A 56244-nucleotide genomic window follows, 5' to 3' on the forward strand; every position below is an offset into this window, starting at 1 on the left:
CCCTCTACCTCTGCCGGCATCCCCGCCCGCCGCCAGAAGCGCCGGCATTGCAGCAGAGTTTGCGCCAGGTGGCTGGCGCACGAAGTGTGAAGGCCGGCAAGGTCTGCTGGCCCTATTCGGCCCTCGGCAATACATGTATGAAACGAGCCGACGTCATGGCAGGCGCAGACCGCACCAAGCTCGGTATTGAGGGTGTAATTGGATGTCGAGCAGGTTCGTCCGACCCGTGGTGGTGCAAGTTGGCCGACATGACCGTGAGCGCGTCATTTTCGATGTGAACGACGCGGCCACGATTCTGCTCCGGAGCTTCCATGATCGGACGAAGAAGCGGAAACTGGCTATGGATGCATGCCTTCAGGTTCTGCGTGGCGAAGCCCACCCGCTGGTTGCCAGACGGGCTTTCGTTGTGGCGGCGTTAGAAGCGAAAATTCTGCGCAGTGATTGAATTCCAAGATTATAATAGCCTAAATTACTTCAAAACCCCCGCAAAAGCAGTAACGCAGACAAATAGATCGAACGAACGCTTACTCTTGTAGCCGCGATACATAGCTGCGTATCGAGTGCTGCGCTCGTCGCGCAAGATTGATTCGTTGGATCATCCGCCAAGCTCAGGTTTGCGGCGGAGGTCTTTCCGGTTGGTGGAACGCAACCCTGTCGTCGCCGCCAGAAGGGCCGCATTGCTTCTCCGGCACGCCGTCGGCGCTGCCCCCCTTGCGGATCTCCACGACGACGGGCTCGCCGTCGATTACCTGCATGAGGGCCTCTGGAGTTGTCGAAGAAGAAGCCGCCTTCACGCACATGCAGGGCGGGCAAATCGATGACGCCATGGTCGTCGGCATCTTCGATATCGAAGTCGATCCCGGTGGGCTCGCCGTCATAGAGAGCTTTCGGAAGGAGATTGATGTCGGCCGACAGCGCGGCGTCGAGGCCCGCACCCTGGCGGGGCAAGCATGTGTAGGTTTCGCCGAAGGGCCCGGACATCAACGCGTGCCGGCCGAGCACAAAATCCGGATGCCGGGCGAACCAAACCAACGGTTTACACGGATTGCGCCCTCGTCATTCGCGGCTGGCCGGACCTCCTCGATGTCGAGCCAGGATAGATCGCCCTCTGGCTCGCCGACCTTGCGCTTGCGCAGGAACAGGATGTCGACCACCACGTTGGTGCCGGCCTCAGTGCGAAAACTGCGTTCCGGCAGGCGGATCGCCGCAATCAGGTCGGCCGATTTGGCGATGTGCTCGCGGGCAGTGCCATCGGTCCTTGTCCATGGTACCGGCGCTGGTGACGAAAGGCCGCGAAGGCGCCGGGTTTGAGAAGATTAATCGAGCGCGCAATACCGTGCAGGCGCAAGGACAGCGCGCCATAGGCCCGGTCCGAACGAACGGTGCGATCGGAGAAGGGCGGAATATGTTCTGCAGAACATATTCCGCCTTGGACTAACCCGCTCCGCCACGGCGCGGCCCACATGCTGCCACGAGGGCCCTCCCGCAGCAGGTCGTGGCGCATGGCGGCGCCGATCACAGACTCGGGGAGATGGCGCTCCTCGCGCAGGTAGCGCCAGGTCCTCGAGCCCGGCCACGGGCTTGCGGCGGACGCTCCAGCGAGCGGCCACGTCGAGATCCGGCTCGCGATCCCAGGCCCGCCGCTTCCACACCGGTTCGCGCGGCTCGTACCCGACCAGCCGGGCAACCAGCATCTTCGCCTCCAGACTTCAATCGCTAAGCAGATGCTTCGAGCGCGGCTGCGAGGAAAGACCTGCGAGCGCACGGTGGAATGGCTCTCACCGCGCGGTACCGCAGACAGGCGTGTAGAACACTAAACCCGCACGATCTTGCAGGCGGCGATCCACCTGCATGGCGGATATCGGATCTTCCAAAAAGGCGGCTCGCTTGGCGAAGTCGAGAAAAGCATGGCGTGCAGCGCTTACGGGTTTCTGCCCGTCACATGCATCATAGCATGCCCGAAGGGCAGTCTGATGAAGCCGGTCCCTTTGATCTTCGGGCCAGTCATTGAGAAAATCGATAGCGTCCGCAAGGCTGGCGATTTCTTGTACGATATACGTAGCGCGCCTCACGAAGATGGGGCTGCTGAAATCCTCCGCGTTCATTCGCTCCTCCCAACTTGCTGAACACTCCTCTGCGTCGAGCCGTCCGCAGACCCGCCGGCCATCGCACAATGTGCTGTCGGTCCCTCGACCATTCAAGGGGGCGCAGAGGTACTCAAGCGCCAGCGCCTGCGCAGCTCCAAGCTGGCCCAGCTCTCGCTCTGCTTCAGGCACGATTTCGCGGAGCGCGCAGCGCGTTGGCTGCGTTCAGAGTCAGACCGCTCGGCGGTAAGTCCAGAGCTGCGCGGGCGGGATATTGCGGACGACGAAATCGTAGTGTGACACGATGTAGCGGTCCGGCATCTTGATCACTGGCGACAATGGTCCGTAGGTGATTTGCATCACTGGCCTGCCAGCAGGGATGCGGGTCAGCAAATCCTCAAGCAAGGCGAGGCGCAGCTCCATCGGGAAGCTCAACATCGGCACCGCGCTTATGACACAGTCGAACTGTTCGGCATTTCGTTCCGCCAGCACTTCACCCAGCGAAAAAGCATCGCCCAATCGAAAATCTACGCACGGAAAACGTAGGGTGAGGCGATTGTAGAAATCCTTCGAATATTCGACCGAAACCAGCTGCTGTGGCTTCACGCCCGTGTCCAGGATAGCCTTGGTGATTACCCCGGTCCCTGCCCCAAGCTCGAGAACTGGCATTCCGGACGCTGGCCTGATCACGCTAGCCATGCGGCGCGCCGCATGAACAGAAGTCGGCATGAGCGCGCCCACTCCTTTTTTGTCCCTTTGCCAGCACCGGAAGAATTGCACTTCTTCCTCAAACTTCCGGCCGAGGCGCTCCTTCAAGCGAAAGACCATGTCTACTCCCTGCTACGGCTATTCATCGGCGTCGCTTTGACGGAGGGACGTTTGGACAAGTTTTTCGACATTTACAAGCGCTGACGGCGTTGAAACGGCGCCGGAGTTTGCGTCGGCCGGAACGAAGACCGGTCGTTCGACTCCATCGGGACCGCCAGCACGGTTCGCGTCTGCATCGCCGGTCCTCATCGTGGGGTTCCCACGACGGCTGGAAGGCGAAGTCCTTGGGCTTGACAGTTGCACGCTCACGTCAAGCCCGGTCCAGGTGACGACCCAGCCAGCGCCGCCGAGCGCCAAAGCAATAGCCGCCACCGCCAGTGAAGGCGTCAGGGCAAGCGAAAGACAACAAGCCGCGCAGGCGATGCAGGCCAGTGTCGTCAGACGCTCTTGGGACAGCGACCGTCGCAGGATGTTGTTGCAGATGCCGGTGCACAAGGCGCCCGTCCCGAAGCCGGCCATCAGGATACCATAACCGATCGGTCCTCCCCCCAATTGATCGCGGGTGACCAGGGGCAGCAGCGCCAGTATGGAGATGCTAGTCAGGCCGAAAAGCGCTCCGCGCGCGATTGCCGCCTTGATCTCTCCCGACAGCGCCGTGAAGCGCGCTCCGTCATGCATAGCTGTGGTCAATGGCTCGCGCGGAAGAGGCGAAGAGCGCACATTCCATTTGCAGCGCCCAACGGTCCACAGCAGCGTCAGATAGGTCAGCGTCGCGATGGCGAAAGCCGTCAGTGGTCCGAAGGAGGCAACGACGATGCCGCCGAACGCCGGACCGATGCTTCGCATGGCGTTGTAGCCGACCGAGATCAGTGTGACCGCGGCTGGAACATCCCGCTTTCGCAGGATGTCACCGACCGAGGCGTGCCAGGCAGGGTCGGTGAAAGCGGCGCCGCATCCGGCCAAACAGCTGAATGCGAGGATCATCCATGGATTGTAGAACCCCAGCGCCACAGTAGCAGTCAGCATCGTCGACGACAAAGCTATCACGCACCAGCCGAGCATCATCACATTGGCGGCGGCTGAAACTGTCGGCAATGGCCCCGGCGAAGATCGACAGAATGAATACGGGCAGCGTCCTCGAAGCCTGCACCAGGGCGACCATCACGTCCGAAGTCGAGATGGTTGCCATCAGCCAACTGATCGCAACGGTCTGCATCAGCCAGCCAAGACTGGATACCTGGTTCGCCAGCCAGATCGGACGAAAAGTCGGACTCTCGAGCGGCGCAAACGTTGCCGACGAAACTGGATTGGCTTCCTCGCGCGCCACCCTGCTCATGGGGCTGAGCCTCCCCCCGTCCGATTGTGCTGGAGATTTTCCTCTGGGCGCACCTGCCTATGGAGAGTGGCAGGATCAGGGCATTGTTGGCGCCTTTGCGCAAATAGTTTTCGATGGCTCGGCGTTTGCCCCGGCGGCACGTTGGGAAGCCAACGTTCAGGGACGTGCCCGAACTTTCTACCGGCAGGAAAAGAGAGCAAAACTTACTTCAACGACGGGAGCAGCGATGTCGGGGTCGGTTCCGGCTGAGGCGAAATGACACGCGCGGTCTGCGTTGAACGAGGGTTTTCGCTTGCGGCTAGAGATGGGTCAGGTCGTCCGGGTATTGACCGCCCCGCTGGACGAACAGGCCCCAAGTTTCCTCACCCCGTTTTGAGACGACCCGGTGGGCAGGATCATCTGAAGCTTCCGCGATCAGGCCGAGGCGCACGAGTGGTGCGATCGTTCTGTCACCAAACAGTTTCTCATAGGTCCGCTCCTGCAAGTCGAGCATCCAACCCGGCGTTCCACGCTCCGTGATAGCGGGGACAAGGCGTCCGCTCGAGGCGGGCCTACCCCCACGCGACAGCGTGAACAGGCAGATGGTCCAGAAAGCGTCCCTTGGTCGTGGCGGTATCAGCGCCCATTCTATTGGTCCGCTGTCCGGTTGTTCGGCCACGGGAGCGGGTCCGCGCTCCCCGTCACGGGTTCCCTCCCGGTATGCTCTCTCAAGCGCATTGGCGATGGTGCCCGCGGTATCGACGGAGAGCCCGTATTTCCGGTTGTAACGGTCTTTCGCGACGATCTCCCGTGCAATTTCCCTGAAGCGGGCCTTGCGATATGGATCGGATGGGGGGCGTCCTGATCGCATGGTCATGGCGTGATCTCCATCTTCGGAGCCAAGGAAAGTCTGCTGCGCTTGACGATGTCAGCAACGGTGTTCTTGCTCAAACCGAGATCGCGAGCGATCCAGCTACAGCTACAGCCTTCGGCGTACAACTTGATGACTTTTGTCGCCAGCCGATCTGATTTTCGGCGCTCCCCAGTCGGTCGACCGAGCTTTCTCCCACGTTCTTTTGCTGCGGCTAGCCCGGATTTGACGCGTTCGCTATCAGGTCGCGTTCGAATGCCGCGATGCCGGCGCGGAACGTCGCCAGCATCCGACCATGTGGCGATGACAGATCGAAGGCCATGCTATTCATACCGATGACGGAAACCTTCCAGCACTTCCTTTGATTTGCATTGCCCGATTGTTGTCCAGAGCAGACTTTAATTCAATAGGGACCAAGCTCCATGGCGAGACCCCTAACACTGCTTCCAGTTTGGGCAGCCATCGCAGTGTGGGACGGTTCGCGGGGCTTTTTCGTCTGCTTCATCTTGTTTCTGGTCTGATCTCTTGCTCTTCTCTCTCGACCGCACGGGCTCGGAAACCACGAGTTTCAAGCCTTCACCAGCCAAAATCCAAACGCAGTGCCGGCGAGCGCGACCGGTAAGTTGAGAAAGCCCGGTCTGCTTGGGAGGAGTTCAGCCCATCGAACAGCCCGACGTTTTCGTCTGCTCGACTCGACAATGGACAGGAAGGCGGCAATATTCCTGTAGGTGGGAGAGGATGTATGCGAGATTTGCCACGCGACATAGATGCCGACGTTGTGATTGAAATCAGTCGTCTTCTCGATGACGCCGCGCACACCGTGACTGTAGCGATCCACGGTCTTGTCAAACATATCCGGGACGTAACACAAACGCGACTTTCCGATCAGGCGATCGAAGAATTGATTGTTGAAATGGCCTCGACGCGTGGTTTGTCCATGATCTTCGAGAAGCCCGCGGCCTGAGCCTCGCTTCCAGGGTTCAACATCGACCCATTGCAGATGCCTTAGTCGCCGACGCGCATCAAGATTAGCGTGGGGTTCGGCCATTGGCGGCATCGAATTTACCGAAGATGGGCGGCGATAGCCAGCGCCACGGCAATGCCGGTGGCAAGGACGGGTTCATGCACGAACTGCGTCACGATCACGCCGACCAGCGCCGATATCGTGTTACCGCCGATGATCGACCATGGCTGCGCCAGCGGGCTGGCCGGCACCTTCGCATTTGCGATACGAAATTGTGCATTGCAATATCGGCGGCCAGTCGGTATCATCTTGCTGTCGGCCATCTCCTCCTCCCAGATGGATGCCGATACTGAATGCGGTGCACCTCCTCCCGCGCCGTATTCGAAAATAGAGCCCGCTGCCACCTCCTCCCGGCAGCGGGCTTTTCTTTTGTATGAAGGTAGTTTCGGCCATGGCCGATCTATCGGCGCCTAGAGGAGGCGAATGCTCCGAACCTCCAGGCCCTTCTTGCCCTGCCCGTATTGGAAAGACACTTTCTGCCCTTCCATCAGCACGCTGAGCCCTGAGCGGATCAGCGCAGTAGCGTGAACGAAGGCGTCCTTTTCACCGTTCTCGGGAGCAATGAAGCCGAAGCCCTTTTCGGGATTAGACCACTTGACCGTGCCTCCGCTCTCCAGCTGCGCACTGCTCGCGGCAATGGACTCTCCCGCCAAGCGCTCATCTGCCGGAGTTTTCGGAATCTGCTCGCCGATATCGAGGACTTTGACGACCTGGCGACCTCGTGGACCTTCTTGCGCTGTGACCTTGAGATGCGTCCCCTCGGAAACATCGCGGCTGCCGGCAGCTTCCAACACCCGGATGTGCAGATACGCCTCGGTGCCGGTGGACAGCTTGACGAGCCAAAACCCTTGCTGGCGTTGAACCAGATCACCTCGGCGTCGACAGCGCCTGGAGTTACGGCTGGCGAGTGCTGAAAGTAGCTGGGCTCGGAAGTCCGCTCCGAAAAGGAAACCGGGTCATCGTCATAGCGACGCCGTGGCTGGCGGTAATCTTTATATTTGCTCATCATCGTCTCGACTGGCATGGAGAGCTGCGCTCCCGTCAGGGTAATCTCCATCGTACGATGCGTTTGTGTCAAATGGACATGTGGGCGCATATCTTGCTTCTTTAGGCGACGTTACTGGGCACGGGGCGCCGTGCGAACGGGGGCCAAGGCGAAAGCTGCCGGAGCGTACAATTGATGGCTGGCGACCTAATCGACGGTCGCCTGCGGCTAAAAAGTTTCCAGCACCACTTGATGAGATTGGTTATCTTTCTATATATGTAACCACCCTCACCACACAGACGGAGCGGGATATCATGGCACGTACCAATGACACCCTGGAACTTTCGGGATTTGGCGCGCTCACCGGAACACCGAAGCAGGTTGGCGACCAACTTGATCGGCTGACTGCGGAGCAGGTCATAGCGCTAACGTTCGAGCACGGGAGTGAACCTGCCATCCGCGCGCTCGCGGACACGGTCGTCAGCATCGCCCCTCTCGTTCGTACCATCCTGATGAGGCGCCAACGCGAAGCCATTGGTTCAATAATCGAGGCTCTGGTTCCTCAGGTACCGCCCCCGCAGCATATGCTTGTGGAGGCGCGGATGACGGCCGAGGCGAGAAAGGCAGTGCTGGAAAGCGGTGATTGGCTGACGGCTTCCCAGATCGCCAATATGGCTGGGTTCAGCACCAGCAATCCAAGTGCGCAGCCAAACAAGTGGAAGAAAGAAGGCCAGATCTTTGCGGTTCGGCATCGGGGTGTAGACTATTTCCCCGGCTATGCTCTGGATTCCGCCTCCGGATATCGGCCCATCAAGGCGCTCGCCAAGGTTCTGAGCGTATTTTCCGGGAAAAAGGATGATTGGGGGCTCGCCTATTGGTTTGCATCGGTCAACAGCTCCCTTGGGGGTAAGCGTCCGCACGATATGCTCATAGCGCAACCCGAGCGCGTTCTTGCGGCCGCCGAGGACGAGTTGGTAGGCGCACTCCATGGCTAAACCAAAGATTGGACGGGGATCCCGGACAAGTCCAGTTCCCGTTCCATCGAACAATTTGCAGGATATCATCACCCGAACGATATGGCCGGTGGGCCAAGTTATCCATCGTATTCATCTGAACCTCTATGCCGGCGCGGAATTTAATCCAGGCCTGAAAGGCAATGCCCGGTTCAGCCCGATCAAAAACGCAAATGGGGCCAGTATCCCGACTCTGTACGGCGGAACGACCTTTGACTGTGCGGCGATGGAAACGGTTTTCCACGATGTGCCATTCGCGCCTGGCCTGAAGACCTACGACAAGGTGAAACTGGCCGATCAAGTCTATTCGAAGGTGACGCCTCAGGGCGATTTCGTCCTGGCTGACCTGAGCGTCACTGCGCTAAGGAAACTCGGTATCAAGCGCAGCCAGATCATCGACACCGAGAAGGACGGCTATTCAGCAACACGCCCCTGGGCTGAAGCCATTCACACACAATGCCCAGACATCCAGGGACTTTACTGGGTTTCTCGGCAGGACGATCGGGCTCTGGCCGTGATGCTGTTTGGCGATCGAATTCCGGCAAACATGTTGGTGCATTCCGGCGCGTCGCTCGATTTGACCGGGAACTCTGACGTCTATTCCGCATTGCTCGAACTCGCCGATCGTATCGGCGTAAAGATCGTAGGCGTCAGGTTCTGATGGCGGAAACAGGAGATCGGGGCAATTTGGGGGCGGCAACCTCCCCAGCCGCGCCTTCCGGCGACCGTCTGATCGGAGTGTGCCGCTATCAACGCGCCTCGCCCACGGCGATTCTGACCTCGGAATGATGGGGATTGTCCAGGCTTGTCGGATTGGGATCTTGAACGAGACGCCGAGATTGAGCGGATCCGCGCCCGCCTGAAGTCGATGGCCGCGGAGCAGCGATCCCTTGAGGCGAGACTCGTCGAACTTGAGCAACTGAGTACGCCGCCACTCTCGCATGGTGAGGCCGCATCTGTCGCCAAGACCGCACCGGTGACCAATGCGTCGGCGGCGGCGGAGAAAATTGGTCTGTTCCGGCGCCTGTTCGCCGGCAGAGCGGATGTATATCCCGTTCGCTGGGAAAACAGGAAAGCAGGGCGATCGGGCTACGCGCCCGCTTGCGCCAATGAATGGGTGAAGGGTATCTGCGGCAAGCCGAAGGTTAAATGTGGCGTCTGTCCCCACCAGGCCTTCATTCCGGTTTCCGACGAAATGATCGAGCGCCATCTGCGCGGCGGCACCGCGTCGCGACCCAGCGCCGAAGACTTCGTCGCCGGCGTCTACCCGATGCTGCCCGACGAAACCTGCTGGTTCCTGGCGGCCGATTTCGATGGGGAAAGCTGGTCGGTGGATGCGACCGCTCTGATGGAGACGTGCGAAGCCAGGGGCATTTTCGCTGCCTTCGAGCGGTCGCGCTCCGGCGACGGCGGACATCTTTGGCTCTTCTTCTCGGAGCCCATCCCGGTGCGCGCCGCGCGCCAGCTCGGTTCCCTGCTCGTGACCGAAACCATGGAGCGCCGCCCGGAGATCGGCTTTGCCTCCTACGACCGCTTCTTTCCCAGCCAGGACACAATGCCGATTGGCGGATTCGGAAACCTCATCGCCCTACCGTTGCAGCGGCGGGCCCGGGAACGCGGCAACAGCGTCTTCGTCGACCGGGATTTGCGACCTTACGACGACCAGTGGGCCTTTCTGTCGGTATTGCCGCGTCTGTCCGCCGATGCGGTGAGCCGCTTGGTGGACGAGGCAGAGACGGTGGGGCGCGTGCTTGGCGTGCGCATGCCGGTCGAGGATGAATCGGCGGACGAGCCCTGGCGCGTGACGCCTTCCCGGCGAGTTCCAGTCAGGATCGATGAACCGTTGCCGGGCCGGATCAAGATCGTGCTCGCTGATCAGATCTATGTGGAGCGTACCGGATTACCTTCCACCATGGTGGCCCTGATCATTCGGCTGGCCGCATTCCAGAATCCGGAGTTCTACCGTGCCCAGGCGATGCGCCTGCCGACCTTCAATAAGCCCCGGATCATCTCCTGCGCCGAGCTCCATCCCAATCATGTCGGCCTGCCGCGTGGCTGTCTCGACGACGTGACCAGGCTGATCCGGGATCATGGTGGTGATGTCGAGGTTGTGGACCGCCGGGAAGCGGGATCTGCGCTTTCCGAAGGCACGCGGTTCCTAGGCGCGTTGCGCGGCAGGCAGATCGAAGCCAGGGAGGCGCTGGCGGCGCACGACTTCGGCGTGCTGGCGGCCGCCACCGCGTTCGGCAAAACGGTCGTCGCCGCAGCACTGATTGCCGAGCGTGCCCGCAACACGCTGGTGCTGGTGCACCGTCGCGAACTGCTCACTCAGTGGGTCGAGCGTCTCAAAACCTTCCTCGCAATCGACCCTCGGCAAATCGGCATTGTCGGCGGTGGGCGCCGCAAGCCAACCGGCATGATCGACGTCGCGCTTATCCAGAGCCTGGTGCGGCGCGGCGAGGTTTCAGACCTGGTCGCCGACTACGGCCATGTCGTCGTCGACGAGTGTCATCATCTCTCCGCAACCAGCTTCGAACTGGTGGCGCGGCGCGCCAAGGCGAAATACGTCCTCGACCTGTCGGCGACAGTCGCCCGCAAGGACGGACACCATCCCATCATCTTCATGCAATGCGGGGCCGTCCGGTATCGGGCGAGCGCACGCGATCAGACGATCGCAAGCGGGTTGAGCCATCGCGTCCTGGAAAGGCCGACCCGATTCCAGCTTCCTCCATCGCTCGCGGGCGCTGAACGCCCCTCGATGCCAGCGATCTACGCCGCGCTCGCTGCGGACGATGGTCGCAACGACCTGATCTTCGACGACGTTCTCGGAGCGCTCGAGGCGAAGCGGTCACCGGTCGTATTGACCGAACGCCGGGATCATCTCGAACTGCTTCAGACCAGATTTGCCAAATTCACGAAGAACCTCGCCGTGCTGCGCGGCGGCATGTCGGCGGCCGAACGCAAGGCGGCCGAGATCGCCCTTCGGGCGCCGGACGATGAGGAACGCCTTATTCTGGCGACGGGGCGCTATCTCGGCGAAGGGTTCGACGACCGGCGCCTCGACACGTTGTTCCTGACCATGCCGATCGCGTGGAAGGGGACGCTCGCCCAGTATGTCGGACGACTCCATCGCGAACACCGGGACAAGTCCGAAATTCTTGTTTACGACTATGTCGACGCAACGGTGCCGGTGCTCGCGCGCATGGCCGCGAAGCGGCGGGCGGGATACCGGGCGCTTGGATACCGTCTGGAATAGGGATGGGGGCGGTTGCGACCGGTCGATCCCGAAGCGATCGCGATCTGGTCCCTCGTCGCGAACAACGCAGCTGCATCGAAGCGCCTATGCGCGCGGCCGCAGCGCCTCGAGCAAGGGCCGCAGCTTGTGCTTGCGGCGATGCTTTTCGATCAGCGCATCGATCCTTGTGATCCAGTCCTCGAACCGGCCGGCGGCGTCATGGGCGAGCGCCGCCTTCTCCAGCCATTGCGCCGCCAGTTCATAAAAGCCTGACTGCCCGGCGTCCATCACGTTGGCGGCGATGCGCTCGGCGACATCGATGACCCAGTCGGGATGGCTGGCGTGCGCCGCTTCGACGAGCCGCAGCAGCACGTCGTTCGCTGGATTGCGCAGCGTGTTCTCGACGTCGACGGATCGCACCGCCTCATCGATCATGCCTTCGCCGAGGAAAATCTCGGTCCGGTCGTGGGCGTACGTCGGCGCCGCCAGGCAAGCCAGGAGGTGGGGCCGCAGTTCGGCCCATCCTGGTCCCGCAAGCATCTCGGCCGCTCGAAAATCTTCGAGCGACAGGCTGTGTTCGAAGGCGCTGCCCGCCGCCGTGACTGCAACTGTGTCCCGGCCCAGCGCAGCGGCGCTGTCGCGCAGCCAGCGGGCGAGGCCGACCACTCCGAATAGACGATCGCCTTCCGGTTTCAGGCTCAGTCCCCACCCCGCAAGTTCCAGCGCCGCATCGACTTGCCCCGTCTCTTTCAGGAGGCGCGAAAGCTGGAGGGCCTCTTCGGCGGAGCGGAACCTTTTGCGCGCATAGGCAATCGCATCTGTGCTGCACCCGCGCCGGACCAGCATGGCGGCGTGGTCGCCATGGCATCCCGCGGCCCTGGCGAGGTTGAGGAATTCGTCCGTCCGCCCGCCGATCTCGAGAACTCGAAGCCGCGCTTGCGTCAGCCGCGCCGTGGTCCAGTCGCCGTGGCCCGAAAGCGGCCAGGAGCGACCCTTTCCCGCAAGAATATCGTCGAGGCCGATCTCGTCCCAGCCTTGTTCGAGCGCGTCGATCGCGACCTGTAGATGGTCGTCGAGGCCGTATTCATCGAGCATGCCCTGCCAGACGTCGAGCCGGACCATCAGGTCGTCCCGTTCCTCCGGGAGAAGGCCGCCCAACAGCACCGCTTCCGCGATCATCTGGCCGAGCACGGGAAAGAACTCGTGCAGGGTCTCGTCCCAGTCGGCCTGTTCGAGCCATGCCGGCACGAGCGCCTCCGTCACCGGCTCGAGAATCCTCAACGCATTGCGTCCGTCCCCGGCTTCGAGAAACGGCTTTGCCTTGTCGATCAGTGCCCCGAAAGCGTCCTCGTCGACGGCGGCACCATTGTCGCTCCAGCGATCTCGGCGCGAAGTGCGTCCCGACAGCAGCGCCTCGGCCTGCCGTTTGATCGGCTCCGGGTCGACGGCGGTTCGCCGGGGGCTGGCCGAAAGCGGGTCCGGCGCACCGGCGGCAAGCTCGGCCTCGATCCACAACGCGAATGCCGGATCCTCCTCGGCCCGTCTGGTGAGCAGCGCCGCCAGCGCCTCCCGATCGAGGTTCCGGAGAACCCCGTCAAGGGGTGGTCGCTCCACCACCGAGTCTGGCGTGTCGAGATATTTGAGGAGCACGGCCACGACGTGCTTGCAGGCGCCGCCCCAGTCGTAGGGGCAGGAGCAGCGCGTCGCCGCGACTCCACCCTGGTGCAGATCGACCGTCACCTCGTAGGGCGCGAAGTCGCTGCCTTCGACGTGAGCGGTCAGCCGGTCGCCCCGTCGCACCAGCCCGGAAACGGCCCCGCTGCGCACATAGTCGCGGCCGCGCGCGAAGGAATCGGCGGTCGCCAGAGCGCGCACGGCGTCTTTGCCAAAGGCGGGATCCTTCATGGCTGGTCTTGCTCCTCTGCCTCGATCTCGCCGAACAGCCCTGTCGCGCCGGTCAGGTCCGCCAGCAGCTTTTCCTTGTTGAGCAGCCCGGCATCCTCGAGAGCCTCGGTGTCGGGAAGATCGCGAAGCGTGTCAAACCCGAAATGCAGCAGGAACGCTTTCGTGGTGACATAGGTGTAGGGCGCGCCAAGTGTCGGGCTGCGCGGACCGGACGCGATCAGACCAGCCTCGCGCAGATTGCCGATCAGGTCGCGGCTGATCTCCCGGCCGAAGAACGACGACAGCTCGGAGCGCGTGATCGGTTGGAAATATGCCACACACATCAGCACCAACACCTCGGACTGCGTGAGGTCGGTCGCGCGCCCGCTGACACCGACGGCGGCGCGGATGGCGTCGGCATAGGCTGGCCGTGTCAGGTGTTTCCAGCCGCCGGCGACCGCGACCAGGTCATAGGGGCGGCCGCGCAGCTCCTCGCGGATGTCGTCGATGAGGAGGTCGAGGTTGCAACTGGCGCCAACCACTCGCGCGAGCACACTACGTGTGACCGGCTCACTCGCCGCGAAGACGGTTGCTTCGACGCGGTTCATCCATTCCCGCCAGCGCACCTCCGGCGGCAGGTGATCGAGCTCGCGGTCCAACAGATGATCATCTGACCGGCCTTTGCCTCGTCTTGTACGAGAGCCCTCCACCATCCGCTACAGCCCGTAAATGCGGAACGTGGTGCGGCCGGACAGCTCGCGCACCGCGCCAAGATCGACGAGACGGTCGAAAAGGCGGCGCAGGCCGCGATCGCTCATGCCGGCGATCTTCTCCGAGGCGACAATTGCGTCGCCGGACAGTAGTTTTTCGACGACGCGATCCGACGCCCGGGCGCGCAACTTCGGCGCCACCGCGAGCAGCCGATCCGCGCGGCGTCCGAGCTCGGCGGAAAGATCGATGGCGCGCAGCGCGGCGCGCGCGTGCGCGAAAAGCAGTCCTTTGGTCTGGTCGGGTTGGCGCTCCACGCCAGTCGCCAAACTTGTTCCCGGGCGTCGTGCGCGGGCGAGCTTCGCCCCCGGCTCGGCCTCCGTGCCCAACAACGGCACCGCATGGCCCCAGCCAAGCCGTTGCGCCAGCAGCGCATCCGCGAACCATGCTCCCGCGCGCCCAACACCATGCCGTTCCGCGCTGGCGAGCGCCCCACCCAGGATTGCGACCACCCCTTCGGCGCCGGCGAGTTGCCGAAGGTCATCCAAAAGATCGGATACCGTCCCATCGTCGCGTGCGAGACCCAGATCGTCCAGAACCTCGGCGATGCCCGGCTCGCTCAGCAGTTCCTCCGTAGGCCGCGTGGCCAACCGACGCCAGGCCAAAAACATCCGGCCGGCGGGGCCGACGTCATCGCCGGGGCGGGTCAGGAGCACAGCATCGCGCAATGGTACTTCATCCTCGACGCGGCCCGCTTGTCTTGCCGTCACCGCGCCGGCCGCAAGCGCTAGCCGCTGCCGCCAGGCGCCAGCCCATCGTTCTTGCCGGCGCACGACTGCATCGAGCGCGCCGATAGCGGCGCCGGCCATAATCGCGGCATCCTCCAGCGTCTGCGGCTGCCGCGCGGCCCGGCGCAGCCAGGACGGCACCGGCGTCGCGAGTGCGAACGGCTCGGCATGGGCAGGTTCGACAAGGTGCCGTCGAGACGGTTTCGGGCGCAGAATCATTATCGACAGGATGAACCACGGCGGCGCTTTTGACAATAATTTGAACCAAAACCGCCGCGCTCGTCGACAGGTTTTTATAAACGATAAACACGGCGCCACTGCGCGCTCGGTCGCGACGATCGAACGGCGGCTCTCCGGTTGCCTGGACCTTTACCCGGGCGCGGCCAGCCCATGGACCGCGCTCGCCGGCAAGCGGCTTCGGCCGACATCGAGGAGCGTTACGTCCAGAAACAACTTGGCCACGCCTCAACCGAGATGACGCGCAAATATCAGCGGCGGCGCGCCCAATCTCGCTAAAGGCGTCGGGGCTCTGACATCACCTTCCTTTCCTCTCACCAAAAGCCGTAACGTTTGCGAAGCAAGGGGGTGGCTTTGTTTTCGTAACGCGTTATGCTAAACTAGAAGCATGGATACACCGAAACACCCGCGTGGCCGCCCCCGTCAACCAGATGCGCTAACGCCGGCGGAACGACAGCGCGCCTATCGTGCGCGATTGGCTGCTGCCGGCAGGGCAGTTCGTGTGCAGCGTGTCATCGAAGATGCGTTCGATTCAGAGACACAGCTTATCGTCGAACGCGCCTTCTTCGAGGAGCAGCGGCATACTTTACGTAACGCGTTACTCAAAATTGAGCTTCTTGATGAAGACCGCGCCCGGCTCGACAGGCGAAATGCCTATTTGGAAGGCGAGCTAAAGCGGATTGAGCAACTGCACACCATCTCCCTGAAGGAGATCGTCCTCCTCAAGCAATCGCTGGCCACCAAGAAATAGCGCGCTTTGCAGACTGCCGCTCGGCGGTGCGATCGGTTCCGGGCCAACCTCACCAAGGCGTCGGGGCTCTCCCGCCCAGAGCCGAATTGGCGCAGTCGTGGCGTGCGGATTTTCCGCCTAGCGTTTCAATTGAAATCCGGAAGCAAAACCGACACAAACTGTTCAGTGCCCCATGGCCTGAGCTCTGGCTTTCTCATGGAACCGCCAGACGTGGGATCCCGCTGGCTGAGGCAATGCAACAGCCCCAGCACCGCGCCGTGCAACAGTCCTCGCACGATTACAACGACGCCGAGCAGCAATCGGGGCACTCGGCTCGGCTGATCGTGTAGCGACCATCGGCATCAAAAATTTCGCGCTCGGATCAACCCGTCATCTTTGCCGTCACCCCGTTCGTTCGCAACGCCGCCATCAACATCGGTCCCACCGAAAACTCCCCTGCCCTCGCCTTTTCGGTCAGCACGCGCAGATATCCGCCGGCCGAGTTGATGTGCTGGGACCGTTGCAGGATGCAGGCGATCACCACGGCAGCCGTCTCCTGGCCCATTGTGTGGCAAGCATCCTCGTAAGCCGACGGCGAGACCCCCAGGTATCCGCGGACCTGGGCCGCGGTGATCATGAAATCGCGCCAGCTGCCAATTCCCTCCACGGCATAGTCGACAATGTCGGGGCACGCTTTCAGCACAAGGCCAAGCGGATAGCCTTTCGGCTTCCCGTCGGGATTTGGCTCTGCCCGCGCCGTGCTTTTCTCTAAAGCAGGTTCAAATTCAAAAATAGAGTCGGTATTTGAATATGATTGCTGCCGCTCGTTTTGAGACTCATTGCCGCTCGGATTCGTGGAATTCATGAAGCTTTCCAGCAGGATGTCCACTTCCTCGTGCAACGCGGCCAGACCGCCCACGATCAACTCCATCTCGCCCAGGGATGCCCGACGCGGAATCGCCTCCACAACAGCGCGGAAACGTCGCCACAGGCCGCCCCAATCGCCTGGCATTTCTTCCTCCACGGCTGCCTCGATCAGCTTTTGAACATCCCGGCGGTGCAGCGTAATCCGTTCGCGCATTAGCCTCAGGGCCTTGTTGTCGGCGCGCACGCGCTCGGCGGCCGCTTCGAACTCATCAGCACGGGCCAGTAGCGGGGCGAGAGAGAAGCCGAACGCCTCCTCAATGTCCCCTCCCCTCCCCTTGCGCGCATAGCGCTTGCCGTTCGGACTGTCGCGTCGGGTGACCAGGCCGCAGTCCACAAGGGCTGCCAGGTGCCGCCTGAGCGTAGCATCAGGCATCCCATGGGCTCGCAGCGACAGCTGTGCATTGGAGGGGAACACGATCAGGCCGTTCTCCTCGCTCAACTCGCTGTCCGGATAAAACGACAGCAACGCGTTCAGAACGGCCAGAGCGCGATCGCCGACCCCGACAATGCTCCTGCCCTCGCAAAGGTGGCGGTAGACATGCCATTTCTCGACGGCCTTGCCGTCGGGGATTTCCTTCGAGTCATTCTGTGCCGCCAACATGGCAAGCGACATCGGCCGCCGCCCGAAGGGCGTCGTTGCAATACCCGTCTCCATTTTTCCTTCGCCTTTCAATCAGGCAAAAGAAACCTGCTCGCCGAATCGACGCCTAAGACTCTTGACAGTGATCCGCGGAAATGTGATTCTCTGATTGTCTAGATCTGAGAAGGGCTTCCGCAGCGGTGACGTTCGGGGGCCTTTTTCTTTTGCGGTTTCAAACTCCTGTTGATGTTTCCGACTTCCGGAAGGCCTCGTAGAGGTCATCCAGTCGCTTTGCGACGTATGTTGCGAAGCTCGGGCCATCCTTTGCCTCGTAGATCACAACCGCCTTCTTCGCAGTCGCCTTCACGGTAACGCTTACTGATTGGTCTTTAGGGGCCCAACGTGCGGGATCGCTGGTTGCCTTTGGATTCCGAGGTCGTTGGTCCCTCAACGCCTCGAAAACAGCTTCGAACCGTTCCTGGCTCGTCAGCCTCTTGAAGCTCGTTGATTCAACAACTTGCTTCCAAGCTACATCGCTGGCGGTTGCAAGCTGCCCTGCGAGGGTGTCCCATCGTGGCCGCCCGATGCCAGGAGCTGAACCGATGGCTTCGATCATTTCGATTGGCAGCTTTCGCGCGAGCGTGATCATTTCTGACAGCACACCTTTCGAACTAGTCCCGAAAGTCGACATGATGACGGCGCGCGACATCCCGAGTTCCTCGAGGCGGAACGCAAAAAGGGCTTTCTCGATAAAACTAAGGTCCTTACGCTCCAGGTTCTCGTTGCCCTGCGCAATTACCAGTTCATCGTCTGTCAGCTCTCGTACGAAGGCCCTGACCTTCCCGCCGAGATGACGAAGGGCGGCGACCCGACGATGCCCAAATGCGAGTTGATAGCGACCGCTTTTCTCAGAGTAAGGACGGACTAGAACAGGCAGGATCTGCCCGTTTTCACGAATGCTCTGAACGAGTGCGTCGAAGTCCTCACCTGAGAAATCATCAAGACGATCCTTCACAAAAGACGAGTCGATGTCGGATGGGTCGATTTCGATGATTGTTTCGCCGCGGGCCATCGCTTTGCGCAATTCATTGGCTTCCTGCGTGAAGCCGGATATCGCTTCGTTCATGCTCTGGAGAGCTCCAGAGGAAACTTGTGGTCGTGGCCTGGGCGTCGAGTTCTCAGTTGAGAACTCGGAGGTGATTGGCGCTAGATACTCTTTTAAGGCATCGCGTCTCTTCGTCATTTGCGCCCCCACGTCTGTGACACCAACGCTTCGATTTCACTGTTAAGTGCATCCAGTGCCTCGAGGGCGCGGTCGTAGGTCTGGCGATGGAAGTTCTCGCGGCCTACTTCATAGAGTGTCTGCTTCGTGATTCCTGCATCCGAGATGGCCGCGGATTTGACCATCGCGTTGGTCAAAACCCGATCTCCGAACAAGCCCTTGAGCAATCCTGCAATTTGCGACTGCGAACTGTCGCTAGGCTCGTATCGCGTCAGCACGTAACGAAAGAAGTCGTAGCCTGCATTACCCCCTGCCCTTTCCACCACGTCAAACAATCCCGCCGTCATGTGCAGGAACTGGGACATCGACGCCACATCCAGCATCTGCGGGTGGATGGTCACCAGTACGGAAGTCGCAGCGCAGAGGGCTGACAGTGTCAGATAGCCGAGAGACGGCGGGCAATCGAGAACGACGATATCATAATCAGCTTGGACCGACGTGAGTGCGGCAGCCACTCGCGTGAAGAACATCTTGTCCGCCGAGCGCGACTTCTCCGTCAAAGCGCGAGGGGTCTCGTGCTCAAATTCCTGAAGTTCGAGATTGCCTGGAACGATCCCGAGGCCAGTGAAGTAGGTCTTGCGTATGATGTCCCGCAGGGGTCGCTGCTGCTCGTCATAGCGGATCGCTCCATAAATCGTTTCGTTGGCCTCCAGATCGAATTCTGGCTGGATTCCGAACAGTGCAGACAACGAAGCCTGGGGGTCGAGATCAACAGCCAAGACCCGATACCCTCGAAGCGCGAAGAACTGCGCTAGGTGCGCGCTGGTTGTGGTCTTCCCAGATCCGCCCTTGAAATTAGTTACCGCGAGCACTTGCAACTTATCACTGCTCGCGCGCCTGGGGACGTATCCCTTCTTGTTCTTCCCCAAATGATCGCGGATGTCGTGAATCTGTTTGAGCGAGTAAAGCCGACGGCCTGCTGCGTTCTTCTCGGCCTCAGGCACAACTCCGTCGAGTACCAGCGTTCGCAGATAGGCATCGCTGATGCCAATCAGCTTGGCCGCCTCGCCAGCCATGAATTTTCGCAATTCCTTCTCTGCCGACGGCGGGAAGGCGCGCGCGCGCAGTTGCTGTAGCTGAGCGCTTAGGATATCTGCGTCGCCCTCGATGAGTCGCGTCAGCGATTTCGGCGCAGAGTCTCGGGCGGTGTCTAGAGTGATGCTCTCGGGCATGAAAAACGCTCAATTCGGTCTTTTCTCGATTTGAGCGTAAGATGCCGTGAGTCTCAGCGGGCGTCAATGAATTAAGGGTTAACGAGGAGTTAACGCAATTGGGGTCTCACGGTGTCGCGCTGCGCAGGGGGATACCCAAGTTCTCAGCTGAGAACTCCCTCTGAACATAGCCTATGCTAGTATCTCGACAAGGAAGCGAAAGGTTGCCGATCTCGATCTCGCGCCCGCTATGCTCATTAGCTCTTCTCTGGCCGAGGGCACACTACACGATCCAATGGCATGGCTCGCCCCCAACAACCGCCCCGGCGTCATTGTAGTAGCGCGCAACATGTGCCCAGATCGTTGCAGCGATTGCTGAATTGTCCTTGGGAGCAGAACCCTGCGGCGAGCAGTCCCGACTAGAGAAGGTCGCAGATAGAGCCCGCTTGGGCAGTCAGGCCTCTGTCACAGTCGTCAGAACAATTACCGGTTGTCGGCCCCGTCGAGCAGAATGGCCGCGTCGCGGGACCCCCGCCGGCGATCGACGCGATCCAACCGGCTTGCTGCGCGAGATCATGCTGTTCACAACAGGTCACTGCAGATAACGATGTCATTGGCCTGCCCCACGGCGAAGGCGGCAACTTGTGTCATCGGCCCGGAAAGATTACCTTAAGGCCTCTATGAGCAACCATTTGGCATCCGTACTCACGACTGTGAACGCGCCCTACAGCGTACAGCTGGACGACGCAGCGCTGGCGAATTGCCTAGCGGACCTCGATTTGGCCAAACAGCACCCCGGCCATATTAGCGCCTTTCTCGGCGAGGTTCCCCCCTCGCTGCAGGTCGAATTCGCCGTAGTGCACCACATCCCGGTCCCCGACCTGAAGACTTTTGCCGCTGCGTTCTCTGCCTGGTCCGGCGAGAGCTATCCGCTCGCTGCGTAATGGCTGAACAGGATAGCCGGCGCCCTTCCGAATGGCGGCGGCTTCTTCGCATCGCCGTCGACCTGATAGATCAGCTTCGGAAGAATGCCGGCGGCTACGACTTCGAATGGTCTTTTGGCGGCGGCACCGCTATGATGATCCAGATCGGTCATCGTGAAAGCCCATGACATCGATATTTTCCTCGATGACCCTCAACTGCTCGGCTTCATCGACCCGTCCAGAAGCCGCCTCCGTTTTGATCTGGTGCCAGCGGACTATCCGGGCGATGGGCTTCGGTTTCAGAAATTCGCTTTCGAGAACGTCGGCGAGATCGACTTCATCGTTGCCGGAACCCTGACGCGAAATCCCTTCCAGATGCGTGAAGTTGAGGGAAGGGCAGTGCAGCTCGACACCATTCCTGAGATCATCGCCAATAGGGTCTACTACCGAGGGTCGGAAGCCAAGCGGCGTGACATTTTCGATATCGCTGCTGCAGCACGGTTCCAGTTGGAGCCCATGGTCAACGCTCTGCGCGCATTCCCGGCGCAAGTTTCTCGGACCAAGGATCGGTTGGAAAAGCTAAACCCAGAATTTGTGGGTCGTGCCATTGGACAGTTGATGATCATGCCTGGTTACAAAGCGTCGGGCCGCCGACAGTCTGGAAACAGCGCTTGCTGTACTCGACGTGGTATTGTTGCCGCTTGAGCCCTGAACGCCTCCATCGAAGCGAACAAACGGGGATGGCAGGGGCATTTCAGAGCCCGGAGGCCTTGGTCAGATTCACCCGGAACCGATCGCGCCGGCGCTGGTATTTGCGCGTCATCTCTGCGGATGCGTGGCCGAGTTGCTTCTGCACATAGCGCTCGTGGGGAGGAAAGCGAAGAATTCACCGCCTCCGTCAGGCAAGATCCACCACAGCCTTTGCGAGAGCGCCTAGGCTCTTCACCTCCACGCCATCCTTGAGAGGGAAGCTTTCGGCACCGGGATATACGACGAGGCGACGCGCCGGATTGACGTCCTCGCAAGCCAGGTGAAAGCCCTTTTCAACCTTCGGCGCCAGACTGCGCTTGATCTCGATCGCCCAGGGACGTTTGCCGGGCGCAGCCAGAAGGAGGTCGATTTCGGCGCCGGCGGCGGTCCGATAGAAACTGGCCACTGTACGCGCAGGCGCTAAGGAGAGAAGATTTTCGATGACGTAGCTCTCCCAGCTGGCCCCGACAACGGGGTGCCCGGAAAGGCCATTGAGATCTTCGATGCCCAACAGCGCGTGCACGATGCCGCTGTCGCGCACATAGACTTTTGGCGACTTTACAAGTCTCTTGCCGGTATTGGCGTGATATGGAGGAAGCCTTCGCACCAGGAGAAGATCGACGAGAAGATCGACGTAGGATGTCACGGTCGGTGCGCTGACGGCCAGGCCGGACGCCAGCCGCGAAGCGTTCAAGAGACCAGCCTGATTGTGGGCGAGCATGGTCCAGAGCCGCTCCAGCGTCTGTGCGGGAATACGTGGTCCGAATTGCGGGACATCGCGTTCGAGGTAGGTTCGAATGAAGCTGCGCCGGAACGCCAGGCTGTCGGCATCGGAGGCTGCCAAAAAGCTGTCCGGAAACCCGCCGCGCAGCCATAGGCGCTCGGTGTCCGTTGCTCCAACTTCCAGGACATCGAGCGGCGTCATCTCGACATATTCGATACGGCCGGCAAGGCTTTCGCCGGATTGGCGGAGCAGGTCCATCGATGCTGAGCCCAGCAGCAGGAACCTGCCGCTGCGGCGTCCCCGGCGGCGGCCCTGATCGATCAAGCCGCGCAGTTCCTGGAACAAGTCCGGCACACGGTGGATCTCGTCGAGAATGACCAGACGATCTTCGTAGGCCTTGAGAAAGAGGACGGGATCCGAGAGCTTGTTTCGATCCTCGCGCGACTCCAAATCGAGGTAAAGCGCACCGGTCTCATCGCCGACTTCCAATGCGAGGGTAGTCTTGCCGACCTGTCTCGGGCCGATCAAAGCGACAGCCGCCTGTCGTCCGAGCGCTTGCCTGACCAACGGTAGGACTCTGCGAGAAATCATCCTTGCAAATTACAAACTTCACTTTGATTTTGCAAGGACCATCCGACGCCCATTTTCCTGCCGCGGACGAAAATAGGGCAGGGGGCATTTCGGCCTTCTCTACGTGCCGTCCCATCTCCATCACCACATCGATGATGTCCGGAAGATCATCCTGGGCTGGGTTGTCGGCGTTGGTCATGATGGGGATTCTAGCCTGATTTGGCCGTCAAAAGCGAGCGGCAACGGCCGGTTCGCGCGGCTGGTCATCTGGCTACTGGTTGGAGTATCTGGGAGCTGCTTTGTACGCCTTCAATACATATATATTGACATTCATGACTCCGTTTAGCTACATTGGCAATAGCAGGAGTGGAAGGAGATTGTTATGCCCCGGGCTGCGGTTGAAGCGAATGAACGGATGAACCTGCGGGTAGCGGCGCGGCAAAAGGCGACACTGATGCGGGCGGCAGCGCTTGCGCATACGGATTTGACGGAATTCGTCACCCGCGCGGCCCTGCGCGAGGCCGAAGCGGTGATCGAGGGCGCCGAAAAAATTGAAGTCTCTGAGCGGGATTTCCTGCGCATCCTGGAGCTCATGGACAACCCGCCTGCGCCGAACGAAAAACTGCGCGCTGCGATCGCCGCGTTGCCGCGTGACCGATGAGCCTTCCGGCATGGCATGAGGAGCCGATCTCGAAAGAACATGATCGGACTGGCTTCGATTGCGGCGAGGCGGACATGAATACGTTTTTGGCCCGGTACGCACGCCAGAGCCACGAACAGAACGCCGCCAAGACCTATTGCGCGATCGAAACGGCGCGGCCCGGGCGCATCCTTGGCTTCTACTCGATCGCGCCCTCGGCTGTCGACCATGCGGCCGTGCCGGCGCGAATGACCAGGGGATTGGCGCGTCATGACGTCCCGGGCTTTCTCCTGGCGCGTATCGCCACAGACAGGTCGGTCGCGGGGCAGGGGTTGGGTGGTCAGCTGTTGGCCGCCGCCGCCAGGCGTTGCTTGCGGCTGGTGACGGAGGGCGGCGGCATCCTTCTGATCATAGACGCCAAGAACGAGCGCGCCGCCGATTGGTACGCCTCCTTCGGGGCCGAGCGCCTGCAGGGCCAGCCCCAAGGCCAGCCTTTGCGGCTGGTGATTCATCTGTCGACGTTCGCGGCGGATTTGCGGGCCGCGGGTCATCTTTGAACGCACTGCCGTTTGTACAATATCGACGGCTGCGATCAACCGAGCAGTTGCAGGCGTGTTTTATCGAGCCGCATAAATGGACGTGGAGCGGCTTTCTGGGGTGCGAACGCCGCGAGCCGGCGAAAGAGCACCAGATCGCGTCCTATGCCATCCATGGCCGAAAGCGCACAAAGTGAGCCGGTTTCGGACTGGCCTCGCCCTGCAGGGAGGTTTCCGGGGCTTCGAGGCTGGTTGGGGCGCACTCTCCGGCGGCCTGCATCGGCACGTGAATCGGAAATCGTGAGACTGCGTGACAAAGCCAGACGGCCGGAGATCCGCATCAACAGATCTGGAAAATCAGCAACTTAAGGAGAGGCCGATCGGCGCCATGCATGTGGTCTCACGAAAACCGACTCAAAAAGGCATCAAGCCTCACGAATTCCGGTCAGTTGACAAGCATTGCCGGTCGAAAAGCGCGTCCCTGATGTCATAAATCGTCACAAGTTTGCGGCGGACGCCAAGTCATGAAACTGCGGACGCTTCCCCCGACTCGAGGGAAAACGCACATACGTTTCCTATCACGCCAGTCGTGTTAGCTACGGGTCCAGGCCAAGCCTTCCCGCACAGTCGACCAGTTCTTGGCCCAAGAGGCAGACAGCCGCACCGCCTCCGCATTAGGGTGCGAGCTGCGATCTCGGCCAGCCAGGGATTGAAAAACGGCGTCCAGGGTAATACCTTCAAAAGCTGTCGCATTACAATTGGTGTGAACATGACCACTACAGTTACAGCCAAGGGACAGGTGACCATCCCGAAGCCGGTCCGCGACCTTCTCGGTATCGTTCCAGGCAGCAAGGTCGATTTCGTCCGCGCCGCCGACGGTAGCGTGGTGCTTGCACGCGCCGACAAGAAGCAGCCGGCGAGCCGCTTCGCCAAATTGCGTGGCCATGCCGGCAAGGGGCTTGATACCGACGCGATCATGGCGCTGACGCGTGGCGAAGCGTGACGCTCGTCGACACCAACGTTCTGCTCGACTTGGTCACAGATGATCCCAAGTGGGCGGATTGGTCGGTCGCGCAGCTTGAGGCAGCAGGCCCTCAATGGACCTTTACTGATCAACGATGCTGTCTTTGCCGAGCTTGCCGTTCGATATGACCGCATCGAAGACCTCGACGCGTTTGTCGATGAGGCGGGTCTCGAAATCGCTCCGATGCCGCGCGCCGCCCTGTTTCTCGCTGGAAAGGTATTTACGCAGTATCGCAAGTCCGGCGGGTCGCGCACCGGCGTGCTACCCGACTTCTTCATTGGCGCCCATGCTGCCGTTAGCGGTCTGCCGCTGCTGACCCGCGACGTCGGCCGCTACCGCACCTATTTTCCATCATTGAAACTGATCACGCCGAACAGCTGAGCGACCCATCGGGTCAGGCAGGGAGGGGCTTTCGCCCTACAGTCCGCTCGCCTTGGTCAGATTCACCCGGAACCGATCGCGCCGGCGCTGGTACTTGCGTGTCATCACCGTCGAGGCGTGGCCAAGCTGCTTCCTCACATAGTGTTCATCAACTCGGCGGAGGACGCGAGGCCTGCGCGCAGCGGATGGCTAGAAGACCTTTGGCCGCGCTCGGAAAGATCCCGCGCGCACCGGCAGCAAGGCCGCGCGTTTGACCAGCCGCGCCACCTGCTGACCTTTCAGCCGATCGGCTCCCAACACTTTGCCCTGACCGGTGACGCGGCGGGAGGGGCCATGTGCAATACGGGCCAGCCTTCAGCCAAGCCTACAGGGCGACGACCGGGCAGGCGGCGACGGACCAGCACGCCCATGTCTGGAAAGAATTCAATCGAGCGCGGCCGTCCTCGGTTTGATCGCCCGCAACATCAAGGCCGACGATTTCGGGGCGGCGCAGCCACCGGCGAAGCCCAAAAGCAGCATGGCGCGGTCGCGCAGACCACGCAGTGTCACGTGGTCGAGCGTTTCCTGCACGGCGAGAACATCCTCGCGCAGGATGGCTTTCCCTTTGACGGGTCGGGGAGGCTTTTTTGTTACGAATGCCGACGAGCACGGTGGCGATGCCCGGTCGTTCCGGTCGAGCGGTTGACCGCGTTGTGTATAGTTCCAGGTCAGCGACGACACAGGCGGCGCTCGATGGACGACACCGACTTGTTGTCCCTTGCCGATCCCGAGGCCTAGGGCCATGATGCAGACGCCGACGATTTGTGGGTCCGGCGGCTGCGGATCAAACGGCAGCGGGCGCAAAAATGCCTCCAGTCGGCGCCATAGGCGCGACGGGTGTTTGCCGAACGCTCTGCCTCGACACAATCGCGCGCGGTCGGCTCATATCCGCGTGCCTGCTAGGGCTGTGGCAGCAGCTTAAATTGGTTGTCCCTGAGCTTGAAAGCTGTCGAGAAGTGCCATATCTTTTGCACAACAAATATGACTCTCGATATGGTAGGGTGAATACCGTGGCCCATGCACTCAAGATCCCAGAGCAGAACGGACCTCTCATTTTGTCCTACATGGACCGGAATGGGAAGATTGCGATCGAGCAGGTCGCGGACGGTTTTGGCATGTCCAAAGGCCAGTTAGCCCAGACTGCCGGTCTTGCGCGCGAGACCCTTTACCGGTCAGAGCGTAGCACCACGGTAAAGACCCAGGGGCGTCTGCGGGAAATGCTCGAGATCATCAGCCGCGTAACGGATTGGGCGGGTGGCAAGGAGCAGGCGATGGCTTGGTATCGGGCTCAGCCGCTTCCAGCATTTGGCGGACGCACCGCTGAGGCGCTGGTGAAGGACGGCAAGGCTGCAGCGGTCCGTGATTATCTCGATCACATGGCCGTTGGCGGGTTTGCGTGAGGGTCGTCAGAACCTGCTACCGCGCACACGATCCACGTTGGGCATTCAAGCCGACTTCCGGCGAAGGAGCGGCGAGCCGAGGCGCCCGATTCAATCCCAAAGGCGTGCCGGCACTCTATCTGGCACTGACCATCATGACTGCGATCAAGGAAGCCAACCAGGGCTTCGCACAGCGGATCGATCCGTGCGTGCTTTGCTCCTATGAGATCGATTGTGACGACATCGCGGATCTGACAACGCAAGAGGGGAGGGGTGAGTTTTCTGTGACGCTCGAAGAGATGGCCTGCGCCTGGGCGACTGCTCTCAGCGACGGAGAGCGCCCGGCGTCCTGGTCCATCTACGACCGGTTGCGACCTCGAAATATTGCCGGCATTGTGGTTCCGAGCTTCGCGCCGGGGGCTGAGATGGAGGATCGCAACCTGGTCCTTTGGGACTGGGGTCCGGATCTGCCGCACAGGATAACCGTATTCGACCCGAGCGGCCGGTTGCCGAAGGACCAGCTATCCTGGCGATAACGCATTGTCCGCATCCGAAGGGCAGGGGAGGGCGCTTGCGCCCTACAGTCCACTGGCCTTGGTGAGATTGACACGGAAACGATCGCGCCGGCGCTGATAGCGGCGCGTCATTTCAGCCGAGGCATGGCCGAGTTGTTTTTGCACATAGCGCTCGTCGACCTCGGCCGAGGATGCCAGCCCTGCACGCAATGAGTGCCCCGAGAACTTCTGACCGCGCTCGCCCTCCGACAAATCGCCACGCACGCCGGCGGTCAATGCTGAGCGCTTGACCAGTCGCGCCACCTCCTGACTGTTCAACCGGTCGGCGCCGACAGCTTTGCCTTGCCCTGTCACCCGTCGAAACAGCGGTCCGTGGGCGATGCGCGCCAGCTTCAGCCAGGTCTGCAGCGCGACAACCGGACAGGTGGCGTCGGCGGAACCACGGCCGATCTCGACCTCGCGCCAGCCGGTTTTACCGCGCAAGGTGACCAAAACGCCCTTTTCCAGGATCTCGATCCAGCCCGAAGAATCCTCGGTCTGGTCGCGGCCGACATCGAGGCCGACGATTTCGGAGCGCCGCAGGCCGCCCGCGAAGCCCAGGAGCAGCATGGCGCGGTCGCGCAAGCCCCGCAGCGTGCCGCGGTCAAGGGTCTCCAGCATGGCGATCAGATCGTCGCGCAGCACGGCTTCCTTCTGCCGGGGAGGGGAGGCGTGTTTGTTGCGGATCCCGGCCAGCACGGTGGCGATATGGCGATCCTTGCGATCGAGCGGTTGGCCGCGTTGCGTATAGTTCCAGGTCAAGGAGGACAGGCGGCGCTCGATCGTCGACACCGACTTTTTGCCTGCTCCTGGCGCCGAGGCCTGCGCCGTGATGTAGAGCCCGACGATCTGCGGGTCCGCAGGCAGCGGCTCAAAAGACTGGCGACGGCACCAGGCGCAAAAATGCTTCCAGTCCGAGGCATAGGCGCGACGTGTGTTGGCTGAGCTCGCCGCTTCGACATAATCGCGGGCGCGCTCCGCCAGGCGCTCGAGATGCCCAGGCAACCGGTCTTGTTCCTTTGCTCGAACCGGCAGGGGAGGGGAGGGGGCTGCCTCTTCGCCACCGCGCGGTTCATGCGGCGTCGGATGGCCCATCTCCATCACGAGATCGACAATGTCCGGCAAATCATCGGTATCGGCCGGATCGGTGTGTTTCATAAAATGGCGGGGATTGCCCATCAATCTCGTTACCGGGAATGTCATGGCGTACGATTCTGTGCGACCCAAGGTGCGATCTGCGAGCCGATTTGTCCACCAACGATCACTGCAAAACGCGCAGCACTTTGTTGCTCGTCGCACGGGCCGTTGCCCGCGCAAGCTCCGTCCGGTCCGTCGCGGGCTGCGGCACAAGTGTGAGGTCGCGGCCACGCTGCCAACAGGCGACCCGGCTTGCATTCGCGTTCAACAGTCTTTATATTTCGTTCAACGTCCGGAGAACGATCATGGCCACACGCGCCGCCGCCGAAAACGACGAACGGGCCGCTCGCACCCGCAATCGCCTGACACTCGAACAGGCGAGGGCGGTTGGCCTTCTCGGCGCGGCCAAGAACACGCGCCTCTCGGGCAGGGTGTCGTCGGAACTGATCGAGGCAGCAAAGAAGCGCGCTCATGTCAGCTCCGACACCGAACTCCTCGAGCTTGCCTTGTCGCGGCTGGCCCTTGAGGATGACTTCGGCCCCCGCCTTGTGGGTCGCAAAGGCAGCATCCCCGCGGACATCGATCTTGGCGTTTGATCTGCGGAACGCGCTGCGTTCCCTCAAGCCGCAAGCGCGAACCGCCGGGCTCGAACGGCGAGCGGATTCCGCGCTGTCCTGGGCAGGGGACGAGCCGCCTGTTGGCGGCGTCCTTCTGCTTGACACGAGTGTCTATCTGGACGTCCTGCAGGGACGCTCGCCCGAAGCGGTCGATGAGCTTCTCAGCTATCGGCTCTGTCACCACTCGGCGGTTTGCCTTGCCGAACTCACCCATGTCTTTGGTCGACTCGACCCGGCCCACGCCACGACGAAGGCGGTCCTGAAGGTGGTTGAGGACACGATCGAGGACATTCCGGCGCATCGGCTTCATGCTCCCGACGCCATCGCGTGGGGACGCGCCGGCATGCTTGCCGGGCTGTCGTTCCGGCTGACCCGGCTGCCGACGGGGCAGGGGCACGAACGCCGCTTTCTCAACGATGCGCTGATCTTCCACCAGGCCGCTTTGCTCGGGGCGACGGTCCTGACTGGCAATATCCGGGATTTCGATTACCTCAACCAGCTTGTGCCATCGGTGCGGGTGATCTTCTACCGGTGCTAGAGCTTTTCAGATCGCTCGCGCCAGCTTCAGACGTGGTCCGGTTGTTGCGCGCGGATGTCTTGCGGATCCCTCCACCCCGCGGGTGCCAGCGCCTGTGTCGACCCTCGGATCCGGGAGTGAATCGGAAATCGTGAGACTACGTGACAAAAAAAGGGTCTGGCAGCGCGTTTTGATTCAGTTTTCATGAGACTGCGTGACAACCGGCGTGCACGCCTTCAGCGAAACAAGTGCCTGCAAATCAATGGTTTGGGGGACACAGGCGCGGACGGCATGCACGCAGTCTCACGAAAACCGATTCAAAAATCAAAAATGGCGGTACCTCGCAAGGGGTTCCGGCCCGCTGAAACAGGCCCAAAAAGCCCGAATCATCTGGCCGCACAAGCATGCGCGCGATGTCGCCCGGAGGCCCGATCGGCGTGAATTTCGGCGTCCTGCTCGACCTGTCCGGAGGCTGGGCGCGGGCCCGATCGTCAGGCGAACTCGGGCCACACGCGGGAAAACTTCCTTGTGGTTTCAAAGCGCTAGCCATGCGATCGAGCCGGGTTTGATGAGCCTCCCGGCAATTGTGGGCAGCGGACAGCGAGTGAACCGACCTTGCCGAAAGGGGAAGAATGCGCTAAGGTCAGCTTGCGATGGAATGACCCGTGGTCGTTGCCATCGATCTGGGCCGGCAGCTGGGAGCCGCCGACTCGAAAAGGCCCGACGACCTGCCGAGCTTGGCGATTGTCGGCGGCTTGGCTCCCAGACGAAATTCTCAGCATTTCCGGTCGAAAAGCGCGTCCCTGAGGCGATTTGCGCGCCTTTCGAAAAACGAACGATAATGCAACATTATCATTCGTTGTTAGATCGCGACAAGCGCGGCGGATTTTGTGCAAATAGATTGCTAAAAGCGCCGCCATGATTCATCGTGTTGTCGATGATTCTGCGTCCAAAACCTTCCTCGCGCCATCACAGCATACCCGCAGGCGTTGCTGCAGGCGCCCCGTTGGCATCGGCGCCGAGCTGGATGCGCCGCGCGGTCCCAGACGCGCAAAGCCTTGCCGCACAGGACATTGAAGACGTGGCGATCGCGGCGGGCGCCGTGATCGGCGCACTCGATGCGGTCGTCCGCCAGCAGGAACGATGGGCCGGGGCTTGGCGACAGCGCCTGGCTCTTTCGACTGCTGCGATCACTGCAAAGCAAGCCGGCCGCGTCGAGGACGGAGCGGCCCTTCGCGACGCCGTACTACTCACTCGACCGGGTGATAACGTCGGGCCTGCCGGTCTTTTGCTCGTCGCCTGGCGACGCCTGGCAACCCGGCCTGTGGAAGATCTTCTGACCGAAGATAATCTTGCGGCGGTGCTGGCGGAATTCGGTCACGCCCGGGATGATGAATCGGTCGGCGATCTGGTGGACGAGCTTCTGCAGCTTGGCGCTAGTGCCGGAACCGTCGGAATGCTGACCGGCGCTATCGCAGCCGCCGAGCGCCGGGGCTTGGGGCGCACGCTCGCACCTTGGATCGCCGACGCCTTGCTGGCGCAGCGCCTGGGCTGGGCACATGCGGTACCGCTTCTCGGCGCCGAGCCTGGCTGGGGCATCGGTCGCGGCGGGTCCCACCGATTGACCCTCGTCGCTGCCACAAAAGGTGTCGAGGCAGGGCAGGGGCTTGCAAAGGGTTTGCTCGCCGCGCAGACGCGCGCCGCGCTGCGCGCGATCGACTTGTCGGCGGACCTTGGACGCCGCGCGGAAAAGCTGCTCGCCGTCGCGCCGAAGCTGCGGGCGAAAGGGGCAGACGCCATCGTCGACAGATTGCTGTCGGAGGATGCTATCATGGCATCGCGCGGAGACAGAAACATCGGGATGAGCGACCGCGGCCTGCGCCGCCTGTTCGATCGGCTGGTAGAGTTCGGCGCAGTGCGCGAGCTGTCCGGCCGTAGCACGTTCCGCATTTTCGGGCTGTGAGAACGATGGCCGAGACGGATCGCGCGCGAAGGGGGAAGGGGAGATCGGATGACCATCTCTTCGACCGGGAACTGGACCATTTGCCGCCGGCGGTGCGCTGGCGGGAATGGATGAACCGTGTCGAGGCGACGATTTTCGCCGCCAGCGAGCCGGTCGGTCGCGAGACGCTTGCGCGCATCGTGGGGAAAAGCTGCAGCATCGACCTCTTGATCGACGACATCCGCGAAGAACTGCGCGGCCGGCCTTACGACCTGGTCGCCGTCGCCGGCGGCTGGAAGCATCTGACGCGGCCCGCCTATTCCGACGCCATCCTGACCGCGGTCGGTGGCAACGAGCGAGCCGTTGACCTGACACAATCCGAAGTGCTCGTGTTGATGTACATCGCCTATTTCCAGCCGATCACGCGTGGAGAACTGTCGTCGTTCTTCGGCAAGGAGATTTCTCGCGACCTGATCGGCCATCTCCGCGGTTCCGGCATGATAACCTCCGGTCCGCGCAGTCCGACACCGGGCGCTCCCTATACCTATGTCACGACCAAAGAGTTCCTGTTGCAGTTCGGGCTCAAGACCCTTCGCGACCTGCCTGAGCTGGAGGCCCTCGAAGACGCTGGCTTGTTGAACCGACACAGCCCCACAGCGGATGCGATGCTGATCGGCGCGACGACCGACGAGGATGGAGAAGGCGATGACGAGGCTCTTTCAGCGTGACCGACACGTCACGGAGGCGACCTCACGCTGTGCACGAACGCGTCGCGTCGTATCGGGCGCTGCTACACAGGGCTAACTGCGGGTAGAGGCGCCGGCCAATGACTCGCAGGGAGGACGAATGCGCGGGTGCGCGCGACGCCAAAGGCTTGAGGAATTGGGCATGCCCTGGATACAGGCTGCCGCCAACGCCGTCCGTGGAAGCAGTTGACATCGATAAGCTGATCTCGCAGCTTCGTCGCCAATGAAGCGTGAAATGACTGTCGTCATCGCAGGGCTGGAGACCAAGAGCGAGAAGATCCGCGCGCTGTTGCACGAAGGCTACATGCGAACGGAGGTCGCGGACTTCCTCAACATCCGGTACCAACACGTCCGCAAGGTGGCGGTCGACGCCGGCATCGAAGGCGGCCTCCAGCGCGGCCTCGTCGTTGTTCCCAAGTCAAAGCCTATCCCGAAGGTTCGCGCCGATGTCGCGATCGACGTGCTCGCGGACGCCGGATTCGAGCGTCTGGGTATGTGGGTGGCCGACGGCGCAGGCGGCATCGGGCTCGACACCTCCGCACCACGCGACGCGGGCGTCTACGTGTTCGTGGTCGACGGTCTCATCAAGTACATCGGGGTGAGTCGGGCTGGCATCCGCAGCCGTATGTCAAACTACCGGCTCGGGCAGGCCGGGCAAAAAACAAGCGCCCGCGTAAACCAGATCATCAATGAACACGTAACAGCAGGCACAGTCGTCGAGATCTACATCGCGATGCCCCTGCGCTCGAGTGGAACGGCTTGCCGGTGATCACGGCCGCTGGGCTTGAAGCCGGGCTGATCAAAATGATCCAGCCACCGTGGAACAAGATGGGTGTGGAGAGTTAGATGGCTAGGCGGTGGCGACGCGTCGCTATGGATGCGGACATTATGGATTTCGGCGTCTCGGCTATCATCAGGATTTCGCACGGGACGAAGGGCGATCCCATGGCGAGCGTCGAACGCATGGAATGGTTCGAACCTGACGGCCATGAACACACAGGTTACGCGGATGCGGTGACGGACCGGCGACGGCCGGCAGCGGAGGTGCTCGCCGAATATCGAAAAACGACGGCTGTGGTTGCGGTCGAGAGCGAGGACTTGTGGGACGTGGCCTGGGGAGAATTGGGTAGCGAGCATCGCTAGAGGGCGTTCAAGCTTCCGCGAATGAAACGCATCAGCATGCCTTGGGTCTGCGAGATCGGGCTCAGCTCTCTTGGCGTCCCAAATGCATGCACCGCAAACCGAGGCGCCGGACCTAGTCTGGCTTGGTGAAGCAGAGGACCGACTCGGTGGCCCCCATGGGCCGCTTGTAGGTCTTCCTGCCTGGATTGATGTCGGACATCGAGCGAAGGTGAAAGTCTTCCTGGCCGGAAAAGGACAGTCCCTGCAGCACGCCCATTTCCGCTAGGATCCTGGGCAGGTCGTTGTGTATCTCCTTGTAGTAGGAGTCCTGCACGACGAAAACGGCTCTGCCGCCTGGCTTCAGCGTTTGCGACACCCGGCCAAGCGAGCGTGCAATCTTATCGAAATAGTCGAGGTGCGTCTTGTAATAGTACCCGCCAGAGGCCTTCGACGGGTGCTGCTTGAGAGCCGCGAGAAAGGTGGAGCAAGTTGTGCCCCAGCTTTCATCGATCTCGATCGGGCCACTGGGCACCTGAACTGAGCCGATCATCTGCCGACCGAGGTCTCGCGGCTTCACCTTCAGCAAAGGAGCGAGGACAGCCAGTTCGACACGCGTGGCAGCGGTGTAGTCGATGCGCGTGCAATAGGGCGGGGATGTGAGGACGAAGTCTATGCTTCCTTCGGCAAGGGCCATGGTCGCGGTATCGGAAAGTTGGATCGTGCTCGATCCTGCCGTGAACTCGGCGCCACTACTCTCTTCGGCCTCTTGCTTTGCGGCGAGTGCCTTCGACATCCCCCGCACGTTCTCGGCGAACTGATGCGCAATCGCATATGCCGTCGGATCCAGCCGGTCATCGTCGGCCTTGGGCAATTTGATCCAGGTTGGGTTTGATGATCGAAGCGATACGGCGAGATGACGGCACGCGGCAAAGAGCGCCACATAGAGCGTCGCGGCAGTGCCTGAAATGCGGTCTAGGTGGATGCCGTCTGGCGATTTGGTCATGCTGCCCACAAGGCTGCGACGAATGTTTTGTTCGATGCTGCGGACAACCTTGGCGGCGGACGGCTGGAACCAGGCAAGCAGAGGATCACCGTCGGCGGGTGTCACTGGCGAGGCGCGCAAGTGCGAAAGGATCGTAGCCGCGAGCGGCCGCAAATGATCGGCCTCACTGGGCGGCAAGAGGCGCGCCCGCGCCACGATGATCATGACCGGGTTGAGATCGATCCCGATCGATTTGAGGCCCAATTGGCTGGCGGCGTAGGTCGTGGTCCCACTGCCGTTCCAGGGGTCGAGCACGACCGCGTCAGGACGAAGCTTGGCGCTATCGAGAATTTCGCGGACAAAGAGCTCTGGGAAGCCCGCATAATAGGGAAAAAAGCCTTCCCAACCGGTCTGTAACCGCTTGTTCCGCTTCGGTGAACCGATCTTTAGAGCTTCTTGCAATTTCTCTCTTCCCCGTGGCCTCGGCTGCCACGGCTCAGGATACCCCAAATCCGCGTTCACGGCGAACGGTGATGTTGAGCCGTTTCAACTCGGTAACGAGCTCGGCGGCCTGCAGCAGGGCGATCGGCACCCTGCCGGAAAGCGCCGGCAATGCCCTCTCGTAGATAGCCACACATCGGGCATTGGTCAGCCGAGAGTCGAACAGAATACCGTCAACATCGGCCATTTGGTCGTGGAGGAGCTCCGAGAATTCCTGGCCGAACCTATGGTCGCGCGCCCGATTTGCATCGGTATCAACGCCCAGTTCATAGGCACCGGCTCCGGTCAGATCGACGAGGATCAGTTCTCGATCCGAAGAGATCGAGGTCACACAGAGCGCATCGAGCCGAGGACGGTACAGAAAGCGCCGCTCCTTGCCCTCAAAGCGATCCCGAACAACGGCCTCCGCGAAGGCGGTGGAGAAATCTTCGCCCGCATAGAGAATCTTGAATAGGCGCGAAGGGCTTGAAAATCGGCTCGAGCCGAATCCTGCCCCGGCAGGCTGGGCTCGATGCCGGCTGGGCAGTATCCGTGGCCAATCGCTGACCCGCGCGCTGATGATCCGCTCGCGGATCTTTTTGGGAATAAGCTTCACGCGTAGTCCAACGCGCCTTCGGCAGCTTTCACCACCGGCTCAATATTGCCTGCGCGCAGTTCGTCTATGGGCGCCTTGCCGTCGGTCATACGATTAGGCGTGACCAACCACTCCCAGGCTTCCTCGTGGGATGAAAACATCGAGGCTAGCCGCTCTAGACCACCAATCGGCCCGAGCCGTTCGAACTGACGGAGAGGGTAGACGTAGTTGCGCAATCCCTTTCGTAGGGCGATGACCTTGTTCCCCTTGCGCCAGTTGTCGAGCGTACCCCGAGCTACGCCAAGGCGCTCAACAATTTCGCCCGCACCGACCAGTTCGCTTTCGGCCCAATCGGTCGATTCGTCCTCAACGGAAATCTGATCAAGCCTGCGTGTCCCTTCTGCGGCTGGAATGACCCGCCCAATCCCCTTGCCTACGAGCACGCGCTCGGTGGGACCGCCCGGATGCGCCGCCGGCGTGCTTTTGCTGCGCTGCGTTCGGGCGGTTGCGGCGGGCACCGGCACTTTCAAATCTGCCGCCAGCCTGACGAGCGCGTCCATGTCCAGCCGATGGACCTTGGCCTCTATCGCTTGGGTGAGCACGTGCCGCTGCTGAGACTGTTTCACTTGCTTGGTCTCCATTTGTTAGGCAGAATAGGCAAATTATGCAGATTATGCAATAGCAATGTTTGCGCCCTGAGTGGGTTCCGAACAGGCATATCAAAGCATGGTATTGCATGGAAGAACGTGGAAGCCTATATTGCCATCATGTCTCGCACCTTGTCCATCGCCGAAAAGCTGACCCGCAACGCCGAAAAGCTGCAGCAGGCCTATGCCGGGCTGGCCAAGTCGCTCGGGGCGGGGGACGCGGTTGGTCGTGAACGTGCCCAGGCGGGAATTGCCGAGCTCAATGCCGAGTACGAAAGTCTGGCCGAGCAGCTGCGCTTTGCAGAACTCGAAGCCCGCGAAATCGCCGCGCCCCGCGGTCGCAAACCGGCCAAGCCCCTGCGTGAACTTGCCCTCGACGCACTCGATGATCTGGGCGTGCCGGCATCGCCAGCCCTCATTGCCGACCTTACTGCGGCACTGACTGGCATCCGTCCGTCGCCCTCCCGCTTTGCTAGCCTGAGGCGTGACGAGGAAAATGCCGCCCGCAGAAACATTGCCGCCCGCCCCGCCTGGATCGTTCCGGCAATCAATGCTGCCGAGCTCACAGCGATCCCACGCCTCCTCAGCAGCTCGGCATGGAACCTTGAGCGGCGCATAATCGGATCGCGCAGCATGCGCACCGATCACCTGCGGATCGCAGAAAGCCTGGCGCGGCGGTTGAAGCAGTTGCGCGAAGCGGGCGCGCCCGAGGCCAAGAACGTCGAACGCCTTCTTTTTCCCATTGCTCGTGCGATCCCCGGTGCGACCGAGACCGGCCAGCCCATAGATACCGATAGGCTAACGGAGGCCGCCCGAGCCGAGCTATCCGTCCTGGAAGACGCGGACCGCACCGAGCGCGGAGAAGCTTGCGCCCGGTTCACGACTGCCAGCCAACAGGTTCGCCTCTGGGGGCGGCCGGTGCTCATCGACACCGCAGCAGCGTCGAGGGCCATCAAGTGACCCCCGAAAATTCTCGACTGCACCAGCTTCGCGGCGGGCTCGCGCCCGTCGAGGTGGGCGCGCGTGGCATCGAGAGTGTTGCGCGCAACGCCGATTGCACTCGGCTGCGGGCGATCGTCATAGCGGGGCTCACCCCCAACGAGGTAATCAAGCACATTCTGGGTGAAGTGCCCGACGCGATGTCGCCCTTCGCCATGACCCTGACCCAGGCCTTCGAAAGGCGCCTTCTCTCCAATGCCGCGGGATCTCTCCTGACGGCCTATCGCGAAAAGGGGCACCTCCAACAGCTTGACGCCAAGATTGCGAGCGTTGCGGACCACGCACCCCGCGACACGCCTGTGGATCGCAATCGCCGCGAGCGCGAAACCCGCCGGCTGATCGAGCTGAAGTTGCGGGGCGACCCGACAGCGCCAAACCTGATCCTCAAGCCGCGGCTCACCCTGACCATCGTCGGCGTCACCCATGCCATCGAGCTGGACTATCTTGTCGCAAGCGACGTGGATCCATTCTATCGCGTGGGCGTCATCAAGTCCTATGCCGACCGTATCGGCAAGACCAACAAGGCGGACGTTCGCTCGGCCTGCAGGGAAGCATCCGTGGGTACGCTGGCGCTCCAGCAATTGCTCGTTTCGTTGGGTCGCTCGATGGAACTGGCCGGCGACCGCGTGGACATGGTCTTGCGTGCGCCAGGCTCCTTCACCCCGAGGCTATATGGGGCCATGCGGGCCCAGGCCGAACTGGCATCGCTGACGCGGGCCCTGGCGACGGCGCCAAGGGACCTGGACCAGATCGAGCAGATGCTGCCGCCCAGCGCGTCCCTCGCGACACCCAATGCCCTCGAACAGCTGCCCAACCATTATTGCTCGACGTGCAAGGAGCACTGCGCCCTCTGGCAGCATTGCCGCGCGCAAGCACAGGCCCAGGGCAACGCGATTATACTTGGTGACCAAGCGGCCGAACAGCTGGCAGCCGCAGGTTCGCTCAATCGCGCCATGGATCTCTTGAATGGCAGCGGGCGCCCGCCGGACAACCGCGCAGAGGAAGTGCTGGCGGCCGAACTCCGAGCCGCCTCCGCCCTGCTCGATAGGATAGCCAATGGCTGATTATCTCAATGTTGTCGCCCGGATGCGGGCACTGGAACACGGCGAAGCGGTGCGCATCGTCAGGCAGCGGCAAGTGATCATCCAGCCACGGGCGCATATCGTCACTATGCTTTCGATGGCCGGCGAAGACACCTCAGTGCATGCGGTCGCGATCGGTCGCCTCGGCGTGCCGCCCCAAATCAAGGTCGTCGCCGATCCCCGCCGCCGCGACGACCAATATGAGCTGTTGCGGTGGTTGCTTCCGCACTTCGAGGCCTATTATGCTCAATGCCGAGCTGAGCAAACCTTTCCCCAGCTCTGGGTATCCTCGGAGGGGGCCTTGGGCCATCTCGACACGCTCGCCGACCGGCTGCGTTTCACCGATGATGCCGACGTTCAACGGCTCGGAGAATTGTGGACCTATGCCGGCGAACGGTCCCCTATCACTGGCCAGCAGGCTTTGATCAGCGCCACCTCCGCGCTGCGGGCTCACTATGCAACCGGTCAGCAGGAAACCGAGGATGAACACCTAGGCGCGCTGCTGACATGGATTGCACCGCCGCCGGGACGAGACATCCTGGCAGCGGTCGCGATGGCTGAAAAGCACCCAATGGGCGCCAAAACCGATCCGCGTTTCGACGCCGATGAACTGCAGCCTGCCGTTGAGCTCTTCAACAAGGCCCGCAAGGACGACGATAGGCGCGTCCAGGTTTTCCATGCCGAGCGTATCCAGCAGATGATCGAGGGCGTCATTCGCCCGATCTACACGGCGACCCAAGCGGCGATGGCCATCCTTTCGCGGCCGGAATGGCTCGACAATCCTGCGCTTTTGCCCTTGGCTGAAGAAGAGGCGGCGCAGTTCGCCGGGTTCATGGAAGCAAGGGACCAGGGCCATCGGCTGCCCTATCATGACTCCGCCAAAGCTGCGGCCTTCAAGATCGTGGCGCGCGAGCGGACCGTCGACAATGTCGAGGCTGCCTTCCTACGCCATGACCGGGCTGCTCGTGAACGCGCCGTCGAAAGTGGCACCGTGTTGCGCGGCACCCTCGTCGACCGCCAGAAAGTGAGGCTGGCGCCTCGGACGTTCGAATACCGCATGGTGCTGACCACCCATCAAGATAGCCTGCACCTGCGCGCCGGCGACGAATTCTGGCATCTCGATGATCCCAAGGTTTGCATCCGCATCACGGAGGTCGAACGCCGCGGTCCGTTCAGCTGGGTGAGCGGGATCGTCGAGGACGGCAAACGCGCCGCTATGGAACTTGATATTGCCGCCATTTTCGACTTCGGCCCCGAGCGTCCCGATTGGGGCGGCACGGTTCGCGAGTTCATGCAGATGGGCACGCGGCTGGCCGCACCACCCTGGACCCACGGGGACGCGGTTCCGGCAGCAACGCCGGCGACGCGCGCCCGACCAAACGACCTCCTGGCCGCCGTCGAAGAGCTGGTACGGTGACCGCTCCGCAGATTCTCGCCGACGACGCTCTGAGCCAGATTCTGGAAAGCCAGTGGCAAGGCATTCCCGCCGTCGTCCTGCGTTCGCCGCCCGGCGCCGGCAAGACCGGCGTCGCGCAGCGGTTGGCTCTTCAGAGCGCCCGCCTTCTTGATCAGCGGTGCATGGTCGTGACGCAGACCAACGAGCAGGCCTTCGACGTTGCACGCCGTCTTGGGCGCAACGCGGATGGGTACCCGATCCATCTCTACGCGCGAAAGGGCCTGGACTTGCCAGCGGACGTTCGGGCCGACAGCAATATCCGCATTATTCACGACTTCGGCCACATCCCCCGGGATCCCGGCATTACCATCGGCAATGCCGCCAAGTGGAGCTGGATCGCCACCGGCGAACCAATGTTCGACCTGCAGATCGTCGACGAAGCATTCCAGCTTCCTGACTACCGTTTCCAGTTGATTGCCAATCTGGCGCCGCACCATGTCCTCATCGGCGATCCGGGTCAGATCGACCCCTTCGTCAACTGCGAGATCGAACGGTGGCGTTGCAATCCGTCTGGTCCACAGGTGTCGTCCCCGGCAGCACTGATCAACCGGCATCCGAGCATCATGCAACTGGCTTTGCCGGTATCGCGACGCCTCAACGTCGATACGGTTCGTCTGGTGCAGCCTGCGTTCTACCCCGACCTACCGTTCGAAGCGATGAGTCGGGATCGTGAGTTGCGCTTCGACGTCGCGGGGGTCATGCCGTTCGATGCAGCGCTCGACGCCGTCGTTTCAGGCTCCCAGATCGTGATGGTCGAATTGCCCCCGCAGCTGACCGGTGAGCGCGATGAGGAAATTGCCGACGAGCTCGTCGGGTCCATTCGGCGCCTACTTATGCGACAGGCCTGGGTCAGCGACGATGGCGTGGTCTCGCGCGTCACCCCGGGCATGATCGGCGTCGTCTGTGCCCATGTCAGCCAGGTCAATGCTGTGCGCGAACGGCTTGGTCGCGATCTCTCGGCTGTGTTCGTGGAAACCGCCAATCGGTATCAGGGCATCGAGCGCGCTTTCATGTTCGTGCATCACCCGCTTTCAGGGCGCGCCGATGCAACGGCATTCCACCTCGACGCTGGTCGCTTGTGCGTGATGCTTTCTCGGCATCGCGTCGCTTGCTGGATTTTCGGCCGGCAGGGCATCGCCCAGCAATTGACCCGCTATGCGCCAATCGGCGACCGCGCGCTCGGTATCGATGATGATCCCGAATACCGGGGTTGGCGGGCCCATCTCACCGTGATGTCTTGGCTCGCCAATGCCGGGCGGCTCTATCCGGCTGTATATGGCATGGTAGAGTCGACGTCTGACCGCGCAGCGAGCTGATGGCTCACACTTGGTCCCGTAACGGGGTTTTCCAGAAAGGAATGTTATGCGAGCCGTTTATTCGCCGATGTCCGTAGGTGACTACTGCAAGGCTCTCAACGAAGAGCTCATTACGGTAAACGAGGAGTACCAGCGGAATGCGGGAATTTGGGGCCCCTACGCACGGTCATTTTTTATTGAATCGATTCTTCTTGAATACCCGATACCGAAGATCTTTCTATACGCGAAAGTTGATCTGCGGACCCGTACCACAGTAAAAGAAATAGTGGACGGTCAGCAAAGAAGCCATACTCTGCAGAGCTTCTACAATGGGAAATTCAAACTTTCCACGAAGATTGAGACAGAGGAGCTAAGAGGTAAGAACTACGGACAATTGTCGGAAGAATTCCAATCTAGCTTCATATCTTACAGTCTGCCGATTGACGAGTTCCGCGGAGTTCAGCCGGCCGAGATACAGGAATCTTTCCGAAGGATGAATGCCAGCAACGTTCCTCTAAACGACGAGGAACAAAGGAACGCCAAGTATCAGGGACCATTCAAGTGGTTTATTCAGCGCCTAGCTCAACGGTTTTCCGAGCCGCTTCGAGCCACCGGAATTCTGACCCGTCGAGACATCATACGAATGGTAGACAGTCGGCTCTACGCTGACATCGTCCATACAACGTTGAACGGGTTTGTCACCACCAAAGCCGCACAGATTGATGCGCTCTACAAGCGGTTCAATACAACGTTCGAGGAGGAGGATCAGTATCTTGCTTATGTGTCCACCGGCATTGATCACGCGCTCCAAGAGGTTGCCGGCGGTGAGCGCGAGTTACTGCGTGGTTACATGTTCCAAACTATTGTGCTCATTTTCATTGACCGCCATTTTGACTTAGGCCTGAGGCAAAAGGCAGCCGACTCGGCGCCTGAAGTTGCCGCAGCGCTTCAGGCTGGTGCGGTTGATTTGGCCATATTGATCGACGGGTTAAGGGACCCGGAGAGGCATCCCGCGCTTTCAGAGTTTGTCGAAGCCACGAAAGGGACAAACGTAGGTCGCGCTAAAGCGGTGCGCTTCCTCTATCTAGATGCGGCTCTTTGAATGCAGCCCGCAACTGACTTAGTTAAACTTCGGGATTCAGTGATTTCGCGCGTGAGGCGGCTTCGGCAAATCGCGTCGGCCATTAGCGCACCTTTCGGATCAGACGATAGGCGGGCACTAGCATTTGTGACGATAGAGCTCGACAATTTGGTCGTTGTCGGTTTGCGTCAGTACACGAAGAGCTCCTTGCTTCGGAGCCGCACGGCCGCGGGTGCGCGAATTACCGCCACAGTCCAGCCTGTCTCAACTGAGGAAGCCGCCGCCTTCATCTATCGCACGCTTAACCCAAGGGGATATTCCAACCGGGGAAGCCCCTCAAGAATTGTAGAAAGGGATGAGATTACCTTTCGTGATCCGAAGGACACGGAGAAGGTCCTCTTAGAGTATTCTGTCTCAAATCTCCCGAACCTTACCCTTGCTCTATCTCTGAACGCAGAAGTCTTCTCAGAGGCAAAGATTTTCCGACATTTCTTTGCCCACCGTGCAAGGAATACCTATGAGGCCGTTCAGGCTTTTGCCGCCAATTTAGGGATCTTCGCTGTGGACATGCCGGAGCACCTTATTTTGCGAGGGCGGCCAGGCACCGGAGTGCGGTTCTTGGATGGATGGCTAGCCGATGTGGAAATCTTCTTCGACCTCGCTACTTAGTTGCAGCGCTCGACGTGGATCGAGGCGCGCTATATCGGTAACTCAAGCGAAAGCCGCGGGCCATTTTTCTCTACGACCACTTCGAAAGTCCAGCTAACTGAGCGCGCGACCACTGCGTCGGCTTCTTCTGGTCGCGTTCACTGTGCAGAAAGACCAATGCATCACCGAGTCATCGATTTTCTTGAAAAGCGCTACCAGTCCCAACCCGGTCGTCTAAAATACTTCTCCGAACTCTGGGATGCTCATCGCTCCGCTGGCCTCGCAAACAAGCACTTTGCGATGGAGCTCACGAGTGGAGACGGCGCCAAGTTTGCGCAGCGCGTGTGGGAGATGTTGCTCGCCCGCCACCTAGCCGCTTGCGGCCACAACATCACCTCGCGACCAGAGGGACAGCCAGACTTCCGTTTCGAGCACGGGGGCCGTGCCATATGGGTGGAGGCAACCTCTCCTGAACCTGGTCCCGATCTTCCGCGCGGTCTCCCCTTCACCGGTTCGATTGTTCCGCACTCGCAAAGGCTCCTGCGCTGGACGGCTGCATTAGCCGCCAAGTCGAAAAAGGGCGTCGAGTATAGACGCAAGAATGTCGTGAAGCCGGACGATGCCTACGTGATCGCGATCGATGGGGGTCAGCTCGGATGGCATCCGCTAACTCATGGCGCGTCGCAGATGCTGCCTTACGTCGCCGAGGCTTCGCTCGCAATCGGACCTTTGGCGTTTAGAGTGGACGAAGAGACCGGCCGTTTTCTCGGAACGATGGTCACGGTGATGCCTGCGACATTCAATCACAACAATGCGTCAGTTCCGACTGCGGTGTTTTTCGATCCAAATTATTCCCACATTAGTGCATTGATCGGGTGCGTTCCTCCGGAGGTCGCCGTTCCGAAATTGCCCGTTCAGATAGTCTATAACCCATTGGCTGATGTGACTTTGGCGCCCGGTTTGTTTGGCAACGCTGCAGAAGAATGGACCGCGAAGGTCGTGGCAAGAGGCGCCGACTGGCAAGACTGGGATATTATTCGTATATAGGGAAAGCGGTTGTGCGCAGGGCCGAAATCGAAGATGACCTAAAGGAACTTGCCTTCGACTTTCTCTATTATTTCGCTCGCTTCGATTTTGCTCTGAAGGTCAATGGCTATCTCAAAATCCCGATGCCGGTCAGCCCGCAGAGGCAGGGTGGAAACTGTTTCGTGAGCGATGGGAGGGTGACTATCGGATTTCAGAACCAGCCGCCGCGTTGATGGCGGCAAACCCAAAAAGCAGGTCGTGGGCAAGGATGGGACATTGGATTTCAGGCCGGTTGCTTTTGCCGAAGATACCTCCCCGCTGGGGCGGGTCATTATCCTTTGCCAGACTGTACGCAACAACCTCTTTCATGGCGGGAAAAGCGGCCCCGATGGTTGGGAGGGACCCGAACGCACCAAGATGCTGCTATCCATCGTCCTTGTTATTCTCGGAGAGTTGGCTGCAACCTGAGACCTAAATCACGACTACACCGGCTATTATTGACCGATCATGGCTTGAGCGGGAAATAGAGACGATGTCCCGCATGCATGTCCGTGTAGAACGTCAGCCCTTCCCGGCTTCGGGGGTTCGGGAGGGGAAAGATGTTGGCTTTCTCCGGGCGGAGAGCGTCGGTGATGTAGAGAATCCGGTACCGAGCACGACGATCGGCTTTACAAGCTTCTGCGCAGCGATACTCGGTCGGTCCCAGTTCCAGCGACTGGACCGCGCCGGAGCCGGGGGAAGATGTGCTCTTGACCTCAAAGAGCCACCGGGTGCCGCCGTTCATAACCTCGAAATCGTAACCGAGGTTGTCATCGCCCGGCTCACCGCAGATGTGTTTACGATAGTCCGATCTCCAACAGCTCTCGTCGACGATGCGCTTGCCGCCGAATTTCCGTTTCAGCCATGCGAACGCAATGGACTCCCCAAAAAAGCCGATCAAGCTGCGCTCCTCTTCGGTCATCCTGGTGGCTGAACTGCCACCATTTCCTCCTCCGCCACCCCAGCCGCCCGATGGATAAATATTTGGGGCCTGACCCTGGACGGTCCTCGACGCTGTGTTGAGCAGAGTGCCATTTTCCGCAACCAGCGCAGAAATCTGATCGGCCAGACTTCCCATGGCATCGACGCCGAACGTGAAGGTGCCACCACTGTGCGTCATCTGGCGCTTCACGGTTGCGGCGGCGAGCCGATTGCTCTCGTCCAGCTGTCGTTGTGCGACCTTCTCGGCCTCGGTTATTGCGAGTTCGGCGAGCGTCGGCCATCCTTCTGGCCAAAGCGCTGATCGCTTGAGCCACGCAATGATGGTGGTCTCGTTCAGTCGATCGAAATCAGTCCAACCGTGGCTCAGTGCCGCGTTGGTAACGGCGGCCTCGGCTTCCGCTATGCTCGCCCAGCTTTTTCGGATTGCGGTATCCGCGCTTGTTCGTGCCAGCACTGCGATGCGTAGTTCCGGAATCTGGACGCGTAGCAGCTTGAGATTTGCATCGCGGACGGCGTCCAACTGGGAGCGAGGACCCGGTAATTCTGCGCAAGGCTGAACACCGAGGTCTGCCATCCAATTATCGAGCCATTTCTGCATCCGCACTTGGGGCAACTCCGTCTCGGTGATCCCATAATTCGCGGGGAGTGCAAGGCGTGGAGCCGCCCGGGCGGCCACGTAATTTGTAAGGTCTTCGCCTGCGTCGAAGCGCGTCCGAAACGATTGACGGATGCTCTCCCGGATTAGTGGTTCATTCCGAATAAGGAAGGTTGCGAGGGTGGCGACATGACGATCAGTAAGGTCGAGTGGTTCATAGGGCGGACCAAGTGCTGCGAGTTCAGCGTTGAGCTTCGCCAGGTCGATGCGGAGCGACACCGCGATCGCAGCGAGATCCGCGGACTCTCGGCAGCGTCGCACGATTTCCTCATGCCCGACGGGCAGGTGATGGTTCTCTAGCTTCAGCGCGGCAACCACGTCGTCTTCGGTGGCTAGGCCTAGTCCCGGAACAAATCGACTTGCCGCTTCAGGCCCGGCGAAAACAGCGACCAGGGGACGTAGTGTGCGCAGCAGATTCCCAATCGACGCGCGGGCGGCGCCGAGAAACCCCCTTATGTCCTCGATCGGCGCCCCAAGCACAGCGGCATAATCTTCGTAGCTTGAATCCAATGCGCGAGCGCCAAGTTCGGCGGCAAAGGCCAGCAGTGGTTCGCCAATGACGTGAGGTGCGTTCAAGGCGGACCCTATGGCGGGTGCAAGGCCGACCAGAAGTCGATCCGAAGCCGCAAGCGCGTCGGAATAAAGGATGGTGGGCTGAACCACACCACCAATCAGCACTGCCCGATCATGGAAGCGAGGCACCGGGTCGGCTAATTCCCCGACCCGAAGCGACAATGATGCAATCTTACGGACCCGGATGGCGGATAGCCGAGCGAGGGTTTCCTCTGCATTTCCTCTGTAAAAGCTGCTCCGGTATCGCAACGTCAGGGCGAGGACCTGTCGAACCTGGTCGCCAAGCGCTTCCACTATGGTGCGGTCCGTCGGGTCGGGTGTAACCAACCGGCCTTCGGTTTCATATTGTGCTACGATAGCTGAAGCGCGACGGACTGCCCCTGGAAAGTGCTTGGCGAGATAGGCACCAATTTCGCGAGCCCGTGCAGTCGGTGGCTCGATCACGATAGTTGCGGGGTCTGCGCGAGTGCTCGCGGCAACCATCTGCCGATCATCGCCATCGGCAACGAGGAACGGGCCGGCCTCCGGAGCTCGGGGCTTGGCTGCAACAATCCGCCCGCCCCGTCGTCCCAGGAAACGCAATCCTATCGGGGGATCAAGATCGAGGTCGGCTAGTAACCAGGCATCCTGGGCGGCGGCCACCAAACGTTCAGCGTCGGCGGACATCGTCGTTGTTGTCACCAGTTCCCCCGCTGCGGCCAGGAGGCGCCATGCTGCGGATCGAGTCCCGTATTCGGCCAGACCCGCAATGCGCAGAGCGTCGGCGGCGCCCGGATGGCGCGCGAGTTCCTGGCGGAAATCAAGTGCGGCAATCGGCAGGAGGGGTGGCGGTGTCCTACTGTCGGGGCCGGGAAGCCAAGCATCGCGTATTCCGACGACGACCCCGCTTGCGAGCGGAACCCATTCAGCCGCGCGCAGGAAAGCCGCTATCGGCGACGGCCAACTCCGCGTATTTGGGGCATGCTGGTGCAGAGGACGCTGGATAGTGAAACTCAGGATCTCTGGCGATTCGTTGATTAACCTGATCACCTGCTCGGCGTATTCGCGGGCGACGATGGGAGCTAGCGCTTCGTGATCCAACTGCCCGGGCAGACGCATCAGGTTGCTGGCGCTATAGGGCGTCTGTGGATTTGTGACCGCCCAGCCATTCCCCATCGATTCAAGCCACGCTTTGCGTTGACGCTCCGGAAGGCCGCTTCGCTGCGCCAGGGTTGCCTGGAGGTGAGCTGGATATTCCCTTGGTGAAGGGCCGGTGATCACCGGCACTGGACGCAAGATGTCCGTCACGCCCGCCTTCTTTAGGAATACGACCCATTTGTCCCTCTCATTTGGCGCAACCAGCCAGTCGGCATATCGGCGAAGGGATCGGCTTCCATGCTGGTCCAGTTCACCAGAGACACCGATAGCGCGCTCAAAGAGAGCCTCGAGATCTTGACCTCTCGTACCCGGCCACCTCCCGCAGAAGTAGGCGCCAGATGCGCGCGACCAGCCATCCCGGGTTGGCACGAGTGGGTTGATTTCCGCGACCACTCCGTCTGCAGTGTCCTCGGAATTAACGATGCGCATCATCGCGGTGAGTGCCTCCCACCGGAGGCCCTCAGCATCGCGAGTGTCGCCAGGATCGGAGATAGCGATCGACAGAAGCCGCAGGATTTCACGGCTTTCATGCTCACGGACAAGCCCAGAGGCAACGAGAAAGCGTCGGACTGGGTTGTTGCCCTCGATCGAAAGCTCAAGATCGCCATGCATGAACGAGAGTCGTCGTTGCACGGTTTTAGGAAGCCCAACGGGGACATGGCTCGAAACTCCTCGCCGAGGGGGCAGGAATACAGCACTGAGTCGCCGCTTGCGGTTGCCGCGAACCGGTTCCACAGTCTCTGTACGCTCCAGATCGCCGCGGGCAGTCAGCAGAAGCCGGCGTCCCGCCAGCGCGACGTGGTCGTTGCGGAAGAGTTCCGCCAGAGAGCGATAGAACTGGTTCCACTTAGGTATTCCCGATGGTGTTCGGGGCAGACTCTCGGCGACTTGCGCGACAACGTCCGCTCGCTCCATTGGTGAGCAATCGAGTAGGCCCATCCCCTCGACGAAGGATCTTAGGGTGCGAAAACGCGCCGGGCCCAGTTCAGCATCCACGATGGGAAAGCCTGTGTGACGAGCAACCAAGCGGGGGGGAAAGAAAAACATCTCCGTTCCATATCTTTGCCTTCTGGAAAGTTGCCCAATCCTCACTCCTGCCGAGCACAGGGACGGTGGGAACCAGGGGAACGGCGGAGGTGAGCACACGCTCGCGCATCGCAGCGTCGGTCTTGTTCCAAAGCACGAGGTCGAGCACGGCTTGCCTTGCCTCGCTGCGCGAAAGGCTAGTCAGCGCGAGTGCCGCTGCATCCAGGGCGAGCTGCCGAGCTGTGTCGAGCAGGAAGGTGTTCACCTCTACTCCATCCTGCACACGAAGGCGGTCTAGCGTCGCAAAGAACGGCGCGTCGAGATACCCTGAGAAGGGTGCCTTCGCACCTTCGCCCATCGGCAAGAAATTGTAGAGTCGCGGTTCCAGTGGATCGCCGTGCGCTGCTACCGCTATCGAGACAATTGCATCTCCCGTCCAGTCTTCCCATGCTTCGGGCAATGCTTCCGCAGCAATGTCCCGGAGGATGATGTCGAGCATCGTTTGATGGGGGACGGTCTTTTCGGCGACAATGAAGGATCGAATGCCACAACGTGCTTTCAGTAGGCGGGTGTCATCAAGAACCTGCAGCACCTCGCAATGGCGTTCGAGAACGGTCGCCGCGATGGTAGGATCCATCGATACGCTCAGTTCCTTGATCCGTGGTAGAAAAAGCTGGACCGGAGGTGTCTGGGCGCTCAGCAGTGCCAACTGACGCTGGACTGCGGTAAGCGCATCATCACTCTTGAGGGGTAAGCGAATGACTGTGACAAAACGCTCGGAGGCAAGTTTCTGAACTGCGACAGGAAAGGAGGAAGCCGGACAGGCAAGGTAGAGCCGCGGCATGCTGGCAATAATCTGATCCGCGTGATCACCGAGTTCTTCGGTCTCAAGAAAAGTCCGCAATGTCCCGTCAGCGGCGAAACCGAAGCAGTAGCCATCGAATGTGCCTGATGTGTCGGAGAGGCGGGAATAAACCTCCGGGTGGGAAGAGACCTGAAAGACGCTGAGGAAACCGACACCCTTGTTGCCGATTGCTTCGTTGACATTTTTCGTGGTGAGGGTCGGACTGCAAAGCGCATCGAAATTTCGTTGAGCAAATCCGGCTCCTTCATTGGCGACGTAGAGAGTGCCGCAGGCTCCCTCATTGGGATCGAGCGCGATCCGAATCCGACCGGGCGGTGCGCCGGCAGGATGAGCATCGTGGGCATTCTGTAAAAGCTCGACGACAACGCGGTCGCGATAGCTGTCAGATACCCTTTCGCACATACCCTTGAGGTCCCGGTACACACGCAACTGGGGCTTCGATAGGAAGTGCTGGATCCGTTCGAGTGTTTCCCTCCGAATATGTTCGTGAGGTGAAACTGGGCCGGCTATTGCTTCGGTGTTCGCGACTCGCCCGAGAAGTGAATCCCTTCCATCGATCACGGCATCACTAAAAGCCACGCTGCAGCCTCCCACTTATGCGCTCCGTCCACGCTCCCGGGTCTTCGATTGCGCGACAGGCATGCAGTTCTTGTTCTAGATGCCCGCGTCACTTCTTTGCGTCGCAGCAGACGTTCGTCGGACCTTTACATCCTTGACCTTCAATGCGGGACAAGTTCCACATGCGGCACATGCGTTATCCCCCACATAGGTGGCTTGGGCCGGAAACGGATGTCAAAAGGGCCGTTGCAGATCGGGCTGGTGGCCGTCGTTCTCGCGGTGGGCGATAAAATAGACACGGGGCAGCAATGAAACGATCTCCACGCATCGACCAGAAGCCGAAGGACGACGAATACATATCATTCGCCGATCTGGCAGCCCATAAGAAGCAGGGTGTCGACTACAATTTCTCGGTTCTGGATCGAGCTTCGGCGGTAGCGATCGTCGCGCCGCATGGCGGCTGGATTGAGTACGGCACGTCTCAACTGGCCACTGCAGTTGCGGGAGATGATTTCTCGCTCTACCTGTTTGAAGGACTCAAGGCGGAACGACCGCATCGCGAGCTGCATATCGGATCCGAATATTTTGACGAAGACCGATGTGTTCAGCTGGTCACCAAAGCCCAGATCGCCATCGGCATGCACGGACGCGCGGACGGCGACGACGCAGAGACGATTTGGCTCGGCGGCCTGGGCAAAGAGTTGCGCGACGCAACTGCGCTGGCTCTAGAAAACGTGGGCTTCAAGGCCATCACGTCCGGCCATCGCCTTGCCGGCGAGCACAAGAACAACATCTGCAACCGCGGAAAAGGCCAAGCGGGCGTGCAGATCGAGCTGCCAAAAACGTTGCGGGACACCCTGGTCGCAGATGCCGTACGCCTCGCGCTGTTTTCCGGCGCGGTCCGCAAGGCAATTTCGGATCATCTCGCAAAAGCGCAGAATAAGAATCCCGTATGGGCGTTCAAATCGAAACCGCGACAAATTGGTTGAGCTGAACTACCGGCTTGAACCCAATGCCTGCAGGGAGAAGGTCGCCCAGCGGCTAAACGTTTGCCCGCCACCACTACGCCAGCCAGCCGCCCAATCGCCGTTCGCCATTTATACTCTGAAAGACGCATAATTGGCAGTGTGGTATGCCGTCCAGAATTATCTGTCGTCGGTGAAACTCCGAGTCCAGAATTATCTGTCGTCGGCCGGACTGCTAAGTGGCTGATATCCAGCCGCTTTCGCCCGAAGAGGTTCCCAATGCCTTTCGTACAACAGGTTACCAATGTGGCCCAACGACAATCAATTCCCAACTGGGGCTAATGAGCTGTTTTCATTGAGCTTATTGCGACCTCGATTGGGAACCTAAGGCACCCCAACAGGCGGATTGGTAACCCACAGCGACAGGTTTGGTAACCCTTATCGAGTGAGTCCCCCTCGCACCTCTCTGCGGATTCCATGGGCCGCCAGCGGGCGGGCTCGCGTGAGACATGCCTGCCACGCTGCAACCGTCTCGGGTTGACTCCGAAGTCCCGCTTAATTCCGGACAACGACAGATAATTCTGAACGCCACAGTTGCAGCGTCGGGGTGGCCTACTGCTCCGTTATATCAACGTCGGACAATTGGCAGCGCCTGCGATTCCAGCCGCGACGACACGCATTCCAACTCGCCCGAAACCATGCATGCCTCGCTCAGTGGCCGATATGCTTCCCAATATCTTCCAACAACTTGATAGCGCACTGCCCCAGCGGGTTGAGCTACGGGGTCGGCTTCAGACTCGACATCACAGGCAGGGCATGCCAGCACAATCACCCGCAAGTTTTGCAAAAAAACTGAAAGCCGTTTCATGTCTACGCTTGACCTTTTCCGGCACGATTTCGTGCTCAGCATCAAACCGGAATACGCGGTGCCGATCGTCATGGGAACAAAGACGGTCGAATTGCGGCGTCGTTTTCCTTATGGGACGGTCACCGGCGCCCGCATATACGTTTATGCGACGGTGCCGATTCAAGCCGTCATTGGCTATGCAACGATTTCGACTGTGGAACAGCATCCGGTCGAGCGAATCTGGGAATTGTACCAATCAGTCGCAGGCATCAAGCGGGGAGACTTTGACGAATATTATGCAGAGCGTTCCAGCGGGTTTGTAATCCATTTGATCAAGCCGACCCCGCTCGAAGAGGCCATTCCGTTAGCGGTGCTGAAGGAAAGGCTCGATTTCACACCTCCCCAATCCTTTGCCTATGCTGACGATCGCTTCCGTCAGCTCGTTCTTGGTAGCTGACATGAAAATCCTGCTCGACACGAACATCATCATTCATCTCGAAGACAACAAGGAGGTCAGCGAGCAGTTTTCCGACCTTATCCGGCAGTGCAGTGAGCACAGCATAGGGGTCTTCGTACACCCGGCTTCCATAGAGGACATCAAGCGGGACAACGATGCCGCGCGGCGCAAGGTCACACTCAGCAAGGTCAGAAAATTCCAGCAGCTCGAAAACGTCCTGTCGCCGCCTGAGGCCAAGCTTGCCAAGCTCTACGGCCCGCTCAAGAAAGCCAATGACGTCTGCGACGCAAAAATGCTTCACGCGGTCGACAAGGGGATCGTGGACGTCTTCATTACCGAGGACGACCGCCTGCACCGTCGGGCAAAGCTGGTCAACCTGAGCAACCAAGTGCTGACCGTGGCAGAAGCTCTTGTTTGGCTTAAGCGCTTGTACGGAGTCGAAAGGGTCTTCTTGCCCACGGTCCAAGACGTCAAAGCGTATAACGTCAATTTCGAAGACCCGATCTTCACCACCCTAGCCGCTGACTATGGCAGGAAGAAGTTTGCCGAGTGGACCTCCAAATGTGAAAAAGAACATCGCGATTGCTGGGTCGTCATGGACGGAGCCGACCTAGCTGGCCTCGTTATACGCAAGAATGAAACCCATGCTGAGGCGGGAACTAGGAATCTTGGCCCGAAGATTCTAAAAATCTGCACTTTTAAGGTAGCCGACGGCCACCATGGGTTTAAGATCGGCGAGCAGTTGCTCAAACAAGTGCTATGGCATGTGCAGCGCAATCGCTATGACCTTACGTATCTGACTGTCTATCCCAAGCAGGAAGCACTGATCCGGCTGATAGAGGAATACGGTTTCAGGCACACGCTCGACATGCCCAATGGCGAGCAGATCTATGAAAAAGTTGTCAAGCGCGGAGCCCTGAAACGAGCGGCAGGGCAAACTGCCCTTGAGGCCGCTCGTGAGCACTATCCACGCTTCTGCGATGACGCGGTGGTAAGCAAGTTCGTCATTCCGATTAAGCCTGGCTATCATGCTAAGCTATTTCCGGAGGTCACGGCGCCCCCTGCCGGCACCACAGGCGTCGGCGCAAAGCCCGGCAATACCGTCAAGAAGGTCTATATCTGCAACACGCCATCCAACCAGATGGAGCCTGGCGACCTGATCTTTTTCTACATGACCAAATCGACTGGCTATGGCTCTCAATCGCTGACCAGCTTAGGGGTCGTTGAATCAGTCCGGATTACTTCGGATGTGCACGAACTCCGCCGCTGGACCGCAAAACGCTCGGTCTTCACTGATGCCGAGCTAGGCGCTTGGGTCACCAAGCCGCTCAAGGTCATAGACTTTCTTTTGATCGGACATCTAGAACCGACTCTCGATCGAGGGTTCCTGAATTCGGAGAACGTGATCAATGCCTGGCCACAATCGGTCACGAAGCTGAGCTCGACCGCTTACAAAAACCTCAAGCCTATGCTGAACCTCGGGTTCAAATTCTAGACGGATAGCATCTCGGCGGTTGCGTGCCTGATGTGGGCGTTCCGGTGGGGGCCCATCTGGATCAGGCTGAAATTGTAGATGCAGACGACGTCCGCCGGAGCCAGTTGGCCATAGAATGACTCAAGCGTGTCGATGAGTTCTTCTTTCGAATTAAACCCATCGGCCAGAGCGTCATCTTCGGTCAAATCGTCAACCTGCTCATATCGAACGCCGTGCAGGGCAAGATCGGCCATGCACCGGGCTTCGCCGTGGTGCTGGCCCTCTTCGAGCGCATAAAGCGGCAGAATCGAGCCCGCAGGATATTCAACCGCATTCTTGTCGAAGCGGATGGTCGTGCACTTCTCGCGCCGCAGAACTTTGGTGGCCAGATGAGCAGCCATCACGAAACGGCGTCGAGCGACGGAAGGGATATCAGGATACTCCTGAGCAAGCTGGGTGCGTAGCTGTTGAAGGCATTCCTCGATGCCGGCGGCCGTGTCCTGAAACTGGAAATTCATTGCTATTCCTATCTTAGGAAGAAAGTCTAGCTTAGCGACAACGAACACCAAACAGCCTGTCAGCGAATTCCCCTAAAAACTTTCGGGCTATGGCGTCAGAGTGTTCGAACTGGAGGATTGAAATGCGGATCACCGCAGTGTTCGGCATCTCGGGCGTAGGCAAGTCTCGGCTTATTGGCCAACTGGCCGAACAGCACGACATCATCCGCGCCTCCGCCAGTGCCCTAATGGCTGAAGCCAAATCTGGCCAGTTGGCTCGGCCCGTCGGAAGCGAAGAACTCCGAACCGGCAATGTTGTCGATAATCAGGCATTTCTAATTGCAGCCTTTGCGGCGCTGCGCTTGCGCGAAAGCCGCGACATTGTGTTCGATGGCCACAACGTCATCGATACTGACGAAGGCCTGGTGGATATTCCGTTTGAGGTGATTGAGGCGCTCCATCTGACAGCGATCGTGGTGATTGTCGATGACCCATTCGAAATCGCGAGGCGCCGACAGTCAGATACAGGCCGTTCCAGGCCAGCCCGGACAGCGGAGAACCTTGCGAACTATCAGGAACGAGTCGTTAGCATTGCCAGGGACTATGCCGCACGGCTCTCTGTTCCGTTCATCACGGTCAGATCAGGCGACGCCGCCAACTTCACCGCCGCGCTAGTCGACACTTAGTCGCGGACGGGCGGCAGAAATGTGCCTACCAGCTTCAAAAGCCGCCGGACAGCTTGGCCGAATTCTGCCCTTCAACGAAATTCGCAAAAAACGCACGGCGGTGCTGAGCGGCGTTAATGCTTTGACCTCGAAAAGTCGCATAAATGGCAGACTGGAACAGAATTGAGTTCACTGCGCCAGTATCTTTGCCGCTTACGAGCCGAGGACGAAATCAAACACCGGTTGAGGCCGACCAAGTGGCACGTCCCGCAACGCAGCGGGGACCCTTGTTGCTGCTTCGGCATAGTCGGCGAGAATTGCTGGCGGGAGGCCAAGCGCGTTTTCGACAATATGTTCCGACGGGCCGTTCAATCGACGAAACAGCATTGCGGCGCGCTGAGAGTGGCGCACCGCTGCAGCAGTTTTGCCCTCACGTATCTTCACGCCGGCTGCCGACAACAGGATCAATGCTTTAAAGAACACGCGAGAAGGGCCGCCTCGGTCCGCAACCTGCCAGAGACCTTCCCAAGCCTCATGTGCTTCCCAGTAATAACCATGATTGAAGAGGTCGAGGCCCCAGAGGAATGGATCTGAGCCAAGCGACGCATCTGCGGTGACCGGCATCGGCTCGACACGATAGCTATGTCCAGCGGGATCGCGGACGGGATGCGGATGCCTGCCCGGCAAGTACGCGTAGGCTGGAAACCCCTTTTCCGGCAGGTGCCGAGGACGCGATGTCGAGCCAGTGGCCATATAGCATGGTATCATAGGGATGGCGCGGTCCGGTACGTGTATTGCCCGGCGGTTGGCGACAATGTGGAAAGGCCGGCGCGTCGCAGCGATCGAACCGAAATTCTGAGGACGCGGCCCGTACTGCCGTTTGATCCTGTCGTCGGTTTCGACCTCACCCTGACGAGGTTCGGTACTCGCCTGCCCTTCCTGTCGGCGACGCGGCTGGCGCCAAGGCCTTGATGCTGTGACCGCGCGCCGCGCATTGCGGGCAATGGCAACGAAGGACCACAAGACGGCTCAGACCCTCATGCTGAGGCTGAAGACTTTTCAGCGAACCCCGAAAAAGGAAACAACAGGTCTTCGGTCTTCATGATGCATCAAGCGGTCGCCCTTTGCAGTCCGCTGAATGTATTTTGCGGACGCGGCAGACCGAAATGGTCCCGTAGCGTTGCCCCGTCATAGTCGTGCCGGAAAAGTCCGCGCCTGCGCAAGATCGGCACCACCTCCTCGGCGAATATGTCGAACCCGCCCTGTAGATAGGGCGGCATGATATTGAAGCCGTCCGCGGCACCATTGTCGAACCATTCCTGGATTTTGTCGGCGATCTGTTCGGGTGTCCCGGCCTGGACCCAATGCCCGCGCGCCCCGGCGAGGCGGTGCAGCAACTGGCGGATGGTTGGATTCTCGCGCTCAATGATGTCAAGTACGACGTGGAAGCGGCTGCTTGCGCCGCGCTCGCCCTCAACGCGGATGAGCTCGCGCGGAAATGGCCCGTCTAGATCGTAGCCGGAAAGGTCGGCGTCTACGATGCGGCGTAGCTGGTGAAGAGAGTATTCCGGCTGCGTCAGCTCATTGAACTCGTCATGCAGTGCCCGAGCTTCCGCCGCGGTTGAACCGATGAAGGGACTGATGCCGGGCAAGACCTTGACGTGATCAGGGTTGCGGCCAACCGACTTCACGCGCGCTTTGATATCAGCGTAAAATTCCTGCGCGTTGCCGAGTGTCTGATGGGCTGTAAATATCGCCTCGGCATAGCGGCTTGCGAATGATCGTCCGTCTTCCGATGAACCCGCCTGGACGTAGACCGGACGGCCCTGTGGTGAGCGCGGAAGCGTGAGCGGGCCCTTCACCCGATGATATTTGCCGATGTGATTGATTGAGTGGATCTTGTCAGTGTCGGCAAAAATTCCAGAGTCCCGGTCCGAGACGAGCGCGTCGTCCTCCCAACTGTCCCAGAGCTTGGTCACCACATCAACGAATTCGCCGGCGCGCTCGTAACGGTCGGCATGGGTTGGATGTCGGTCAAAGCCGAAATTCAACGCGGCGGACGCATCACCC

At 60.5% G+C, this 56244-nt stretch carries 54 protein-coding genes and 8 pseudogenes (1 of these 62 only partly in view); 34 read left to right on the forward strand and 28 right to left on the reverse strand.

The genetic code is table 11. The features are described from left to right. Positions 1-278, forward strand: a 278-nt coding sequence (locus tag D3227_RS42280; RefSeq protein WP_208646484.1) for a hypothetical protein, incomplete at its 5' end; no start/stop codon positions are given. Beyond that, positions 203-445, forward strand: coding sequence for a DUF982 domain-containing protein (locus tag D3227_RS29680; protein WP_120017784.1), 243 nt, complete (start codon positions 203-205; stop codon positions 443-445). The genes D3227_RS42280 and D3227_RS29680, both read left to right, overlap by 76 nt. Positions 446-680: 235 nt before the next feature. Here D3227_RS29680 and D3227_RS29685 read toward each other — a convergent pair. The 9 genes and pseudogenes from D3227_RS29685 to D3227_RS43890 form a co-directional block, all read right to left on the reverse strand. Continuing rightward, a pseudogene (locus D3227_RS29685) lies at positions 681-1402 on the reverse strand (lactate dehydrogenase); the annotation flags it as partial. A 99-nt stretch (positions 1403-1501) separates the two neighbouring features. Then, positions 1502-1765, reverse strand: a pseudogene (locus tag D3227_RS29690) (hypothetical protein); the annotation flags it as partial. 13 nt (positions 1766-1778) lie between these two features. Continuing rightward, entirely contained in the window at positions 1779-2105 is a 327-nt protein-coding gene (locus D3227_RS29695; RefSeq protein WP_245451924.1) for a DUF982 domain-containing protein, read from the reverse strand. A gap of 210 nt (positions 2106-2315) precedes the next feature. Then, on the reverse strand, positions 2316-2912 hold the full coding sequence (gene pmtA, locus D3227_RS29700; protein ID WP_120017785.1) for a phospholipid N-methyltransferase PmtA: 597 nt from the start codon (positions 2910-2912) through the stop codon (positions 2316-2318). 222 nt (positions 2913-3134) lie between these two features. Further along, positions 3135-4188: pseudogene (locus tag D3227_RS29705) on the reverse strand (MFS transporter); the annotation flags it as partial. 298 nt (positions 4189-4486) lie between these two features. After that, positions 4487-5044: a hypothetical protein gene (locus tag D3227_RS29710; protein WP_120017786.1), complete on the reverse strand. Its 558-nt coding sequence runs from the start codon at positions 5042-5044 to the stop codon at positions 4487-4489. A 562-nt stretch (positions 5045-5606) separates the two neighbouring features. Next, positions 5607-6086 (reverse strand): hypothetical protein, encoded by a 480-nt coding sequence (locus D3227_RS41860; RefSeq protein WP_167480908.1) that lies wholly within the window; start codon positions 6084-6086, stop codon positions 5607-5609. A 26-nt stretch (positions 6087-6112) separates the two neighbouring features. After that, positions 6113-6253: pseudogene (locus D3227_RS29725) on the reverse strand (HPP family protein); the annotation flags it as partial. A gap of 219 nt (positions 6254-6472) precedes the next feature. Further along, on the reverse strand, positions 6473-6856 hold the full coding sequence (locus D3227_RS43890; protein ID WP_281034978.1) for a cold-shock protein: 384 nt from the start codon (positions 6854-6856) through the stop codon (positions 6473-6475). Positions 6857-7361: 505 nt separating this feature from the next. Here D3227_RS43890 and D3227_RS29735 point away from each other — a divergent pair. The 3 genes from D3227_RS29735 to D3227_RS29745 all read left to right on the forward strand — a co-directional run bounded on the left by D3227_RS29735 (position 7362) and on the right by D3227_RS29745 (position 11316). Further along, positions 7362-8042, forward strand: a complete 681-nt coding sequence (locus tag D3227_RS29735) for a hypothetical protein (RefSeq protein WP_120017787.1) — start codon at positions 7362-7364, stop codon at positions 8040-8042. After that, complete coding sequence (locus D3227_RS29740) at positions 8035-8721, forward strand: RES family NAD+ phosphorylase (protein ID WP_120017788.1); 687 nt, start codon at positions 8035-8037, stop codon at positions 8719-8721. Before D3227_RS29735 ends, D3227_RS29740 begins: the two co-directional genes overlap by 8 nt. Positions 8722-8928: 207 nt before the next feature. Next, positions 8929-11316: a TOTE conflict system archaeo-eukaryotic primase domain-containing protein gene (locus D3227_RS29745; protein WP_120017834.1), complete on the forward strand. Its 2388-nt coding sequence runs from the start codon at positions 8929-8931 to the stop codon at positions 11314-11316. A gap of 84 nt (positions 11317-11400) precedes the next feature. On the opposite strand, the gene D3227_RS29750 is transcribed toward D3227_RS29745, so the two are convergent. Genes D3227_RS29750 through D3227_RS29760 form a run of 3 tightly spaced genes read right to left on the reverse strand, consistent with a single transcriptional unit; the run spans position 11401 to position 14894 of the window. Further along, the gene (locus D3227_RS29750; protein WP_120017789.1) at positions 11401-13200 is read right to left on the reverse strand and encodes an SWIM zinc finger family protein; all 1800 of its coding nucleotides are present in this window, start codon (positions 13198-13200) and stop codon (positions 11401-11403) included. Next, the gene (gene scpB / locus D3227_RS29755) at positions 13197-13892 is read right to left on the reverse strand and encodes an SMC-Scp complex subunit ScpB (protein ID WP_120017790.1); all 696 of its coding nucleotides are present in this window, start codon (positions 13890-13892) and stop codon (positions 13197-13199) included. Before scpB (D3227_RS29755) ends, D3227_RS29750 begins: the two co-directional genes overlap by 4 nt. 3 nt (positions 13893-13895) lie before the next feature. Beyond that, positions 13896-14894 (reverse strand): DUF1403 family protein, encoded by a 999-nt coding sequence (locus D3227_RS29760; protein WP_120017791.1) that lies wholly within the window; start codon positions 14892-14894, stop codon positions 13896-13898. Between the two features lie 192 nt (positions 14895-15086). Between D3227_RS29760 and D3227_RS43035 the strand changes: the two are divergent. Both D3227_RS43035 and D3227_RS29770 read left to right on the forward strand, forming a co-directional pair. Continuing rightward, positions 15087-15191: pseudogene (locus tag D3227_RS43035) on the forward strand (integrase); the annotation flags it as partial. 109 nt (positions 15192-15300) lie between these two features. Beyond that, on the forward strand, positions 15301-15663 hold the full coding sequence (locus D3227_RS29770) for a hypothetical protein (protein ID WP_147377708.1): 363 nt from the start codon (positions 15301-15303) through the stop codon (positions 15661-15663). Between the two features lie 361 nt (positions 15664-16024). Here D3227_RS29770 and repC read toward each other — a convergent pair whose 3' ends face one another. The 3 genes from repC to repA all read right to left on the reverse strand — a co-directional run bounded on the left by repC (position 16025) and on the right by repA (position 19603). Continuing rightward, positions 16025-17224 (reverse strand): plasmid replication protein RepC, encoded by a 1200-nt coding sequence (gene repC / locus D3227_RS29775; protein ID WP_120017793.1) that lies wholly within the window; start codon positions 17222-17224, stop codon positions 16025-16027. 157 nt (positions 17225-17381) lie between these two features. Then, positions 17382-18392 (reverse strand): plasmid partitioning protein RepB, encoded by a 1011-nt coding sequence (gene repB / locus D3227_RS29780; protein WP_120017794.1) that lies wholly within the window; start codon positions 18390-18392, stop codon positions 17382-17384. Beyond that, on the reverse strand, positions 18389-19603 hold the full coding sequence (gene repA / locus D3227_RS29785) for a plasmid partitioning protein RepA (RefSeq protein WP_120017795.1): 1215 nt from the start codon (positions 19601-19603) through the stop codon (positions 18389-18391). Before repA ends, repB begins: the two co-directional genes overlap by 4 nt. A 671-nt stretch (positions 19604-20274) precedes the next feature. Between repA and D3227_RS29790 the strand changes: the two genes are divergently transcribed. Further along, a complete protein-coding gene (locus tag D3227_RS29790; protein ID WP_245451926.1) occupies positions 20275-20526 on the forward strand; it encodes a hypothetical protein in 252 nt (83 codons plus the stop codon). Here D3227_RS29790 and D3227_RS41225 read toward each other — a convergent pair. Continuing rightward, positions 20508-20696: a hypothetical protein gene (locus tag D3227_RS41225; RefSeq protein WP_147377709.1), complete on the reverse strand. Its 189-nt coding sequence runs from the start codon at positions 20694-20696 to the stop codon at positions 20508-20510. The two genes, D3227_RS29790 and D3227_RS41225, sit on opposite strands and share 19 nt — an antisense overlap. On the opposite strand from D3227_RS41225, the gene D3227_RS29795 reads away from it, so the two are divergent. Then, positions 20680-21210: a hypothetical protein gene (locus D3227_RS29795; protein ID WP_120017796.1), complete on the forward strand. Its 531-nt coding sequence runs from the start codon at positions 20680-20682 to the stop codon at positions 21208-21210. The two genes, D3227_RS41225 and D3227_RS29795, sit on opposite strands and share 17 nt — an antisense overlap. Before the next feature lie 49 nt (positions 21211-21259). Here D3227_RS29795 and D3227_RS44115 read toward each other — a convergent pair. Together D3227_RS44115 and D3227_RS29805 are read right to left on the reverse strand one after the other, a co-directional pair. Beyond that, positions 21260-21370 (reverse strand): annotated as a pseudogene (locus tag D3227_RS44115) (integrase); the annotation flags it as partial. 33 nt (positions 21371-21403) lie between these two features. Then, positions 21404-22507, reverse strand: a complete 1104-nt coding sequence (locus D3227_RS29805) for an ATP-binding protein (protein ID WP_425374565.1) — start codon at positions 22505-22507, stop codon at positions 21404-21406. A 424-nt stretch (positions 22508-22931) separates the two neighbouring features. Here D3227_RS29805 and D3227_RS29810 point away from each other — a divergent pair, with 424 nt between their 5' ends. From D3227_RS29810 to D3227_RS29825, 4 genes and pseudogenes are all read left to right on the forward strand, one after another. Next, a complete protein-coding gene (locus D3227_RS29810) occupies positions 22932-23210 on the forward strand; it encodes a type II toxin-antitoxin system TacA family antitoxin (RefSeq protein WP_120017798.1) in 279 nt (92 codons plus the stop codon). Continuing rightward, positions 23207-23746, forward strand: a complete 540-nt coding sequence (locus D3227_RS29815) for a GNAT family N-acetyltransferase (RefSeq protein WP_120017799.1) — start codon at positions 23207-23209, stop codon at positions 23744-23746. The genes D3227_RS29810 and D3227_RS29815 overlap by 4 nt, the downstream gene beginning before the upstream one ends. A gap of 748 nt (positions 23747-24494) precedes the next feature. Continuing rightward, positions 24495-24728, forward strand: a complete 234-nt coding sequence (locus D3227_RS29820; RefSeq protein WP_109670799.1) for an AbrB/MazE/SpoVT family DNA-binding domain-containing protein — start codon at positions 24495-24497, stop codon at positions 24726-24728. Further along, a pseudogene (locus tag D3227_RS29825) lies at positions 24725-25130 on the forward strand (type II toxin-antitoxin system VapC family toxin). Before D3227_RS29820 ends, D3227_RS29825 begins: the two are co-directional and overlap by 4 nt. Before the next feature lie 36 nt (positions 25131-25166). On the opposite strand, the pseudogene D3227_RS43040 reads toward D3227_RS29825, so the two are convergent. Then, a pseudogene (locus D3227_RS43040) lies at positions 25167-26044 on the reverse strand (site-specific integrase); the annotation flags it as partial. A 135-nt stretch (positions 26045-26179) separates the two neighbouring features. Between D3227_RS43040 and D3227_RS29835 the strand changes: the two are divergent. Together D3227_RS29835 and D3227_RS29840 are read left to right on the forward strand one after the other, a co-directional pair. Further along, positions 26180-26569, forward strand: coding sequence for an MbcA/ParS/Xre antitoxin family protein (locus D3227_RS29835; RefSeq protein ID WP_120017836.1), 390 nt, complete (start codon positions 26180-26182; stop codon positions 26567-26569). Continuing rightward, a complete protein-coding gene (locus D3227_RS29840) occupies positions 26566-27084 on the forward strand; it encodes an RES family NAD+ phosphorylase (protein WP_120017800.1) in 519 nt (172 codons plus the stop codon). The genes D3227_RS29835 and D3227_RS29840 overlap by 4 nt, the downstream gene beginning before the upstream one ends. A 42-nt stretch (positions 27085-27126) precedes the next feature. Here D3227_RS29840 and D3227_RS29845 read toward each other — a convergent pair whose 3' ends face one another. Then, positions 27127-28260 carry a site-specific integrase gene (locus D3227_RS29845; protein ID WP_425374566.1) on the reverse strand — a complete coding sequence of 378 codons (1134 nt, stop codon included), beginning with the start codon at positions 28258-28260 and terminating at the stop codon, positions 27127-27129. A 284-nt stretch (positions 28261-28544) separates the two neighbouring features. On the opposite strand from D3227_RS29845, the gene D3227_RS29850 reads away from it, so the two are divergent. From D3227_RS29850 to D3227_RS29870, 6 genes are all read left to right on the forward strand, one after another. Further along, the gene (locus D3227_RS29850; protein ID WP_120017802.1) at positions 28545-28835 is read left to right on the forward strand and encodes a hypothetical protein; all 291 of its coding nucleotides are present in this window, start codon (positions 28545-28547) and stop codon (positions 28833-28835) included. Beyond that, the gene (locus D3227_RS29855) at positions 28825-29394 is read left to right on the forward strand and encodes a type II toxin-antitoxin system VapC family toxin (RefSeq protein WP_120017803.1); all 570 of its coding nucleotides are present in this window, start codon (positions 28825-28827) and stop codon (positions 29392-29394) included. Before D3227_RS29850 ends, D3227_RS29855 begins: the two co-directional genes overlap by 11 nt. 916 nt (positions 29395-30310) lie before the next feature. Continuing rightward, positions 30311-31336: a DUF1403 family protein gene (locus D3227_RS29860; RefSeq protein WP_120017804.1), complete on the forward strand. Its 1026-nt coding sequence runs from the start codon at positions 30311-30313 to the stop codon at positions 31334-31336. Positions 31337-31341: 5 nt separating this feature from the next. Beyond that, positions 31342-32043 (forward strand): SMC-Scp complex subunit ScpB, encoded by a 702-nt coding sequence (gene scpB / locus D3227_RS29865; RefSeq protein ID WP_120017805.1) that lies wholly within the window; start codon positions 31342-31344, stop codon positions 32041-32043. A 253-nt stretch (positions 32044-32296) separates the two neighbouring features. Beyond that, a complete protein-coding gene (locus tag D3227_RS41865) occupies positions 32297-32830 on the forward strand; it encodes a GIY-YIG nuclease family protein (RefSeq protein WP_167480907.1) in 534 nt (177 codons plus the stop codon). Between the two features lie 119 nt (positions 32831-32949). After that, positions 32950-33204, forward strand: a complete 255-nt coding sequence (locus tag D3227_RS29870) for a hypothetical protein (protein WP_147377710.1) — start codon at positions 32950-32952, stop codon at positions 33202-33204. A 112-nt stretch (positions 33205-33316) separates the two neighbouring features. Here the strand turns inward: D3227_RS29870 and D3227_RS29875 are convergent, their stop codons facing one another. The 3 genes from D3227_RS29875 to D3227_RS29885 are packed head-to-tail and all read right to left on the reverse strand — an operon-like array spanning position 33317 to position 35866. Beyond that, entirely contained in the window at positions 33317-34627 is a 1311-nt protein-coding gene (locus D3227_RS29875) for a DNA methyltransferase (RefSeq protein ID WP_167480909.1), read from the reverse strand. A gap of 34 nt (positions 34628-34661) precedes the next feature. Next, positions 34662-35261: an RES family NAD+ phosphorylase gene (locus D3227_RS29880; protein WP_120017808.1), complete on the reverse strand. Its 600-nt coding sequence runs from the start codon at positions 35259-35261 to the stop codon at positions 34662-34664. Beyond that, positions 35258-35866 (reverse strand): antitoxin Xre/MbcA/ParS-like domain-containing protein, encoded by a 609-nt coding sequence (locus D3227_RS29885; protein WP_147377711.1) that lies wholly within the window; start codon positions 35864-35866, stop codon positions 35258-35260. Before D3227_RS29885 ends, D3227_RS29880 begins: the two co-directional genes overlap by 4 nt. 120 nt (positions 35867-35986) lie before the next feature. On the opposite strand from D3227_RS29885, the gene D3227_RS29890 reads away from it, so the two are divergent. From D3227_RS29890 to D3227_RS29930, 9 genes are all read left to right on the forward strand, one after another. Then, a complete protein-coding gene (locus D3227_RS29890; RefSeq protein WP_120017810.1) occupies positions 35987-36847 on the forward strand; it encodes a hypothetical protein in 861 nt (286 codons plus the stop codon). Further along, positions 36844-37950: a hypothetical protein gene (locus tag D3227_RS29895; RefSeq protein ID WP_120017811.1), complete on the forward strand. Its 1107-nt coding sequence runs from the start codon at positions 36844-36846 to the stop codon at positions 37948-37950. Before D3227_RS29890 ends, D3227_RS29895 begins: the two co-directional genes overlap by 4 nt. After that, positions 37943-39385 carry a hypothetical protein gene (locus D3227_RS29900; protein ID WP_120017812.1) on the forward strand — a complete coding sequence of 481 codons (1443 nt, stop codon included), beginning with the start codon at positions 37943-37945 and terminating at the stop codon, positions 39383-39385. The genes D3227_RS29895 and D3227_RS29900 overlap by 8 nt, the downstream gene beginning before the upstream one ends. Beyond that, a complete protein-coding gene (locus tag D3227_RS29905; RefSeq protein WP_120017813.1) occupies positions 39382-40740 on the forward strand; it encodes an AAA domain-containing protein in 1359 nt (452 codons plus the stop codon). The genes D3227_RS29900 and D3227_RS29905 overlap by 4 nt, the downstream gene beginning before the upstream one ends. A gap of 46 nt (positions 40741-40786) precedes the next feature. Beyond that, a complete protein-coding gene (locus D3227_RS29910) occupies positions 40787-41821 on the forward strand; it encodes a DUF262 domain-containing protein (protein ID WP_120017814.1) in 1035 nt (344 codons plus the stop codon). Positions 41822-41947: 126 nt separating this feature from the next. Next, positions 41948-42469, forward strand: coding sequence for a hypothetical protein (locus D3227_RS29915; protein WP_147377712.1), 522 nt, complete (start codon positions 41948-41950; stop codon positions 42467-42469). 156 nt (positions 42470-42625) lie between these two features. Next, on the forward strand, positions 42626-43495 hold the full coding sequence (locus tag D3227_RS29920; protein WP_120017816.1) for a hypothetical protein: 870 nt from the start codon (positions 42626-42628) through the stop codon (positions 43493-43495). An 11-nt stretch (positions 43496-43506) separates the two neighbouring features. Continuing rightward, the gene (locus D3227_RS29925; RefSeq protein ID WP_120017817.1) at positions 43507-43707 is read left to right on the forward strand and encodes a hypothetical protein; all 201 of its coding nucleotides are present in this window, start codon (positions 43507-43509) and stop codon (positions 43705-43707) included. Between the two features lie 43 nt (positions 43708-43750). Beyond that, positions 43751-43942, forward strand: coding sequence for a hypothetical protein (locus tag D3227_RS29930; protein ID WP_147377713.1), 192 nt, complete (start codon positions 43751-43753; stop codon positions 43940-43942). A 37-nt stretch (positions 43943-43979) separates the two neighbouring features. Here D3227_RS29930 and D3227_RS29935 read toward each other — a convergent pair whose 3' ends face one another. Continuing rightward, a complete protein-coding gene (locus D3227_RS29935; RefSeq protein ID WP_167480910.1) occupies positions 43980-47867 on the reverse strand; it encodes a hypothetical protein in 3888 nt (1295 codons plus the stop codon). Next, a complete protein-coding gene (locus tag D3227_RS29945) occupies positions 47806-49290 on the reverse strand; it encodes an ATP-binding protein (RefSeq protein ID WP_147377715.1) in 1485 nt (494 codons plus the stop codon). The genes D3227_RS29935 and D3227_RS29945 overlap by 62 nt, the downstream gene beginning before the upstream one ends. A gap of 287 nt (positions 49291-49577) precedes the next feature. Here D3227_RS29945 and D3227_RS29950 point away from each other — a divergent pair, with 287 nt between their 5' ends. The 3 genes from D3227_RS29950 to D3227_RS29960 all read left to right on the forward strand — a co-directional run bounded on the left by D3227_RS29950 (position 49578) and on the right by D3227_RS29960 (position 53033). Next, positions 49578-50258, forward strand: coding sequence for a poly-gamma-glutamate hydrolase family protein (locus D3227_RS29950; RefSeq protein ID WP_120017822.1), 681 nt, complete (start codon positions 49578-49580; stop codon positions 50256-50258). Positions 50259-51100: 842 nt separating this feature from the next. Beyond that, the gene (locus tag D3227_RS29955; protein WP_120017823.1) at positions 51101-51538 is read left to right on the forward strand and encodes an ASCH domain-containing protein; all 438 of its coding nucleotides are present in this window, start codon (positions 51101-51103) and stop codon (positions 51536-51538) included. A 1-nt stretch (position 51539) separates the two neighbouring features. Further along, entirely contained in the window at positions 51540-53033 is a 1494-nt protein-coding gene (locus tag D3227_RS29960; RefSeq protein WP_167480911.1) for a GNAT family N-acetyltransferase, read from the forward strand. Here D3227_RS29960 and D3227_RS29965 read toward each other — a convergent pair. Further along, positions 53030-53530 (reverse strand): ASCH domain-containing protein, encoded by a 501-nt coding sequence (locus D3227_RS29965; RefSeq protein ID WP_120017825.1) that lies wholly within the window; start codon positions 53528-53530, stop codon positions 53030-53032. The two genes, D3227_RS29960 and D3227_RS29965, sit on opposite strands and share 4 nt — an antisense overlap. Before the next feature lie 122 nt (positions 53531-53652). On the opposite strand from D3227_RS29965, the gene D3227_RS29970 reads away from it, so the two are divergent. After that, a complete protein-coding gene (locus D3227_RS29970; RefSeq protein WP_167480912.1) occupies positions 53653-54195 on the forward strand; it encodes an ATP-binding protein in 543 nt (180 codons plus the stop codon). 192 nt (positions 54196-54387) lie between these two features. Here D3227_RS29970 and D3227_RS29975 read toward each other — a convergent pair whose 3' ends face one another. Next, complete coding sequence (locus D3227_RS29975; protein ID WP_245451927.1) at positions 54388-54798, reverse strand: DUF309 domain-containing protein; 411 nt, start codon at positions 54796-54798, stop codon at positions 54388-54390. 485 nt (positions 54799-55283) lie between these two features. Beyond that, a protein-coding gene (locus tag D3227_RS29980; RefSeq protein ID WP_120017828.1) for an LLM class flavin-dependent oxidoreductase crosses the window boundary here: on the reverse strand, positions 55284-56244 show its 3' portion. The gene runs 386 nt beyond the window's last position; only the last 961 of its 1347 coding nucleotides appear in the window; its start codon lies beyond the right edge, outside the window — the gene reads right to left on this strand; it ends in the stop codon at positions 55284-55286.

Source organism: Mesorhizobium waimense (genome assembly GCF_003601975.1).
Lineage (GTDB): Bacteria > Pseudomonadota > Alphaproteobacteria > Rhizobiales > Rhizobiaceae > Mesorhizobium > Mesorhizobium waimense.

What these genes read in the sequence shown, in the direction of transcription:
- D3227_RS29935 (WP_167480910.1), bottom strand. Translation starts at nt 47,867, where the DNA reads ATGTTTTTCTTTCCCCCCCGCTTGGTTGCTCGTCACACAGGCTTTCCC.
- D3227_RS29820 (WP_109670799.1), top strand. Translation starts at nt 24,495, where the DNA reads ATGACCACTACAGTTACAGCCAAGGGACAGGTGACCATCCCGAAGCCG.
- scpB (WP_120017790.1), bottom strand. Translation starts at nt 13,892, where the DNA reads ATGGTGGAGGGCTCTCGTACAAGACGAGGCAAAGGCCGGTCAGATGAT.
- D3227_RS29970 (WP_167480912.1), top strand. Translation starts at nt 53,653, where the DNA reads ATGCGGATCACCGCAGTGTTCGGCATCTCGGGCGTAGGCAAGTCTCGG.
- D3227_RS29815 (WP_120017799.1), top strand. Translation starts at nt 23,207, where the DNA reads ATGAGCCTTCCGGCATGGCATGAGGAGCCGATCTCGAAAGAACATGAT.
- D3227_RS41225 (WP_147377709.1), bottom strand. Translation starts at nt 20,696, where the DNA reads ATGTCATGGGCTTTCACGATGACCGATCTGGATCATCATAGCGGTGCC.
- D3227_RS29770 (WP_147377708.1), top strand. Translation starts at nt 15,301, where the DNA reads ATGGATACACCGAAACACCCGCGTGGCCGCCCCCGTCAACCAGATGCG.
- D3227_RS29960 (WP_167480911.1), top strand. Translation starts at nt 51,540, where the DNA reads ATGAAAATCCTGCTCGACACGAACATCATCATTCATCTCGAAGACAAC.
- D3227_RS29900 (WP_120017812.1), top strand. Translation starts at nt 37,943, where the DNA reads ATGGCTGATTATCTCAATGTTGTCGCCCGGATGCGGGCACTGGAACAC.
- D3227_RS41860 (WP_167480908.1), bottom strand. Translation starts at nt 6,086, where the DNA reads ATGGCCGAACCCCACGCTAATCTTGATGCGCGTCGGCGACTAAGGCAT.
- D3227_RS29760 (WP_120017791.1), bottom strand. Translation starts at nt 14,894, where the DNA reads ATGATTCTGCGCCCGAAACCGTCTCGACGGCACCTTGTCGAACCTGCC.
- D3227_RS29735 (WP_120017787.1), top strand. Translation starts at nt 7,362, where the DNA reads ATGGCACGTACCAATGACACCCTGGAACTTTCGGGATTTGGCGCGCTC.
- scpB (WP_120017805.1), top strand. Translation starts at nt 31,342, where the DNA reads ATGGCCGAGACGGATCGCGCGCGAAGGGGGAAGGGGAGATCGGATGAC.
- D3227_RS29750 (WP_120017789.1), bottom strand. Translation starts at nt 13,200, where the DNA reads ATGAAGGATCCCGCCTTTGGCAAAGACGCCGTGCGCGCTCTGGCGACC.
- D3227_RS29965 (WP_120017825.1), bottom strand. Translation starts at nt 53,530, where the DNA reads ATGAATTTCCAGTTTCAGGACACGGCCGCCGGCATCGAGGAATGCCTT.
- D3227_RS29740 (WP_120017788.1), top strand. Translation starts at nt 8,035, where the DNA reads ATGGCTAAACCAAAGATTGGACGGGGATCCCGGACAAGTCCAGTTCCC.
- D3227_RS29955 (WP_120017823.1), top strand. Translation starts at nt 51,101, where the DNA reads ATGTCTACGCTTGACCTTTTCCGGCACGATTTCGTGCTCAGCATCAAA.
- pmtA (WP_120017785.1), bottom strand. Translation starts at nt 2,912, where the DNA reads ATGGTCTTTCGCTTGAAGGAGCGCCTCGGCCGGAAGTTTGAGGAAGAA.
- D3227_RS29920 (WP_120017816.1), top strand. Translation starts at nt 42,626, where the DNA reads ATGCATCACCGAGTCATCGATTTTCTTGAAAAGCGCTACCAGTCCCAA.
- repC (WP_120017793.1), bottom strand. Translation starts at nt 17,224, where the DNA reads ATGGAGACGGGTATTGCAACGACGCCCTTCGGGCGGCGGCCGATGTCG.
- D3227_RS41865 (WP_167480907.1), top strand. Translation starts at nt 32,297, where the DNA reads ATGACTGTCGTCATCGCAGGGCTGGAGACCAAGAGCGAGAAGATCCGC.
- D3227_RS29860 (WP_120017804.1), top strand. Translation starts at nt 30,311, where the DNA reads ATGATTCTGCGTCCAAAACCTTCCTCGCGCCATCACAGCATACCCGCA.
- D3227_RS29695 (WP_245451924.1), bottom strand. Translation starts at nt 2,105, where the DNA reads ATGAACGCGGAGGATTTCAGCAGCCCCATCTTCGTGAGGCGCGCTACG.
- repB (WP_120017794.1), bottom strand. Translation starts at nt 18,392, where the DNA reads ATGACGAAGAGACGCGATGCCTTAAAAGAGTATCTAGCGCCAATCACC.
- D3227_RS29745 (WP_120017834.1), top strand. Translation starts at nt 8,929, where the DNA reads ATGGCCGCGGAGCAGCGATCCCTTGAGGCGAGACTCGTCGAACTTGAG.
- D3227_RS29850 (WP_120017802.1), top strand. Translation starts at nt 28,545, where the DNA reads ATGGCCACACGCGCCGCCGCCGAAAACGACGAACGGGCCGCTCGCACC.
- D3227_RS29845 (WP_425374566.1), bottom strand. Translation starts at nt 28,260, where the DNA reads ATGAAACACACCGATCCGGCCGATACCGATGATTTGCCGGACATTGTC.
- D3227_RS29950 (WP_120017822.1), top strand. Translation starts at nt 49,578, where the DNA reads ATGAAACGATCTCCACGCATCGACCAGAAGCCGAAGGACGACGAATAC.
- D3227_RS29680 (WP_120017784.1), top strand. Translation starts at nt 203, where the DNA reads ATGTCGAGCAGGTTCGTCCGACCCGTGGTGGTGCAAGTTGGCCGACAT.
- D3227_RS29710 (WP_120017786.1), bottom strand. Translation starts at nt 5,044, where the DNA reads ATGACCATGCGATCAGGACGCCCCCCATCCGATCCATATCGCAAGGCC.
- D3227_RS29870 (WP_147377710.1), top strand. Translation starts at nt 32,950, where the DNA reads ATGGATTTCGGCGTCTCGGCTATCATCAGGATTTCGCACGGGACGAAG.
- D3227_RS29910 (WP_120017814.1), top strand. Translation starts at nt 40,787, where the DNA reads ATGCGAGCCGTTTATTCGCCGATGTCCGTAGGTGACTACTGCAAGGCT.
- repA (WP_120017795.1), bottom strand. Translation starts at nt 19,603, where the DNA reads ATGCCCGAGAGCATCACTCTAGACACCGCCCGAGACTCTGCGCCGAAA.
- D3227_RS29810 (WP_120017798.1), top strand. Translation starts at nt 22,932, where the DNA reads ATGCCCCGGGCTGCGGTTGAAGCGAATGAACGGATGAACCTGCGGGTA.
- D3227_RS29975 (WP_245451927.1), bottom strand. Translation starts at nt 54,798, where the DNA reads ATGCCGGTCACCGCAGATGCGTCGCTTGGCTCAGATCCATTCCTCTGG.